Here is a 40,721-nt window from a genome sequence, read left to right as displayed (position 1 = left end):
GGCCTGGCAATTGCCGGTTGGGGTCACCCACAACCCGTCCCGGGGGGGCCCGCGGGGGGCGGCCCGCGGCTTCGGCCCGCCCCCCGCCGCATCAGCGTGGTCGGGGTGATCGCAAAGGCCGAGGCGGTGCCACCCGACTCGTTCAGCAGCGGGAGTGTCCGATCAGCGGCGGATCTGCTGATCAAGGAGAGGCGCCACGTGAGAGAGACGACGATCGGGCACGAGCTCGTCGAGGAGCCGGCCGGTGGTGTGATGCCGTCGGTCGCGCCGGACGAACAGCCCGTCGCGATGCTGGTCGACCGGGCCTGCAACGAGAGCCTGCCGTTGACCCGTTGACCGGCGGGGGCGGACTGCTCCAGCGGTGGACCAAGTGCGTGCTGGAATCCGTGCTGGAGGACGAGATCACCGAACATGTCGGCTGCGAGAAGCACGATCCGGCCGGGAAGAACAACGGCAACAGCCGCAACGGCACTCGTGCGAAGACGCGTAGCACATGAGCGATCCGAGGATCAGACGCGCCTGCGCTCACGCGGAGTGACGGGGATGTCCCAGGCCTGCGTCCCGCGCGAGGGCCGCTGCCTCTGTTCGGGACCGGGCGTGCAGTTTCGCCAGGACGTCGCTGACCCGGTTGCGGATGGTCTTCTCGGACAGGGACAGGCGGCGGGCGATGGACGCGTTGTCCAGGCCGCGGGAGATCAGGTCGAGGGTCTCGCGTTCGCGGTCGGTGAGGTGGGGAAAGGGGAGAGGCGATCTGGCGGCGGGCGGAGCGGCGAAGTGGGACAGGACGCGCTGGGCGATCCGGGGGCCGAAGACCGCTTCGCCGCGGGCGACACCGAGCAGGGCACGGTGGACGTCGGCGCCGTCCGATTCCTTGAGCAGGTAGCCACGTGCGCCGAAGCGCAGGGCGGCGAAGACCGAGTCGTCGTCCTCGTCCATGGTCAGGATGAGGACGGCGATCTCCGGACAGGCCGTGGTGATCTGGGCCGTGGCCTCCAGGCCGTTGACGTTCGGCATGCGCAGGTCCATGAGCACGATCGCCGGCCGCAGCTGGTCGGCGGCAGTGATGGCTTTGGCGCCGTCGGACGCTTCTCCGACGACCGTCACATCGGGGAAATCGGCGAGGACGGTGGCCATTCCGGCCCGGAAGACGGGATGGTCGTCGACGATGAGGACGGTGACGGGGACGCTCACCGGTGTTCACCCACCGGGAGGATGACGCGCACGAGGGTACCGCCACCGGGCGTGGTCGTTACCTTCAGCCGGCCTCCGGGCCCACCGAATCCGCGACAAGCCCTCCTCGGCGGCCTGATCAGCCAGTGCCGGAGAACCGCCTGACCGAACGGCCTCGCCGCAGCTCCCGGCACCGAATCGTATGGTCGAGCGACACGCGCTGTCATGCATCGATCAGGACGCTGCGAGCCGCAGTTGCTGGAGATACGGATCAGTCGCCCGGCCCGGTTGTGACGCCCGGCCACACCGCCTGGCTTGAGATCCAGACGGCCGTCCGGCAGCACCGCGAGTTCGACCTGCCGGACTGGGCTCTCAACAGAGGCTCGAGGGGCGCTCGCCGCGCTGACCGCCCGCCGTGACGTATACGGAGCACACAGGTGGAGGTGCCCAGCTGCCGCGCCAACCGCAGGGCGCAGACCGACCTGCGTGCGGGACCGCGGCCCTACGCCGTGGACGCGCACGCCGGTTGGCGCATCCCCGGGAGGTCGGAACGTCGGTGCGTCCCGGGGCGGCGCGCCTGTGGAGCGGACGAAGATCAGGACGTGCTGGGCACAGACCCGTTGGGTTTGATGGCCCGCCGGACAAGATCGAGGCATGCGCCCCATTGTTCGGGGTAGCCGCTCGGTCGTCGGCCGATGAGACGGGCAGAGGCAAGGCCGAGCGACTGGGAGGCACATCATGGTGACGACGACCGCACAGACCACCGAGCACACCACCACGGGAATGCCGGAGATCGCGGACCCGTCGAAGGTGGCGCCCAAGGACGCGCGGGAGTTGTCGAGGCTGTTCTTCGAGCAGCTGACGAGGCTCGAGGAGGGTACGCCCGAGTACCAGTACGCGCGCAATACGTTGATCGAGATGAACATGTCCCTGGTCCGCTTCGCGGCCGGCCGGTTCCGCAGCCGTGGACCGGAGGAGATGGAGGACATCGTCCAGGTCGGCATGATCGGCCTGATCAAGGCCATCGACCGGTTCGAGCTGACCCGCGAGGTCGAGTTCACCTCCTTCGCCGTGCCGTACATCGTCGGCGAGATCAAGCGGTTCTTCCGTGACACCTCGTGGGCCGTACACGTGCCCCGGCGGCTTCAGGAGGCCCGTGTCCAGCTGGCCCGGGCCACCGAGGAGCTGCGCAGCCGGTTGGGCCGTAATCCCACCACCAAGGAACTGTCCGAGCTGATGAGCCTTCCGGAGGACGAGGTCGTCGAGGCCCGGCTGGCGGCCAACGGTTACCACTCCGCCTCCCTGGACGCAGCCATCAACGGCAGTGAGGACGGAGAGTCGGCGCTGGCGGACTTCATCGGTACGGACGACGCCGCTCTGGCGCTCGTGGACGACTTCCATGCCCTGGCTCCGATGATCGCCGAGCTGGACGAACGCGACCGGCAGATCATCCACTGGCGGTTCGTCGAGGAGCTCACCCAGAAGGACATCGGCGAGCGCCTCGGCGTCTCCCAGATGCATGTGTCCCGGCTGATCTCGCGTCTGCTGGCCCGCCTGCGGGAAGGCATGCTCACCAGCCACTGAACCGTCCGGTCGGTTCTGCGACGACTGTGCTGACGGCGGCCGAGTACACGCGGGAACTCTCATCGGGCTGCCAGGTGTTCTGGTCATGAGGGACGGGTCAGTGTTCCGTGCTCCACGGGGGAGTCACGCGACGGTTGTGCGGGATGGTGAGTTCGAGCTGAATGGTTCACAATTCTGGCAGGCATCTGCTGGCGACAGTCCGAGGGTGCTTTCTGTAACTTTCGAGCGACATGTGTTCCGCGTCGCCGACGCGCGTGACTTCGCGCTCCAGTTCCTTGCCGGTTCGCAGAATGGCAGGGAACCGACGCTGTCGGTGCGCGTGGTGGAGGCGACGCAGTTGGTGGTGAGCGAGCTGGTCACCAACGCGATCAAGTACGGTTCCGGGCCTATAGGGTTGTCCTTGGTTCTTGCCGAGGACACGTTGTCCGTCACTGTTCGGGACGGTGACACGACGCTGCCGAGGCGTCGGCCTGCCGACCCGCGCCGGGTCGGCCAGCACGGTCTGGAGATTGTCGCGGCGCTGAGCCAGGACGTCGATGTCCAGCGAGAACCGACCGGCAAGCGTATTACCGCGCGTATCTCGCTGGACGAGTCGGTCCGCGCGGGGTGTCGGGTGGTTCAGCCCGGTGAGCGGCCGATGCCACGGTAGGCGGTACGGGGCGGAGGGCCGGTGCTCTCCGTTCAGGCGAGGCTGACGTGGAGGCGTACCGTCGTACTGTCCTGTTCGGTGTGGACTTCGAGCAGGTCGCACAGCTGACGCACCACCCACATGCCGTGCCCGCGTTGCTGCTGCGGGTCGGGCGGGAGGTAGCCCAGGTACCAGTCCGTCTTGTTGCGGCCGGTGCTGGTGACGTCGCACACGATGCGCCGGCCCGCCCGGTGGACCGCTATGTGCCCCGTACCTCCCCCGTGCTGGACGGCGTTGGTGGCGACCTCGTTGACCGCGAACACGAGACGCTGGGTGCCGTCGGCGGACAGGCCCATCTCGGCAGCGGTTTCGGCGACTGTGGAACGCACTGCTGAAAGGTCGGCTCCGAAGCGCATGAAGGCTCCCTCTCTTTCCCCGGCCACGGGCGCTAGCGGCCGACGCCAGCCGTTGTCGGTGACGGGGTCCGCATAGCGGTCGCTGGGGCGGGCGGATGCCGCCACGGCCAGGTGCGGGTGGGTACGCCGGGCGTCGGCCACGATGCTCTCGGGTAGGGCCCGGGTGTCGTACGGGCAGATGATCCAGGCCGGGCAGTGGGCGAAGGCGACGTTGATCGCGGACTCGTAGCGGGTCCACTCAGCCGTCTCCAGCGCGTCCCTGCCGTGCCAGACAGGCTCGCCGATGACGCGTACCCGCTGGTGCCGCCCCGTGCCGGTGTGCCGGTCGACGTACCGGTAGTAGGCGCCGAGGGTGCGCCCGGGCGCCCGGTACCACTCGTCGGCGTCGATGAACTCGACCTGCCCGGAGGCGTCCCCGAGTGCTTGTCGCAGCAGGTCGATGTTGGCGGGGGTGGTCACCGCCAGCACGGCGTCCCGCTGCTCGAGTCCTTCGAGGCAGAAGGGCACCGTGGTGGCCAGGAATTTTTGGCTGCTGCTGTAGATGAGCCCCTGGTGGGTCAGGCCACTGCCTCGGTGCGGCCGGGGTGGTGCGGTGAGGCGGTCGGTCACGCGAGGACCTCCTTGGCGGTGACGACCAGGGCGGGGGTCTCGTCGAAGCCGACCATGCTGATCACTTGGCAGAGCAGGGGCGCGAGCTCCACGACGTGCAGTCGTCGGCCGTCCTCCAGCCGCGCGGCGGCGCGGGCCAACGCCCGTACGCCGCTCAGGTCGATGAACTCCAGCGCCTGCATGTCCACCTGGATGTCGCCCGGCCAGGCCAGCGCTGTTTCCAGGGCATCGGCGAGGGCGTCCGCGGTGCGGTGGTCCACGCTGCCCACCACGCGCAGGCTGCGGCGTCCTCCCCGGAAGGAGGGCACGAGCCGCAGCGTGCTGTCGTGATAGAGCGGCTCGGACTCGACCGCCCCCGGATGGCAGCCGTGCAGGTGGTCCAGCTGGTCGGGGGTGAAGCGGCGGGCGTCGTACTGGCAGACGGCGGAGGCCCGCCGGCCGGCGAACACCTGGTTGACCTTGGTCTCGTAATCAGCGAGCCGATCGGCCCCGGGTACCCGGCGAAGCGCCCAGCTCATCTCGCCGCTTACGCGGAACCCGGTATAACCGGCCGCCAGGGACTCCCTGACTTGCTGCTGCAGGGCAGCCACCATGCCGTCGGCGTCGAACGAGCCTGCAGCCAGGTAGCTCTCGTCCGCCGTGGTCACCACGAGCTGGCCCTTTTCCAGAGCCGGGCGGGGGTCGGTGCCGGACACGGTCAGCCAGCCGAGGACCTCTTGAGGAGTGAGCTGGTCGGCGAAGTGCATGACCCGTTCACCGCGGTGCAGGCCGGACGCCAGATACGCCGTCACCACTCGGCGTTGCTCGGCATCGTCGGTGAACGCCAGACACAAGTGATCACCATGGTCCATGTCCTGGACCCGGCGGTCCGTACCCTCGTACGTGATCACCCCGGCCTCCAACCCTCCCCCTGTCGATCCGGCCTGCTCAGGGCATCCCCGTGCCGTGTTCCCCGCATGACCGGACAACCGTGTACCGGACACTGTATCCACTGCCGGGGCACTGGGACACGACGCTCGGTGGCCGGCTGGAAACCGAGCGTGTGGACAGCGGCGCGCGGGATCAACGTTGCAGGGCGGAGACGGCCTCCTGAGCGGTGGCGTGGAAGGTGAAGACCTGGTCGAGTCCGACCACCTGGAAGACGCGCATCTGGTCCGGGTTGACGCCGGCGAGGCTGAGCGGTGAGCCGGCTTCCTGTGACCGTCGGTAGGCGGTGAGGAGCACTGTGATTCCAGTGGAGTCGCAGTAGGTCAGCCCGGACAGGTCGATGATCACACCATGGCTGTCGAAGGGGGCTTCTTTGACGGCCTGGGTCAGGAGTCGGGCACTGTGGTGGTCCAACTCACCCGTCACCTCCAGTACGAAGGGACCGGCGGGGGTGTGTCGCGGGGTGACGGTCAGCAGGTGTTCGGGCTCGGTCACCGTTTCTCCTGAGTGCGGGGTCGGGGCTGTGCGGGTACGGACAGGGCGAGCAGCGCGGTGTCGTCGCTGACGCCGTCGCCCAGGCGGTGCAGGAGTGCTTCGACGGAGCCCAGCAATCCGTCGGCGGAGCGGTCCTCGGCGTGGACGTACATGGAGAGCAGGTGCTGGGTGAGTCCGTCCTCGTCGAGCATGGTGCCCTCCGGGGTGCGTGCCTCGGTGAGACCGTCCGTGTAGAGCAGGAGGCTCTCACCCGGTGACAACCGCGTGGTGGTCTGTACGAACTGGGGGTTGGGCAGCATGCCCACGAGTTGGCCGCCGGCGGTGGAGATCGGCTCCACCCTTCCGTCGACGCGTACTGCGAGGGCCGAGGGATGTCCGCCGCCGGCGAGGGTGACGGTGAAGGAACCGTCGGCAAGGGGCTGCAGCACGCCGAAGACCGCCGTGCAGTAGCGGGGGTCGCTGCCTTGGTACTCGCCCTTGAGGACGCTGTCGAGGTTGGACAGCGCGGCGCACGGGTCAGGGTCGTAGATGGCTGCGGCGCGCAGGGTGTAACGGGTCAGAGAGGTCAGCGCGGCGGCCTCGGCGCCCTTGCCGCACACGTCCCCGAGGAAGAAGGCCCAGCGGCCGTCGTCGAGGGGGAACAGGTCGTAGAAGTCACCGCCGACCTCGTGCGGGGAGGCCGTGTGGTAGGCGGCTGCCGTCTGCAGGCCGGGGACCATCGGCAGGGCCGGGGGCAGCAGGGTGCGCTGCAGAGTCCGGGCGAGGCGTTCGGCTTCAGTACGCCGGTCGCGTTCGGCGGCGACGGTGCGGATGGCCGACAGGCGCAGCTCGAGTTCGTCCATGACCAGCGCGGCCAGGTCCTGCAGGGCGTCGAGTTGGACATCGGTCGGCTTGCGCGGTCGGGTGTCGAGGACGTCGACCGTGCCCAGACGCTGCCCGTCGGCCGTGACGATGGGCGCGGCGGCGTAGAAGCGGACGCCGATGTCGCCCTGGACGAGGGGGTTGGCGAGCGCGCGGGCATCGGTCGCGGCGTCGGTGACCACATAGGGTTCGCCGTGGAGGATGGCGGAGGAACACAGGCCCGGATCGCGGCGTATCTGCGTGACGCCGGTCAGTCCGTGGGCGGCCTTGAACCACACTCGGTCGGTGTCCACGATCGCCACCGTGGCCATGGGCGCGTCGAATATCCGGGCAGCCAGGCCCGCGATCCTGTCGAACGCGCCGTCCGGCGGCGTGTCCAGGATCTGGTAGCGCCGGACCGCGTCGAGGCGACTTCCCTCGTCGGACGCTCGCGGCAGGGGGACCTGCAAAGGACTTGCTGCCACCCTTACTGCTCCTTGCTGTGCGTCCGTCGTGATACCGCCTGCGGCGAGGTGCCTGGGGCAGCCTGGCTTATCCTACGAAGCTGTCAGTACCCGCGGGCAAGTCCGGCAGCGACGACCTCGTGGAACAAGGTCGTCCGGCTGTGTCCGTACGTGCTGTATTCCGAGGCGACGCGAGTGCTGCCCGTCACGAGGTGCGGCAACCGGTGCGGCGGTGTGGTGAGGACGTGAGGGGAAGGGTGTCCAGTGGCGCGTTCGCGAGACGCTGAACACGAGCAGGCGGTGACGGCCGGTTCCGGCGTGTTCGCCGCCGAGGCGGAGGTCGGCCGGGACCTCGCCGAGGTGGACTGGGCGTCGACCCCGCTGGGCCCTCCGGCCCAGTGGCCGCAGAGTCTGCAGACGGCGGTCAGCATCTTGCTGTCGTCGCGGTTCTCCATGTGGATGGCATGGGGTCCGGAACTGACGTTCTTTTGCAACGCGGCCTACCGACGGGACACGCTGGGCCGCAAGTACCCTCGGGCGCTGGGCCGGCCGGCAAGTGAGGTGTGGGCGGAGATCTGGGACGACATCGGCCCCCGGATCGACACCGTGATGACCACGGGACGGGCGACCTGGGACGAAGGTCTGCTCCTGTTCCTGGAGCGGTCCGGTTACACGGAGGAGAGCTACCACACCTTCTCGTACAGTCCGCTGCGTGACGACGACGGCGCGGTGGTCGGCATGCTGTGCGTGGTCAGCGAGGAGACCGAGCGGGTCATCGGTGGGCGGCGGATGGCGACGCTGCGCGACCTGGGATCCGATCCGAGCGTGGTCCGCACCGAACAGGAAATGCTGACCTTCGTGGACCAGCAACTGGGCCGCAACCTGCAGGATCTGCCGTTCACGCTGACCTACCTGTTCCAGCCCGACGGCTCCGCGAAGCTCGCGGGCACGACCGGGATGCCCGGCGGGCACGCAACCGCCCCCGCCACCTTGCACGGTTCCGGCGACATTTGGCCGGTGGAAGAGCCGGCTCGTGGGGAGTCCGTGCTCGTGCCGCTCGATGGCGCCCCGTTCGTCGGCCTGCCGGCAGGAGACTGGTCCGAGCCGCCCGCGCAGGCGCTGGTGGTGCCGTTGCAGCAGTCGGGCAGCGCACCGTACGGATTTCTGGTGACCGGACTGAACCAGTACCGCGTGCTGGACGAGGGCTACCGCGGATTCATCGAGTTGGTCGCCGGTCACCTCTCGGCCGGTATCGCCAGTGCCCGCAGCTATGAGGAGCAGCAACGGCGGGCGGAGGACCTGGCCGAGCTGGACCGGGCCAAGACCACCTTCTTCTCCAACATCAGCCACGAGTTCCGCACCCCGCTCACCCTGATCACGGGACCGGTGGAGGAACTGCGCGCTCGCCTGGCAGACGCCGACGCGCCGGTGCGAGAGGAGCTGGACGCAATCCACCGCAACGCGCTGCGGCTGGGCAAGCTCGTCAACTCGCTGCTGGACTTCTCCCGTATCGAGGCCGGCCGGATGCAGGCGCGCTACGAGCCGGTCGACTTGGCGGAGGTCACAACGGAGCTGGCCAGCGTGTTCCGATCCGCCATCGACAAGGCCGGTCTGGAATTCGACATCGCATGCTCTCCGCCGGCGGGAGAGGTGTACATCGACCGCGGCATGTGGGAGAAGGTGATCCTCAACCTGCTCAGCAACGCACTGAAGTTCACCTTCAACGGCTCGATCCGCGTCACCGTCCGCACCGAGGACACCCACGCGGTCGTCGAGGTCGCCGACACGGGCATCGGCGTGCCCGCGGAGGAGATGCCCCGGCTGTTCGAGCGATTCCACCGGATCGAGACCGCCCGCTCCCGCTCCACCGAGGGCAGTGGCATCGGGCTGGCCCTGGTCAAGGAACTGGTCGCCCTGCACGGCGGCACGATCACCGCCGACAGCGCCGAAGGCGAGGGCACCTGCTTCACCATCCGCGTGCCGTTCGGCGCGGCTCACCTCCCCACCGATGCTCTCGTGCCGGCCAAGGGCAGCCGTGTGGCGTCTGCCGCCGACCCCTATCTGCTGGAAGTGCTGCGCTGGCTGCCGGACGAGGCGGCCGGCGCCGACGAGCAGACAGCTGCGGCAGTGGCCGGCGCCGGAGCGTCGGGACACACCTCCGGTCCGGTTGCGCCGGCGCGGGTTCTGGTCGCCGACGACAACGCCGACATGCGCGAGTACCTCACCCGCCTCCTGCACGGCGGCGGATACCAGGTCGACACCGTCAACGACGGCCTGGCGGCCCTGCAGGCCGTCCGAGCGACCGCCCCCGATCTGGTGATCAGCGACGTCATGATGCCCGGCCTCGACGGCCTCACACTGGTGACGACGCTGCGGACCGACCCACGGACCTCCTCCGTGCCGGTGCTGCTGCTGTCCGCCAGGGCCGGGCAGGAGGCGTCCATCGAGGGGTTCCAGGCGGGCGCCGACGACTATCTCGTCAAGCCGTTCGCCGCGGCCGAACTCCTCGCGCGGGTGCGGGCCAACGTCGAGCTGGCGCGACTGCGCAATCACCAGGCGCGCTGGCGCACCGCGCTGATCGACTCCCTCCAGGAGGCTTTCTTCGTCTGCGACGAGAACGGTGCCGTCGTCGAGATCAACACGGCCTTCACCGACATCCTCGGATACGGTCCCGAGGGCCTGCCCTACTCGCCGGTACACCCCTGGTGGCCGGACGCCGCCACCGACCCCGAAGCGCACCACCAGGTCTCTGACGCCTTCGCTCAACTGCTGGGCAATCCCAAGGGTTCCTACACCATCCCGGTCAGCCATCGCGACGGGCACCGGTTGTGGGTGACCGCCACCTTCAACCAGGCCCACGACCCCGACACCGGACGCCAGGTCACCGTCGGCACCTTCCGCGACGTCACCGCCGAGCACTACGCAATCCAGCGCAAGAGCGCCCAGGCCGCCCTGAGCATGCGGCTCACCCAGGCGACCAACCTGCCGGAAGCGCTGGCAGGAGTCCTGGCTGAGCTGAAGCACCTGTGGCGTGCCCAACGCGTACTGGCGGCCGTCGCCGCAGCCGGTCGGGAGGCGTCCGTGACCGCGACCGATGCCGATCTGTGCTGGCAGGACCTGCCTGCCGACCGCCGGGACAAGCTCACCGCCTGGCTCGACCAGCCCCCGCTCACTCAGGTGGACGACGACACGGGTGCAGCCATCACCGTCAACCACCCCGAAGGGGCCATGGTGGTGTGGATCGACTTCGGGGGCCATCGCCCCTTCACCGATGAGGACCAACTGCTGCTGTCCCTGCTGGCCGGCCAGCTCGCCCAGGGACTGGCCCGCGCCCATCAGATCGACCAGCAGCGCGAGACGGCCATCGCCCTGCAACGAGCCATCCTCGGCCCGTCCAACCTGCCCGACGGCTTCGCCGTCCGCTACGAGCCCGCCACCCAACCCCTGGAAGTCGGGGGCGACTGGTACGACACCGTCCGGCTCCAGGACGGACGCATCGGCATCGTCGTCGGCGACTGCGTCGGACGCGGTCTCGAAGCCGCCACCGTCATGGGCCAGCTGCGCAGTGCCTGCCGTGCCCTGCTCCTTCAGGACGCCAGCCCTGCTCAGACCCTCATGGCCCTGGACCGCTTCGCCGCAGGCATCCCCGGTGCGATGTGCACCACCGTCTTCTGCGGGGTCCTCGACCCCGACACCGGCCACCTCACCTACTCCAGCGCCGGACACCCGCCGGGCATCCTCACCCACCCCGACGGCACCACCCTGTTCCTGGACGAGGGACGGTCCATTCCCCTGGCCGTACGCCCGGGCAGGCACCGCCCCGAAGGCGCCTGCACCATGCCCGCACGCGCCACCCTCCTGCTGTATACCGACGGCCTCGTGGAACGTCGGCGCCGCCCGCTGACCGTCGGCATCGACCAGGCCAGCGAGGCCATTCAGGAGGGCCGCAACGCAGCCATCGACGACCTCGCCACCCAGGTCATGACACGGCTTGCACCCACCGACGGCTACGACGACGACGTGGCTCTTCTGCTTTACCGCCACCCGGCACCGCTGGACGTGGCCTTCCCGGCGGAGTCGTCACAGCTTGCGCCGGTACGCAAGGCCCTGCGTAGCTGGCTCGACCAGTGTGAGCTTCCACCTCACACCGTCCAGAACATCTTGGTGGCGGCGGGAGAAGCCTGCGCCAACGCCATCGAGCACGGGCACCGCGACGCTCCCGGAGACACGATCCGGCTACGCGCCGAAGCCCTCGTCGACGATCTTCGCCTGACCGTCGCCGACACAGGCCGGTGGAAGACACCCCGGCCTGACCTCAACACCCACCGTGGGCGAGGCGTGGCCCTGATGCGCGCTCTGATGCAACAGGTCACCATCACCTCCGGCGCGGCCGGGACCACCGTCGACATGCATACGAGGATCGCCTGATGACCACCCCGCTCACTCTCACTCCCAGCCGGTGTTCCGATGGCGCAACGCTGCTGACGGTCGTCGGCGAAATCGACATGAGCAACACCGATGTCCTGGCCATGGCCATCGAGGCGACCGACGGCCCTCTCGTCATTGACCTCACGGCCGTCGAGTACCTCGACAGCGCCGGCCTGAGCGTGCTGTTCACTCACATCGACCGCATCGAACTCATCGCCACCCCGCTGCTGGCCCCGGTCCTGAACATTTCAGGGCTTGCCGACCTGACCACCATCCACGGCCTCGACACGCCGGGGACCTGAGCCCGGCTGCGAGCTGCAGACGGAACAGGAAATGTCTCACCAGCGGGAACGGGGGTAGTCGCGAGACCGGAACACCAACGCTCACAGGTGAGGAGCCACTGTGTCGTCCAATGATGTCGTCGAACTCATCCTGCGGGACCATCGCCGCATGGAAGACCTCTTCCGCACCATGCGCAACGTCGAGGCCGACCGCGCCACCGCTCTCGCGGAGTTCGCGGACCTGCTCGTCGCGCACGCCTCGGCCGAGGAGGACAAGGTCTACCCGGCCCTACGACGCTACAAGAACGTGGACGGCGACGATGTCGACCACAGCGTGCACGAACACGAGGAGGGAAACAAGGCACTGCTTGCTCTGCTGGAAGTGGAGGACACCGCTTCGCAGGAATGGGAGGACAAGCTCGAAGAGCTTGTCACGGCGGTCAATCACCACGCGGACGAGGAAGAGCGGACCCTGCTCAACGACGCCCGCGAAAACGTCGCCGACGATCGCCGCGCTCAGCTCGGGACGGCGTTCCGTGAAGCGCGCGCAAGGTACCTGGAGACCGACTGCGGCAGCGTGGAGAACGTACGTAAGCTGGTGGCGGGTTAGCACTCACCGTCTCGTCGCCACGTGCACGCGGTGTACCAGCGGCAAGCCTTACTGATCGTTTCGGAACGAGGCTGCCGGCGGCGTACCGGTGTGCATGAGTGGACAGGGCTGGGCCGTGTCCGCCGGTCTTGTCCCTGATGCTTTGTGGGAGCGTATCGCGCCGCTTCTTCCTCCGCGTTGCGCGCGCAGAGTCCGTCGTCCGGGGCGTCGGCCCGTGCCGGACCGTGTGGCTCTCGCAGGCATCGTCCATGTATTGCGCAAGCGAGTTGCCCGGCGCGACACCCGCGCAGACGGTGGGGCCCTTGTGACGCGGCAGGGCTCCTGGTCGTTACGGCTGGTGATCTCACTCATCAACGTCCCGACACAGGAGCTCTGCCGGTCCCGTATCGAGCCATGCTCGACGTCCCGCACGAGGTCGTTGAGCAGGTTTCCCGGCTCACCCATGCCCGAAGGTGTGAGCTGAACTCCCGCTGACGCAAGCTGGGATGCTTCCGGCAGGCCCTGCTCGTCCTGGTGCCCCTGCGCAGGAACCAGAGCCTGGCCCAGGTCGCCGCAAGGTTCGGTACCTCCACCGCCGGCCAGTACGTGACCGAGACGGTCGAGCTCCTCGCCGAGCGCGCTCCGGGCCCGCGCGAGCTGGCTCCGGAGGGTTTCGTCATCCTCGACAGCACTCCGATCGCCACCGACCGCGTCTCGGCAGACGAGCCGTACTGCTCGATGAGGCACCGTCGTCATGGAATGAACGTGCAGGTCGTGGCCGCCCCGGAGGGGACACCGCTGTGGTTCTCACGGGCATTGCCCGGCCGCACGCATGACCTGACCGCGGCCCGCGCGCACGGTGTGATCCATGCCTGCCCGACCAGGCAGGTCCTGGCGCTCGCCGACCGTGCGTACCGCGGAGCCGGTGCCACGCTCCGAACCCCCCTACTGCGGTCGCGAGTCACCCGAGAAGTAGGCCCGGTTCAACCGGGACCATGCCCAACTGCGCGCCCTTGGTCGAATCCCGTCTACCGGGGATTTGCCGACGTGCCAGGCCGACGGCCCGACCTGCCACCGAGGTCGGAAAGAACTCACTGTCCTGACCAGGTAAGGCGGGTGCATCGGGTGATGTCGAGGAAACTCGGGGAAAAAGTTGTGGCAGCCGACAGGAGGTTGCCGTGGAGGGTGGAGATCTGGAACTGGGCGAGCTGCTGGCCGCTGCGGAGGCGGCGCCGCCCGGTGAGTCCGTAGACGTGGTAGCCCACGACCTGCAAAAGCGATTCGGCGCGGAGTGTGTGTCCTTCCTGTTCGTCGACCTCATCGGTCAGCGGCTGGTACGGCTCACCGCGGTCGGTGGTGATGCCGCGGACCATGCCGAGCCGATCGACCTGCAGGGCAGCGTCTACGACACCGTTCTGCAGAGTCAGCGCCAGCATGTGGAACCGGACGGCCAGGGGGGACGGCGCATCATCACGCCGGTCACCAACCGCGGCGACTGCATCGGCGTTTTGGAGGTGACCCTGCAGTCCGCAGACGACACCGTGCTCCGACAGGTCCGCGAAGCGGCACACGCGCTGGCCTATGTCATCGTCACGGACCGCCGCTTCACCGATCTGTACCACCTGGGCCGGCGCACCACCGAGACCAGCCTGGCCGCGGAGATCCAGCACCAACTGCTTCCCTCGGCCTCCTGCTGCGAGGCGGCCCAATTCACTCTCGCCGCCGGGCTGATCCCGGCCGACGACATCGGTGGCGACACCTACGACTACACCCTCGACCGCGACAGCCTGCACCTGTCCATCACCGACGCCATGGGCCACGACACGAACTCTGCTCTGCTGGCCACCCTGCTGGTCGGCGCACTGCGGCGGGCACGCCGCAGCGGCTGTGACGCCCTCAATCAAGCCCACCACGCCCACCAGACCCTGCTGAGCCACAACCAGGGCCTGGCCACCGGACAGTTGCTGTGCGTCGACCTCGAAACAGGCTTGTGTGAATTGGTCAACGCCGGCCATCCCTGGCCACTGCGGCTGCGCGGCGGCACCGTCGAAGAGGTCAAACTCGCCGTCAACCTGCCGTTCGGTGTGGCGGCACCCACCTCCTATCGTCTGCAGGAACTGCACCTGGAGCCCGGAGACCGCCTGATCCTGCTCACCGACGGAATGCAGGAGCGCGGTGCCGCAACCGTCGATCTGGTCTCGGTCGTTCACGAGACCCGCACGCTGCATCCAAGAGAAGCCGTCCGAAGCCTGACCGGTGCGGTGCTTGACGCCTGCCGTGGCAACCTCAAGGACGACGCCACGGTCCTGATACTGGACTGGCACGGCAAACGTCGCAGATCGGCCGATACCGGACCGGGCCCGCGGCGCTGAGCCGCAGCGGCCTGCCGTACGACACCGCTTTGCCCACCACACCCTTGACAGCTCCATCGGCCGGGCCACCCTGCGAGACCTGGTCGTCCGGCTCCGACTGCCGCCGCGCCGCTGCGGCCAGGCCGCACGGGCGCTCACCCTGACCTTGACGTTCGCCGGGCGGCACCGGATGGAAGAGGAGCAGCTGCCTTGCCGAGGCCTCCGCGCATGACGACGACCTGCGCACCCTCGCCTACCAGCCGGTGGACGCCGCCGGTCTCCAACGTGCCTGCCTGACCTGGATTGTCTCGGAAGCCGGGGGCCTCCGAACAGGGGCGGTCCGCCAGGACGGCCTCAGGTCGGGTTCCCGGTCTTCCCGGCACGCTTCACGGAACGCGGATGCCGGCCATGACGGTCTCGTACGCCGGCGTGTCGCCTGCCCGGCCCGCGGTGACGCGGAGGGTCGGCGACAGCCGTGCACGGCTGTCGCCGACAAGGTGGACTTTCGTGCTCAGGCCGCCGAGAGAGCGTCCGAGCCCATAATCGTCGGGTTCGGCCCGGCCGAGCGCCCCGTCACCTTCTTCCTGGCTCCGGCGGCATGCTGATGGGTCCGGCAGACGGTGGAGTCCACCGACACCCCTGTCGGCACGGTCACCGGGGAGGAGAAGGACGTGCGCGGCCCCATTCCCGCCAGCCTCGACTCCGATCTGGGCGGTGCCTACGGAAACGTCGTCAAGAGCGCACGTCTGGCTGACGATGACGGCTTCCGGCTGAAGGTGACCTCCTGGCCGACGGCGGCCGCTGCCGACCGGTCAGCCGGCCCGTACGGGAACAACGACCGTCGGCAGCGGTCCCGCCACTTCCTGCGGGTCCACCGTCAGACCGAACTCGCTCTCCACCGCCTCCAGCGCGGCGGCCGGGTCGGAGAAGTCGTCATCCGTCTCGTCCGGGAAGAAACCGGCCCGCTCCAGGGCACGGTTGAGCCGGTCCGGTCCCTTCCCGGACGCCGGGTCGAACATCCACGAGTCGAACAGTGCGAGGATCTCCCCGTCGCAGGCGTGCGCCACGCGAGTGGTGCCGTCGAGGAGCTTCCACACAGATACCGCTTCCGTGCCCCTGGACAGCTCCTTGAGCACTGGCTCCCTGAACGTGACACCCACCTGCGCGAACGCATCGAACACATACGCCCACCCCGCCCCCGGCGGGCAGTGGAACCGCACGGCCCAGCTGTCCGGACCGAAATGTTCGATCGCACCGTCGATGGGACACCGGGGCAGGGGATCCGGGCCGTCGACACCCAGCCGGGCCAGCACATCCGTCTGGCGCAGGCCCCGGACCGCAGTCACGCAGAACCACTCGGTTCCCAGCACATCGAACAACGTGGAAGCCATCAGGTCCCGCGCCCTCCCGGTCAACACCCACCTGGCGGCCACCGACACTACGGCACACGCCCGCACCCCCACCGGTAACCGCCGACACCGCCGAACCAGTGAGAGCCTGGGGACTCCTCGACGGTCAGCGGCCCGGCCCGGGGTCCGACCGTACCGCGGTGTCGATACCGGCACGCGCCGCCTCCAACTGGGCCGCGAACGCGATACCGAGGAAGAGAGCGACGGCGGTGAGGTTGGCCCACAGCAGCAGGGCGACGAAGGCGGTGAGCGGCCCGTACAGGGCGCCGAACGCGCCGCTCCCCTCGACGTAGAGCGCGAGCAGCCACGTCGCCGCGACCCACAGCAGAAGATGAACGGCTGAGCCGAAAGCCAGCCACGTGTAGCCGGGCTGGACCCGTCGGGGCGACCAGCGGAAGACCACCGCAGAGGCGACCCACGCCAGCGCCAGCCCCACCGGCAGGTCGAGCGCGCCCCACCACTCCGTACCGCTGTCCGACCCCCCGACCACGCGGGCCACCGCGTCGCCGACGGCGTCGCCGGCGACGAGCACGACAAAACCGAGCACCAGCGGCAGGCCGGCCGTGAACGCGAGGAGGATGGCCCTGCCGTATTTATGAGGGAAGGGACGATCGCGTTCGATACCGTAGATGCGGTTGGCGCCCCGCTCGATCTGCCCCATGGCCGAGGCGAGGTTCAGCAGGGCGAAGCCCAGACCGAGCCACAGGGCCAGCGTGGCCCCGAGGTCGCGGTGGGCACTGCGCCGCGTCCCGTCGAAGGCGTCCTGGACGAGGTCGGCGCTGGCGCCGGGCACAATCCGGCCGAGGGTGAGTTCGATGACCCGGCCCACACCCTCGGTGTGCACCGAGGTCGCCAGGCCCACCAACGCCACGGTGCACGGCACCAGGCCGAGGACGACTTGGAAGGCGAGCGCCCGGGCGTTGGTGAACCCGTCCGCGTAGCGGAAGCGGGCGAAGGAGTCGGTGAGCAGCCGCAGGCTTCCGTAGTGCCGTAGCGCTGCGAACGCCTCGTCGCCGGAGAGTTCGTCCCCGACCATGTCCCGGGTCTGCGGGACGTGAACGACGGTTCCCATACGCGTAAACTCCTCGCCTCGAGTGGGTCTGCTCCACTTATTGATCGCCCTTTTTTCTGACATCACACCTCCGGGGCGAGGCGGTGGCTCTGTTCGCTGAAGCGAGCAGCACCGTGGTTCCGGCCTCGGCACAGGCGGATGGGATCGGTTGCAACTCCGTGAACCCGAATCCCTTCCCTTGGGTGAGGGGCCACGAAGTTTCCGGACAGACACCCAATAGGGTTGTCCTGAACAAGGAAACGAGGAAGAAGTGGCGCCACCCAGTAAGTACTCGCCGGAGTCCCGTGAGGAAGCCGTCCAGATCGCGTCGAGGTCAAGCAAGACGATCTCCGAAGTCGCCCGGGAGTTTGAGCTGAACTCGGAGACGCTACGTGGCTGGGTGAAGAAGTACCAGAAGTAGCAGGAACCGGCCCCGATGCGGAACTGGCGGTGAACGAGCGGGCGCGCCTGAAGGACCTCGAACGACGCAACCGCGAGCCGGAGATGGAAGTCACCTTCCTGAAAAAGCCGCAGCGTACTTCGCGAAGGATTCCCGGTGGCAAGCGAGTACGAGTTCATCGACAAGATGCGGCTCGACACCGAGGAGTACGCATACAGCGTCGAGTTCATGTGCGATCGGCTCGGCGTATCCAGATCCGGCTACTACGACTGGCGCTCCCGCCCTAAATCCGCGACAGCCCAGCGGCGCGAAGAACTGAAATTGCTCATCGAGAAGGCCTTCGACATGTCCGACAGCACCTACGGGCACCGGCGCATCCAGGCCCAGCTGCACCGGCGGGGTGTCGCCCGGGCGTGGAGCTGGTCCGCCGCCTCATGCGCGAACCGGGCCCGGTGCCCTGCCGGCCACGGCCGAAGAGGTTCAACCTCACTCAGGCTGCGGCCGGCCAGGTGCCAGAACTCGTCGGCTGCGACTTCACCGCGGATGCGCCCGGTGAAAAGCTCGTCGGCGACATTACCTGTATCGCGACCGGGGGAGGCTGGGTGTATCTCGCGGCGGTCATCGACTGCAGCACGAAGGAAGTGATCGGCTACGCGATGGACGGCCACTACCGAATCCCGCTGATATCCAGGGCGATCCGCAACGCCGCACGGAACAGGAACCTCTCGGCCGGCGCGATGTTTCACTCCGGCCGCGGCGGCAGCTACATATCGGCCGATTTCGGGAAGACGCTCGACCGGCTCGGGCTCCGCAGATCTTCCGGTCGCACCGGGATCTGTTTCGACAACGCCACGGCCGAATCATTCTTCGGCGTCCTGAAGAACGAGCGCGTATCAAGGGTGACTTACCTGACCTGCGAGGCCGCCCGGCAGGACATCACTCGCTACATCGAATTCTGGTACAATCGAAAACGCCTCCACTCGGCGGTGGGTTATCGCGCTCCGCGCGAAGTCCACGCCGATTACGAGAAGTCGCGAACCGTCGCGTGAAATAGACGGTCAGGAGTCTGTCCGGAAAACGCGTGGCCCCTCAGCCCATCGTGCCCCTGAGCTTGACCACCTCGGCTCAGCACCCCCGGTCACCGCGGACACACCCGAGGCTGGGGCCGGCCATCGGTCACAGGCCGGAGCAGTCGACTCCTCTCCTTGCAACTACCACTGCATGACAGTGACTTCACGTCGCACTGAAAGCGCGAGGCTAACGAGCTCGTGCACGACAAGCGGTGAGGCGTCGAGGACCTCGGTGGGGCCTGTGCTCACGTCTGTCGGGGCGAGTGGAGGTCTGCGGTCTGTTGGTGGGACAGCAGGCCGGCGACGGCTTGGACGGTGTCGCTCATGTGCTCGCGGCGGCCGAGGTGGCGGGCCAGGGCCCGCCAGTTCTTCAGATGGGCGATGCCGTGCTCGACCCGGATACGACGTGAGGAGTGTGCCGTGCGCTGACGCTCGTACATCTCCTCGTACCAGTCGGGGGCGTTCTTCCTGAACTTGCGGTGCGGCGGTGTCACCACCCGGCCGCCGGTCTGAGCACCCAGACCCTGGTAGCCGGCATCGGCGAGAATCTCGACCGCGGGTCCGTCAACCAGGAGCGCGACCAGCCCCAACTGGCGGGCGTGGGTGATGTCCGCGCAGCTCGCGGGCTGGGTCGGGCTGCACCACAGCACGCGTCCTTCGCCGTCCGTGACCACCATGGATTTGACGGCGTCCTGCTTGTTCTTGCCCGAGACGAATGTGTCTCGGTCCTTGCGCCCTGCGGCGGGTCGCCGGACCCGGATCTCCGTGCCGTCGATGATGCCGGTCGTCCCACTCGTGCCGAGATGCTCGACGACCTCGGCCAGGGTCCGCAGCCGCACGTCGGGACTGACGGTGCAGCCTCGCTCGGCGAGCAGAGGCCGCACTTCACCGATGGCCCGGGTGATGGTGGAGCGGTCCACATTGAACCAGCAGGCCAGCACGTCGTGAGTGGTCCCGTGACGAAGATGGACGAGAGTTGCCAACAGCCGATCGACGAAGACCAACTGGTGTTTCGGCCCGCCGCCCACGGCCCGCTTCCGTGGCCGAGAGACCAGCTTGGCCTGGTGGCGCTCATGCCACAACGGACCTATCTCAGCCACGAGTTCAGCGATCACATCGCCCGTCAGGCCAGTAGTCCGACGGTTGCTGACGATCACTGCACGAGTCCTGTTCCCCACCACCCGACCATGATCAACCATCACAGGCTCGACGCCTCACCGCTTGTCGCGCACGAGCTCGTTGGACAAGACCAATCGTTGCAGGTCAGGAGCACTCTCTGCTTATTTGATCAGGGCATAGACGAGCGCGCCGGTAATGGGCGAAGCTGACCAGCGAGAACGAGGATCGTCCAGGTCTCTGTTCCCGCTCCGGTCAGAGACGCTTTCCAGGTGAGCGGGCGCGCCAGGTCACACTCGCATGCCCACGTTGAGCGGTGGTCGGGCGGGCGGCGCGGGCGGTCAGTTAGCCGCTCTGTATGCGCCGAGGTGGGAGCGGTGCCGGTCCACGATTCCCTCGACGATCTTCATCAGGCGGTCTCCCGTCTGATCGATGCTTCCGTTCTGTGTGCTGACCTGCGCCCCTTCGAGTACGAAGGTGATCTCGGCCGCGGCCTGTCCGGGGTCGGACATCTGGGCTTCGGTGCACATGCCGATCAGCCTGCGGGTCTGGTGGGCCTTGTGGTCCTCGATCACTTGCCGTGCCGGATGAAGGCGGTCGGGCAGCTCGGCGAGGGAGTTGATGAACGGGCAGCCCCTGTATGAGATCGCCGGCAGCCCCTCGGCGATGAAGCGGGCCAGGCCCAGAATCTGCTCCTCGGGCCGGTCGGGGTATTCGGTTTCCACGCGGTCGAAGGCCGCCTGATAGTCCGCGGCGACGATCCGCAGCCACTCCGCGACCAGCGCGTCTTTGGTCTCGAAGTGCCGGTAGATCGCCATTTTGGTGGTCTCGGCCTTGTCGGCGATCGTCTGGACCCCCACCTGCCGGATCCCTTCTCTCTGGAAGAGCTCTTCGGCCGCGTCGAGAATGCGCTCACGAGGCGGCAGCTTCGCCACTCTGCTTGGCCTTCTGAGGGTCGATGCCATGACTACTCCGTCACTCCGGTCGATCGTGCGGTTCACAACCTCTCTCACGGTACCAGTCCGACCCCTTCGATACCGTAGGGTATCGTTCGGTACTCGACGGTATTGTTCTTGTCGGGGAGTGGCAGTGAGAGTTTCTGAGTACGTGAGCTTCGACGCGGTCGGGCTGGCGGAGCTGGTGGCCAAGGGCGAGGTACTCCCCGCCGAACTGGAGGCAGCCGCGCGCGAGGCTGTACAGGCAGTTGATCCGCGGATCAACGCCGTCGTGGAGACCTGGCTGACCGACGACGAACCTGTCCCCGGCAGCACACCACTGGCCGGCGTCCCTTTTCTGATCAAAGACATCGCGGTGGCCATGGCCGGGAGGCGGATGGAGCTGGGAAGCCGCCTGGCGGCCGGTAACGTCGCCGGCGCCGACTCCTCGCTGATGCAGCGCTTCCGGCGCGCGGGCCTCGTGACGTTCGGGCGCACCGCGACACCGGAGATGGCCTATGGCATCTCGACGGAATCAGCGTTGTACGGCGCGACCCGCAACCCGTGGGACCTGGAGCGCAGCGCGGGCGGATCCAGTGGAGGCGCGGCCGCCGCTGTCGCCGCCGGGGTGGTCCCGGTCGCCCATGGCACCGACGCCGCCGGATCGCTCCGTATCCCCGCCGCCTACAACGGCCTCTTCGGGATCAAGCCCACCCGTGGCCGTGTCTCCATGGGGCCCGACGTCGACGAGGTCTTCAACGGCCTGGCCGTGCACGGCAGCGTCAGCCGCACCGTACGCGACAGTGCGGTACTGCTCGACCAGATACGCGGCCCGGAATCGGGCGACCCCTACTTCGCCCAGCAGCCGTCACGGCCGTACGCGGAGGAAGTCACCCGTCATCCGGGCTCGTTGCGGATCGGTGTCCTCACCCAGGCGTGGGGCGGACGCCGTACTACCGCACCGGTGACCGACGCCCTCTCCCGCACCGTGCGGTTGCTTGAATCCCTCGGTCACCAGGTGGAGGCGGCCGAGGTCGACCTCGGCGCCGACCGGGAGGAATTCGTCCTGGCCAACGCCCGACTCATGACGGTGAACCTCACCACCCTGGTCGACGGGCTGGCCGCCGCCTTCGACCGTCCCGTCGACTCCTCGACCCTTGAGCCGACGACCCTCGCCGGCTACCACTACGGGCAGCGGGTCGGCGGCGCGCAGTTCCTCACCGCTCTCGCGATGCGAAACCGGGTGGCCCGAAGCCTGGCGCGGTACTTCGACGAGTACGACATCCTCCTCACGCCGACCCTGCCGGAGCCTCCCGTGCTTCTGGGCACCCATACCGAGGGTGCGGAGACACTGGACGGTCTCGGCTGGATCGAGCGCATCAATGACCTGTCGCCGTTCACCATGCCGTTCAACGTGGCGGGCACGCCCGCCATGTCCGTACCTGTGACGGCCGACGCCGGGACGGGGCTCCCGGTCGGTATGCAGTTCGCCGCCGGATATGGCCTTGAAAGCCGGCTCTTCCGCCTCGCCGGCCAACTCGAACAGGCAAGTCCGTGGTCAGGCCGAACCCCCACGGTATGGGCAGGGAACCACCCAGGCCGCTGAAGAACGCTCCTGGCACGCTGCAGAGAGACATCGAAGGATTCTTGTCGGTCTCAGGACCGAAAATTCTCGCGGCGCACGGGACGGATGCCCTCAATGCCGAGGCGAAGCCGCGGGTATGCCGACCTCGACGATTTGAGGCGGCCCTCGTGGCTGCCCCCTTCATGGTGGTGACCCGGCCTCGGAGGATCCTCTCGCGCATGCGCTCGCGATCGATCCGCCCGCGGCGCACAGCACGGGAAAGAACATGACGTCCATGCCGTCGGGGTCGCGAACGCAGGCGGGCAGACCGTGAGAAATCCGAGGCGAATGCGGCGCCGCCGAGCCTCAAGCGGACGTAGGAATTCATTCAGACCTGAGCGGCCGCGACACCACGACGCATGAACAGAGATCCCTTGAAGGAGTGTCCGCCATGGTTGAGCGCATCGACGTACGCATTCCCCTGCCCGACGGCATCGAACTGGCCGCCTGGCTGTTCCTTCCCGAGAACGCCGAGAAGCCGTTGCCCGCCATCACCATGGCCCACGGTTTCGGCGGCACCCGCCATCACAGCATCGAGCACACAGCCCGCCGCTTCAGCGAGGCCGGCTACGCGGTTCTCCTCCACGATCACCGCAACTTCGGCGACAGCGGCGGCACACCTCGCCAGGACATCGACCCCTACCAGCAGATCGCGGACTGGCGATGGGCGATCACCTACCTCGGCACACGCGGGGAAATCGACGAACAGCGTATCGGCATCTGGGGATTCAGCTACGCCGGTGGTCACGCCCTGGTCCTCGGGGCCACCGACCGCCGCATCAAAGCCGTTTACGCCCAGTCCCCCACCGTCAGCGGCTACGAGACCGGACTGCGCCGCGTCCCGCCCCACGAGGTACGCGCCCTGGAAGAGCGCTTCCACCAGGACGAACGCGACCAGCTGGCCGGCAAGCCGCCCGTCTATGTACCTTTCGTCGACACCGACACGAGCCATGGCTCCCCGGCGGCCTACCCGCAGAAGGGCGCGGCCGACTTCTACCTGCACCGGGCACCGGACGAGACGTGGACGAACGAGGTGACCCTTCAGTCCAACCGCCGCGCCCGCGCCTACGAACCCGGTCAGTGGATCTCCCGCATCGCCCCCACCCCCCTGCTGATGCTCGTGGCCAAGGGCGACGACGTCGCCCCCGCCGACATTGCCCTCGACGGCTTCAACCGCGCCTGCGAACCGAAGAAGCTCGTCCTCACGGACGGCAACCACTTCTTGTCCTACATCCAGCAGTTCGAACTCTCTTCCACGGTCGCGATCGACTGGTTCGACACCCACCTCAGAACCGCCGAGAAGAACGACTCCCGCCCCGACCGGTGAGCCCGCTTCGCCGCGTCCAGCCTCGACACGGACACTCGGGTACCACCCGATACGCTCACTCACCTGAAGAGTGCCTCTCCCCGTGCGGCTGACAGAACCCTGGATGAATCACATCGTTGCAGCTCAGGGGTGCTATTCGCTTATTCGGTCAAGGCATGGACGAGCGCGCTGACGAAAGCGCGAGGCTGGGTGGGGTCCGTCCGGGGTCAGTGGCCCCTGCGCACCCGGGCCGCAGCCCGGGCCTCCGCCGCCTTGCGGGCCTCGGCTGCCTTGCGGGACTCCTTGACGGGACGGCCCGGACGGCTGCCGAGACCGCGGAAGGGCACGTTGCCGCTGTTGGCCTTCGTCCCAGCAGGCGGTCGCTTCGCACCGGTGATGGCGGTCAACGTCGCCTCGCCGGAACGCACCGGGGTGACGGTCGGCCGGATACCGGCATCGGACATCATCCGGTTCACCTCGCGCCGCTGGGCGGGAGTGACCAGGGTGACCACGGTCCCGGACTGTCCGGCCCGCGCTGTGCGCCCGCCGCGGTGCAGGTAGTCCTTGGGGTCGGCCGGCGGATCGACGTTGACGACGAGGTCGAGCGCCTCGATGTGAATGCCCCGAGCCGCGACGTTGGTAGCCACCAGCACGGTGATGTCACCTTCCGCGAACCGGGCGAGCGTGTGCGTACGCTGCGGCTGCGACTTGCCGCTGTGCAGGGCACCGGCCCGCACACCGCCGGCCCGCAGATGACGTGTGAACTGGTCGACGCCCGCCTTGGTGTCCAGAAACATCAGCACCCGGCCGTCCCGAGCGGCGATCTCGGTCGCCGTGGCGTACTTGTCGGCGGGATGAACGGTCAGGACGTGATGGTCCATGGTGCTCACCGAGCCCGCCCCGGGGTCGACCGACGCGTGGACCGGGTCGTTCAGATGGCTCCGCACCAGCTGCTCGACGTGACGGTCGAGTGTGGCCGAGAACAGAAGCCGCTGCCCGTCGGAGGGGACCTGTTCCAGAATGTCCGAGACCTGCGGCAGAAATCCCAGGTCGCACATCTGGTCCGCCTCGTCCAGCACCGTGATCCGAACATGGTTCAGGTGGCAGTCCCGGCGCGACACGAGGTCGGCCAGCCGCCCCGGCGTCGCGACGACCACATCGGCGCCGCTCCGCAGCTCCGCCACCTGCCGGTTGATCGACAGCCCGCCGACCACCGTCGCCAGCCGTACGTTCAGCGTCCGCGCGTACGGCACCAGGGCGTCGCTCACCTGCTGGGCGAGCTCCCGGGTCGGTACCAGGACCAGCGCGAGCGGCCGCTTCGCCTCCGCCCGCCGGCCCGCCGTTTGGACGAGCAGAGCGAGCCCGAAGGCCAGCGTCTTGCCGGAGCCCGTCCGCGCCCGTCCGAGGACGTCACGGCCGGCCAGCGCGTCGGGCAGCGTCGCCGCCTGGATGGGGAACGGTTTCGTCACCCCGAGCCCTCCCATCGTCTCCACCAGCTCCGGCGGCAGCCCGAACGCGTCGAAGGACGCGGCCGGAGTCACCTCCGGCGACGCTGTCACTCGCGGGGACGTGCCGCCCCTGGAGGGTCCGGAGGCCGACGGCTTCGCGTTCATGAGGCACCTTTCTGATCTGGCGCCCGGAACGCACCGGGGTCCGTACCGAACGGTACGGACCCCGGTGTAATGAAGCGCGGGCACAGTTTATCAGCGGACCGCAATGCACCTCCGGCAGTGGTTTCTCCACCTTCGCCGGCGCCCCACCCTTCGTTTTGTCGTCCCCTCCTCGCTTTGCGGATCGTGTCGGAGAAGCATGACCGGGCCCGGCTCGGCACCAGCCCGAGTTCCACCTTCCTCCCACGTCCACCTGCTCGGACGTCGTCGCCGTCCTGAGCTGCCCGAGCCGTCCAGCCTCCCCGGCCAGGGCTGCCGCCGCACCGACGCCGAAGCCCCCGGCCCCAGCACCACTGTCTACGAGCTCGTGCACGGTAGGCGGTGAGGCGTCGAGCTCCTGATCGTCGATCCTGGCCGTGCGGTGGGGAACGCGTCTCGTTCAGCGATCACCAGCAACCGGAGGATCACGGGCCTGCCTGCCGACGTGATCGCTGAACTCGTCGCAGAGTCGGGACCGCTGTGGCATGAACGGCACCAGGCCAGACTTGCGTCCAGGCCGCGGAAGCGGGCCGTGGGCACCGGCGCGAAGCACCGGTTGTCTTCGTCGACCGGCTCCTGACCAGCCTCGTTCATCTTCGTCACGCGACCACGCACGACGTGCCGGCCTGCTGGTTCGGCGTGGACCGCTCCACCATCACCCGGGCCATCGGTGAGGTGCGGCCCCTGCTTGCCGAGCGCGGATGCACCGTCAGCCCCGACGTACGGCTGCGGACCCTGGCCGAGGCCGTCGACCACCTCGGCGCGAGCGGGACGACCGGCATCATCGGCGGCACCGAGATCCGGGTCCGCCGACCGGCCGTCGGACGCGAGGACCGGGACAAGTTCGTCTCCGGCAAGAACAAGCAGAACGCCGTCAAAACCATGGTCGGCACGGACGGCGACGGCCGGATGCTGTTCTGCAGTCCGACCAGGCCCGGCAGCTGCGCGGACATCACCCATGCCCGCCAGTTGGAGCTGGTCAAGCTCCTGGCCGACGGTCCCGCCGTGGAGATTCTCGCCGATGCCGGCTACCAGGGCCTGCGTGCACAGACCGGCGGGCGTGTGGTCACACCTCCGCATCGCAAGTTCAAGAAGAACGCTCCGGACTGGCACGAGGAGGGGTACGAGCGGCAGCGCAAGGCGCATTCCTCGTGGTGTATCCGGGCCGAGCACGGCAGCGCCCACCTGAAGAACTGGCGGGCGCCGACCCGCCACCTCGGCCGCCGCGAGCACATCAGCGACGTCGTCCAAGCCGTCACCGGACTGCTGTCCCATCAGCAGACCGCGGACCTGACGTCGGCACGGCAGACGTGAACACCGAGCCCCACCGCCATCCTCGACGCCTCACCGCCCACCGTGCACGAGCTCGTAATGAGCTGGGGCTTTACTTGCGTTGGTTGAGGATTATTCGTCCGCCTCGTGAGATTGACCAGCTCAACGAGATGAGAGTCAGCAGTGGCAGCACCTCCATGTCCGGCTGCCCGTGCGTGCCGTCCTCTACAGCTCGTCGGCGAATGCCCCGGCCAGCTGACGCCACTCGGCCCGCGGCAGGCCGGCGCCGCCCTCGTCGGCGGTGAGCACCTGGAGCGCGACGTGGTCGGCGCCGGCGTCGAGGTACTCCCGAGTCCGGGCCCTCACGCGCTCGGCGTCGCCCAGGGCGAAGAGGGCGTCGAGGAGACGGACGCTGCCGCCGTCCCCGAAGTCGCTCTCCGCGAACCCCAGGCGCAGCAGGTTGTCGGTGTAGTTGGGCAGTTGAAGGTACATCCTCAGCATGTTCCGCGCAGTGGTGCGGGCCCGGTCGAGGTCGGTGTCGAGCACTACCGACAGCTCCGGGGCGAGCAGCGCGTCGGGGCCGAGCACCTCGCGTGCCTCCGCCGTGTGCTCGGTGGTGACGAGATAGGGGTGTGCGCCCAGCGCCCTGCCGGCCGCGAGCTCCAGCATCTTCGGGCCGAGCGCCGCGAGGACCCGGTGTCCGGAGTTCACGGGCGGGCTGGCGGCGTCGAGTGCGTCGAGGTAGGCCACCATCGCGCTGTACGGCTTCGCGTACTGCGGCACCATCGGGCCGTGGCTGACGCCCAAGCCGAGGACGAATCGCCCGCGCGCGCTCGCGTCGATCGTTGCGATTCGCGCCGCCACCTCCTCGGCGGTGTGGTCCCAGATGCTGAGGATGCCGGTGGCCACGGTGACCGTGCGGGTGGCGGCGACGACAGCCGCGGCGTCGTCGGGCGAGGGACTGCCCCCGATCCAGAGAGTGCCGTACCCCAGCTCTTCGAGCTCGGCCACCGCATCCGCGATCGCCTCTTTGCCCGCGTCGTCCGCCCGCGACCTGTGCAGGGCACTGCTCCAGATGCCGACCCGTCCGAATACCTCGCGCGTTTCAGAAGTCATGGTGTGATCAACAACGACCCGTGCCCGCTATTCCCGGCCGGGCGGACATTCACCCGTTTCCCGCACTCCGACTGCGGGCCTACCGCCGCACCCCCCCCGCACCGGGGTGCCGGACGAGACTTGGTCGGACTTTCCAGTCTCCCGGCTTCGTGAATCCGGCCGCTTCAACGACCTGCTGAGCCGCCGCCTACGCACACTCCATGCCGAGTTCTCGTAGTGCGGTCAGCTGCTTAGCGGTGAGTGTGTCGCGCCTCGATTTGGTGTGTGACAACCACACTCCCAGCTTGATGACTACGGGATCCGTCTCACCGTCGACCGCGATGTGCTCGCTGTGGCTGCGGGGTACCGACCGGTCCGCGCCGTTTCGCCCCACACCATTGTGTGAGGGCCGCAAGTACGCGTTGAAACGCCGCTTGGGCTTTGCCCCGTCCCTTCCGTCGCACGTCGGCGTCGCCAACGCCTGTCGAGTCGCCTGACGGCTGAGGTACGGCGCGAGGGGGTCCGCTGGGTCCAGGAGCACGCGTGCGGCGTCGCGGACACCCCGCCCACCGCCGCGGGGCCGGCGACCGGAAGCGGAACCATCAGCGCCTTCCGGCCCGACGCCGACATCTTCGAGACGGTGGAGTGCTCGTTCGCCGTGCCGGCGGAGCGCTTCCGGGGACTGGCCTTCCTCGACCGGGGCCTGGACATCTCGCTGACCGACGAGCGTTCCCCGGGCGAGTCCCGGTCGGAACGGTTCCATTCTCCTGGCGGGGCACGGGACTTCGTCGCCTTCCTCGGGCGCGGGGCCGGGGCCCCCGCCCTCAGATGTCATCGGCTTCGAGCAGGAGGACGCGCACATGGCGGGGACGGTGGAGGTGACCCTCCGGTGGTGCGACTCCCCCCCCCGCGGAGCGGGTCCGGAGCTTCGCCAACGGTCGGCCCACCTCCGAGGGCGGCACGTACGTGACGGGCTTCCGCGACGGGGTGGAGGCCGCGGCCAACGCGTACACCCGAGAGCAAGCAGCTGCTGACGGCAGCGGACCCCGATGTCGGCGCCGATCGGACCGGCGAGGGCCTGACGGCAGCCGTGTCGGTGAAGCTGGACCATCCCGAGTTCCTCGGCACCACGATGGGCGGCCGGCTGGGCAACACCGCAGTGCGCGCCTGCCTCGCTGAGGCCGTCCGGGAACACCTCGGCAGGTGGCTGGAGGAGCACCCGGAACAGGCCGTGGCCGTCGTCGGCCGGATGGTCCAGGGCGCCCGCCGGGGCTGAGCAGCAGCGAACCGCCCCAGTCGGCTCGGGGGAACGGAACCGGTAGGGCCGGTCGGGGTGGAGTGCAGCCGATGGCCAGTTACCCGCTCAGGCCGTGCGGTCGACTCGCCCTCCGCCGTGCGGGCCCCCCGACACCGTGTCCTGTGTGGTGAGGCGGATGAGTCGCTTGTAGCAGCACAGGGCGGCCGGGAGAACTCGGCGGCGACGAGCAGGATGTCGAGCAGCTCGGACCGGACGGGAACCTGCGGTTCGGCCACGAGGCGGAGCAGGAACGGCAGAGCTGCCGGCATTGCAGCGCTCATCTGGAAGACGTTGTCCATCAGGACATTGGCGAGCACTCGCTTGGCCTCAGGAGCAGCGACCGGGTTGAGCAGACCACACAGCACGGCTGGTATTGCCGCGGGGCATCCAGGGATTTCGGACCAGGCGACCTCGCCGCAGCCGCGAAGTGCAGGATGTCCGCTGTCGGCTTGAGATGCTTGTGAGTGCTCACCCAGAAACCGGGCGACCTCCGCTTCCTTGGCCGCCGCGTCCAACACGCACCTCCTTGTGGTCCCCCTGTTGCACGGCACTGTTTTCTGACCAGCCCTCACATCATGGGCACTCTCCCCGGCCGAAGTCGCGTGCGCAAGCACAAAGCCCACCGCTGTTCGACGTCGGGGACACCGGCAGTGCACTCGGCTTGGCGAGTTAGACCCTGAGGTGTCTTGGCTGGAGTGAGAGAGGAAGTGACGGGGCGGCGGCCGGGGATCAGGGCGCAGCTCAGCCAGTTGCGCGTCGGCCGGGACCGCCGCGCCTGTGCCGCGTCAGCGAGGCGGGGAAAGTCGGCGGGGGAGAGGCCGGGGCGTGCGGGGTGCCGGCGTGCCGGCGTGCGGGGTGGTGCCACCGGCTGGAGGCGTCGCGGGCGACGCCGACTTCCACCACCGGCCCGGGTTCCATCAGCGTGACGTTCAGCATCTCCCGGCTGCCCATCCGGCGGAGAACGACCAGCCTGTCCACGGGGGCGCGTCCGTTGGTGGGGCCGGCCGGTCGGCCAGGGCGCGGCCGGCGGCGTTGTGACCGGCCGGTGAGGTCCCGCGCGTCGGCCGCGGGGGCGGGCCCGAGCGGGCAGAATCGTCCGTGTGGAAGCGCACCAGCCACCGGAGAGGACCCCTGACGGTCACTTCGTCGTCATCAAGGGGCGGAAGTGGCGGGCGACCGATCCGTCCGTTCCCGAGGAGATCGCCGCCCGTCTGCGGCGCCACCTCATGTCGGCCCGGCGCGCGGTGCGCTCCGCGACGACCGCGGGCGACCCGGAGGCCGAGCGGGCGGCGCGCGCACGCGTGAACCGGGCAAAGGTCGCGTTGGGGGAACGCGGTACCCCGTGGTGGGACCAGCCCGAGGGCGAGCGCCGCCGGCGTTGGGAACAAGGGCTCGCGTACCTCGATGCGGATGCGCAGAACTGAGGTCGTCATGCTGCTGGGGAGCGGGAGCGGGTCGTCCACAGCTGCCCGATCCGCTCTGCTGCGGACGTCAAGCCGGTGACCGCGTCACCCGCCGCGCCCGGGCTCTCGTCCTCACCGCATCCAGTGCCCGTCGGTGCTCCACCCCAGAAAGCGCCGGGCGCGGCCACCGTCCGCCGTGCCGTCACCGTCGAAAGCGCCGCCCTCGGTGACCAGGGCCAGGCCCGCCAGGGCGGGGGCCAGCCGGGTTGCGACATGGACGGGGTGGCGGGCCGTCTCCTCGTCCAGAGCTGTCAGGACCCGCCGCTGCTCCTCCGGCGGGCACAGGGACAGGTGGAAGACCATCTGGCGCCACGCGTACGCGGCGTCCTTGATGGTGCCCAATGGCCGCGGGTTGCGGTGCACACGGGAGACCGGTCGGCACACGGTCACGAAGCAGCGGTGCGCCAGGTCGGCCCAGCTGGGCCGCGGGGCGATGCCCACCCGGTGGACCAGCGTGGCCAGGTTGTGCGTGGTGAGGATCTGCGCCTGCTCGATCACCGTGCCGTTCGCCGCGGCCGACCAGGACCGCGACGCCGCCCCGGCCCGCTCGGCGCACAGCCGCGTGAAACCGGGAGAGGTGCGGGCACCGTAGGAACGGGTCAGGGCCGCGCCGGTCTCGGCGATCGCCAGGTCGCGGATCGCCGCGTAGTCGATGCCGTAGTAACGCTCGTACAGCGTGCCGCCGAGCAGTTCGCCCGCGACCCGGGCCGCAGTGAGGAACTTCGGGCTGAACGTGCCCATGAAGATGTCGGCGGCCAGCTCCTCCACGAACGGGGCTCCCATATCGCACTGACGTTCAAGAACGCCGAACTCGCGGACCAGCGGGTTGGGCAGGATCGTGCCCGGGAAGGCCTGCACGGCCAGCTCGCCCAGCTGCCGCAGCACGACGAGCGCGCCTTCGCCGTCCGGCTTGCCCGGCACCGCGGATCGCTGCCCCGACACCGCCCGTACCCAGGGAAGTTCCTCGATGCGCACCTGCCGTTCCAGGTTGAGCAGGAGCAATGAGCGGCGGCTGCCAAACGCCCGGTGGTTCGCGGCTGTCAGCGCTCGCAGCGTCCCGTCGCCGTACGACTGTGCGGTGGTGGCGGCGACCAATTGCGGCACCAGCTCGGCCAGGACCTCAGCGGACGGTACGACGCCCCGCTCCACGAGCGTGCCGAGCGGTGCGCTCAGCGCGGACTCGACCACCTGGCGGATCGTGGCCGGTACGACTGCTCCGGCGGGCAGGCCGGTCTCCCGGCTCTCCTCCTCGGTCACCGTGCCCAGGAGCGGGGCGACGTCGCTGATGCCCGCCTCCTGCGGGAGTACGGCGAGCCGACGCAGCATCAGCTGGGCCAGGACGTGGCGGGAGGGAAGCGTCGCCTGCTCGGCCTGGCGGCGGCGCAGGGCCATGTGCGCGGCGGAACCGGGCAGACCGCGCCGCCGCACCATGGAATCCACCGCATGCCGCAGCAGACCGAGCCGGCGCATCTCCAACGGCCGTCCGGCGACGATCTCCTCCAGCGCGCCGCGCAGAATGCCCAGGTTCTCCTTGGGGTTGCGGTGCTTGGTGCAGCGGGTGTGTTCCGCGGCGAGCAGCCGGTAGCGGCCGAGCAGGACCTGGCCGTGTGCCAGCCAGCCGGCATCCGGGACAAGTCCGAGGACCCGTCCGTCCCGCGCCGTCCGCAGCCAGTGGACGAGCAGCTCGTCGCCGAACGGCTGCCATACGGCGAGCGCCTCGCGTTGAGTCTCGACGGCCGCGTTGGGGCGCCGCTGTATCAGGGTGTCAACGGCCTCGGAGACGGTGTGCCGGTGGACGGCCGCGGTGGCGTCCGGCGCGGGCCCGTCAGCCGGGCGGGGCAGGAATCGCAGCCGGTCGGCGAACGGCTCCAGTTCCGCCACGAGGCCGAGCGCCGCGTCGGTCTCCCCGTGCCGGACCAGCCAGGCCAGGGTGAGAAGCGCGGCCTCCTCGGGCACGCCGATCTCGTAGTGGCCGCTGTCCAACCGAGCCCACAGCCAGGCGAGTCCGGGCTCGGTGAGGCAATAGGCGAAGAGCGCGCGCCGCTCAGTGGGCACCCCGAAACTCCGCGCGGCCTCGGTCTCGTACGCCTGGAGCGGGCCACCCGCGCTCGCGGTCCCGGTGGCGAAGCCGCCCCGCACCACCTCAAGAGTCACCCAGGGCGGAAGCCCGCACACGGGCGTACGCGAACCGACCGACAGCCGGCCTGCGGTCATTCCCGCCAGGACCTCACGCCAGCGCTGCCCGCGCACCTCGGCGCGGCGCCGGGTGCCGGCGTCCTCGTGGGTCAGCGCGGTCATGAAGGCCTTGGCCAACTGGGCCTCCGGATAGCACGGGGCCGCGGTGGGAGGCTGTTGCTCAGCGTTGTCGTTCATGAGCCGACGTGGCAGGTTCCGCCCCTGCGCCCTCCGGGTCCCGAGCCCGGTGCTCTGCTGCTGAGCTACACGCCGATGACGGCTGACGTTAGACGTCGGGATGATCACCCTGCAACCGGGTTTCCTTCGGGCCGCAAGCCCCGAGCACATCACGAAGGGAGCCGATCCGGAGCTGCACAGCGAGTTGCAGATCGCGTGGCAGCAGGACTTGCTGCGTTCTGGGCACTTCGGTGCAAGGGGTGCCGGTGCACGGCACCGGTTGCCGGGGCCGTGCGAGCGGGCCGGTCGGGAAGTCCTCCAGGAGTTGCTTCCTGCCCGCGCGGCGGGCTCGGGACTGCCGAAGCGGTGGAGTGCGTATCCGGCCGACCTCAGCCGGTACTCCTCGGTGACCGTCCCCGCGTACGGCCGCAATGCTCTCTCCCCGATCGGGTGACGGCGGACCGGTTCTGCGCGGATGTGGCTGTCTGTGACGGCTTGCGCTGCACGGGATGTCCACACGGTGCCGAGCCTGGTGTGGGCTACGCCGTAAGCCTGGTGTCCCTCCGGACGAGAATGTTCAGCCCGCCGGCATCGCCGCAGCCGACAGCCCTCTCATCGAACGCGCGAGTCGGCATCGTGAGCACGTTCCGTTTAGGGGGAAGATCGTGGAGTCGCGATTTTCGGGGACCTCATGAGTTTCAGAGGCCGGAAAACGGCAGGCGTTGCCGAAGGCGGCGCCGGCCTGCGGGTGCTGACGCGGTGAGATGCCCCGCAGCGCCGCACTCTCCGAGGGCCGGCGCTTCCGTGTGCGAGCCGACGAAGTCGGCCGCGTGCGCCCCGTGCAAGCCCCGGGCAGGAAGAGTGATGCAAGCCACGGCGACACGCTGTCCGATCGGTCAGTTCTGACCGATCGGACAGTTATGGTTGGCGCATGGCACGCTCCGCTTCCGCCATGCGCGGTCAGATCCTGGAGTCGGCACTGCGACTGTTCGCCGTGCACGGCTTCCGCGGTACCTCGTTGCAGGACATCGCCTCCGACGCGGGCTGCTCGAAGGCGTCACTCCTCTACCACTTCGCCGGCAAGGAAAAGATCCTCACCGAGCTGCTGACCCCGGCCCAGGACGCCCTCGCCACGCTGCTCGACCGCGTGGCCGGGCTGGAGGGCGGCCGGCTGGTGGAGGAGACCGTCGTCGGATACGTCGACCTGACGCTGCGGTTCCGCCGCGAGATCCGGCTTCTCTTCGAGGACATCGCCGAGATGTCCTGCCACCAGGACCTCAACGTCATGGAGCTGGCGGACGGCCTGCTGGACGCACTGGCCGGCCGCTCGCAGCAGGCACCGGCCCGGGTGGCGGCGTGGATGGTGCTGGGCGCCGTCTTCATCACCAGTGCCGCCGATGACGAGGTGGCGCCTGACGAGGTGCTGCGCGCCGAAATGATCCGCAGTGCGCTGCGGACGCTTGACCACACTCCCAGTTGACCCCTAACGGAAAGACCCTTCCCCCATGGCGACCTTGCTGTACCGGCTCGGGCGGTTCTCCTTCCGCAGAAGAGGCCGAATAGCCGCGGTCTGGCTGCTCCTGCTGACCCTGCTGGGTGTCGGAGCCGCCACCCTGATGGGCCCGACCAGCGACAAGTTCTCCATGCCGGGCACCGAGTCCCAGCGGGCGCTGGACGACCTCGACCGGCAGTTCCCGCAGGCCGGCGGAGCCACCGGCACCATCGTCGTCGCCGCGCCCGAGGGCGAGGAGCTGGACCCCGCCGCGGTGGCACCCGTGGTGAAGGAAGCCTCCGAGACCGACGGCGTCACCGCCGCCATGGACCCGTTCCAGACCGGCTCCGTCTCCCAGGACGGCCGCTACGCCCTGATCCAGGTGCAGTTCGACCAGGCTGCCGACGAGGTCACCGACGAGCAGAAGTCGGCCTACGAGGCCGTCGGCGCCGACGTCGAGGGCCTGCGGGTCGAGCACGGCGGCGAGGTCATGGGCGGTGAGGTGGAGATCGGCTCCACCGAGGCGCTCGGCGTCCTGGTCGCCGCGGTGGTCCTGGTCGTCACCTTCGGCTCGCTGGTCGCCGCCGGCATGACCCTGCTGAACGCGCTGATCGGCGTCGCGGTCGGCATGGCCGGTCTCTTCTCCCTGACCGGTGTCATCGAACTGACCTCCACCGCCCCCGTCCTGGCGCTGATGCTGGGCCTGGCCGTCGGCATCGACTACTCGCTCTTCATCACCTCCCGCTACCGCCAGTACCTCGCCGAGGGCCTCCAGCCCGAGGAAGCCGCCGGCCGTGCGACCGGCACCGCCGGCTCCGCCGTCGTCTTTGCCGGTGCCACCGTCGTCATTGCCCTGGCCGGTCTCTCCGTCGTCGGCATCCCCTTCCTGAGCGTGATGGGCCTGGCCGCGGCGGGCACCGTCGCCGTCGCCGTGCTGGTCGCCCTCACCCTGCTGCCGGCCTTCCTCTCCTTCGCCGGCAAGAAGATCCTGCCGCGCAAGCAGCGCCACGCGGGCGGGTACACCGCCGAGGACGGCACCGTCACCGAGGGCTTCGGCTTCACCTGGGGCCGGCTCGTCACCAAACTGCGCGTCCCGCTCCTGGTCGTCGGCATCCTCGGGCTGGGCGCGCTCACCCTCCCGGCCCAGGACATGCGCATAGCCCTGCCGGACGCGGGCACCGCCGCCGAGGGCTCCCCCGCACGCGAGGCGTACGACCTGACGTCCGAGGGCTTCGGTGAGGGCTTCAACGGCCGTCTCATCGCCGTCGTCAACGGTGAGGACGCGCAGTCCACTGGGGCGGCCGCCGAGAAGGCCACCGCCCTCATCAAGGACACCGACGGCATCCTGACCGTGGCCCCGCCGCAGCTGAACGAGCAGGGCACCACCGCCCTGCTGACCATCATTCCCGAGACCGGCCCGACCGCCGCCGCCACCGAGGCCGCCGTCCACGACATCCGCGACCGGGTCGCGGACATCGAGGGCGCCGACATCGCCCTCACCGGCGCGACCGCCCTGGGCATCGACGTCTCGGAGAAGCTCGCCGACGCCCTGCCGGTGTATCTGCTCCTGGTGGTGGGCCTGTCCGTCCTGCTGCTCATGCTGGTCTTCCGGTCGGTCCTGGTACCGCTGAAGGCAGCCCTGGGCTTCCTGCTCACCGTGGGCGCGACCTTCGGCATCACCGTCGCCATCTTCCAGGAGGGCCACCTCGCCGGACTGGTGGGCGTGGACACCCCCGGCCCGCTGGTGAGCTTCCTGCCGATCCTGCTCATCGGCATCCTGTTCGGCCTCGCCATGGACTACGAGGTCTTCCTCGTCTCCCGCATGCGCGAGGACTTCGTCCACGGCGCCGACCCGCAGGCAGCCATGGTCAGCGGCATGGGCCACAACGCTCGCGTCGTCACGGCCGCCGCACTCATCATGACGTCCGTGTTCGGAGGCTTCGTCCTGATGGACGACCCGATCATCAAATCCATCGGGTTCGCCCTCGCCGTCGGCGTGGTCATCGACGCTTTCGTCGTCCGCATGGCGCTGGTCCCGGCGGTGATGTCGCTGCTCGGCCGTGCCGCCTGGTGGCTGCCCAAGCCCGTCGACAAGGCCCTGCCCGACCTCGACATCGAGGGCGAGAAGCTGAACCGGCAGCTGGCCGCGGAGACGCGCGACGAGACCCCCGTCTCGGTCTGACCCGCGCACCGGCCGGACCGAACCCCGGAGGACGGGACCCGCACAGGGTTCCCGTCCTCCGGGGTTCCCCCGCTTTCCTCACCCCTTCCGACCGCCTCGGGGGGATGGGCCCGGCCTCGTACGCCGCCGTGCACGCACGCCCGAAGCGGCGGACCGGCGGGCGCGTCATCACACCACCGCACCGCAGGTTCGGGAAGAACGTGAGGCTGGTCCATCGCCGACCACGTGCGCACCCGGCTCGTCACCGACGCGATCGAAACGGCGGTCCGCGTCCACGGCGGCCGGGGCGACGGCGTTGTGTTTCACACGGACAGGGGCGCGCAATGTACGGCAGCGGCCTTCGCCGAGGTCTGCCGCCGGCACGGCATCCGCCGCCGCACGGGCCGCGTCGGCTCGAGTCACGACAATGCCCTGGCCGAGTCGTTCTTCCCGGGACTGAAACGGGAACTGCTCCACGAGCGACGCCTCACCTCGAAGGCACGGACACGGCTGGAGCTGTTCCACCGGCCGGCCTGCTACGACCAGCGTCGCCGCCATTCCGCCCTCGGTCACCTCACTCCAGTCGAGTTCGAGCAACAGCTGATCCCATCACCTACGCTGTCGCTCGTCGCATGAAACCCGGTGTCCACTCCCGAGGTCGAGCCTCAAGTGGACTTCTCCCAAACGAGGCCACCGGCCAGTCCGAGCAGTCCAGCGACTTTGCCCGGGCGGCAACGGGCGGCGATGAGCAAGATCCCACATCCGACACTCCGCGAGCTTTGTCCCGATCAAGGAGAAAGTCGAGATATCTCTCTCGAAAGGGGTTACGCGCCGGAACCAAGGCCGCTAACTTCCTTGAATCGAGCCGGTCATGTATCTGAAGCCCGGCTCGACGGCGCGACGGCGCGCGCCGGTGCTCCCTTCGACAGGACTGATCATGTCCTGTTGTCTACCCACACCTCGGGAGACGTCTGTGCGCACAAAACTGCTCAGACCCAGACTCGTCCGCTCGTTAGCGCTGGCGGTGGTGTGTGCCGCCGGCTGCCTGGCACCGGGAACAGCGGCTGCCGCATCGCCGGACCCAGCCGACGGCCCCAGGCCAGCGGTCGCGGAGTTCCAGCAGGTCACGCTCGCCAAGGGGGTGACCGAAACGGGCGAGCCCATGACCCTGACCGTGCTGCCGGACCGTTCGGTGCTGCACACCTCGCGCGACGGCACCGTCCGGCTCACGGACGGAGCCGGAAACACGAAGGTGGCGGGCAAACTCGACGTCTACAGCCATGACGAGGAAGGCCTGCAAGGCGTCGTGGCGGACCCGGCCTTCGCCTCCAACCGCTTCGTCTACCTGTACTACGCCCCCAGGCTGAGTACTCCGAGCGGTGACGCCCCCGCCGACGGATCGGCCTCCGACTTCACGCCGTTCGACGGCGTCAACCGGCTCTCCCGGTTCATCCTGAAGACCGATGGCACCCTGGATCCAACCAGCGAGAAGAAGATCCTCGACGTCCCGGCGTCGCGCGGCATCTGCTGTCACGTCGGCGGCGACATCGACTTCGACGCGGCGGGCAATCTCTACCTGTCGACCGGCGACGACACCAACCCGTTCGCCTCCGACGGCTACACCCCGATCGACGAGCGTGCGACCCGCAACCCCGCCTACGACGCCCAGCGTTCCTCAGGCAACACCAATGACCTGCGCGGAAAGGTCCTGCGCATCAAGGTCAACGCCGACGGAACGTACTCGATACCCAGTGGCAATCTCTTCCCGCCCGGTACCGCCAAGACCCGGCCCGAGATCTACGCGATGGGCTTTCGCAATCCGTTCCGGATGAGCGTCGACAAGGCCACCGGCACTGTCTACCTCGGCGACTATGGTCCCGACTCAGGGACCGCGAAGCCCGATCGAGGGCCCGAAGGCCAGGTCGAGTTCAACCGCATCACCAAGGCGGGCAATTACGGCTGGCCATACTGTACCGGCAAGAACGACGCCTACACCGATTACAACTTCGCCACCGGAACTCCTGGCACCACCTTCGACTGCTCGGCACCCGAGAACACCTCGCCGCGCAACACCGGCCTGACCGACCTGCCTCCTGCCCAACCCGCCTGGATCCCCTACAACGGCACCTCCGTACCGGAGTTCGGCGGCGGCTCCGAGTCCCCCATGGGCGGCCCCGTCTACCGCTACGACGCCAGTTCCACCTCCGAGGTCAAGTTCCCGCAGGAGTTCGACGGCGACTTCTTCCCCGGCGAGTTCGGCCGCCGCTGGATCAAGCGCATCGAAGCGGCCGGCGACGGCACCGTGCAGTCCGTCAACCCCTTCCCCTGGAGCGGCACCCAGGTGATGGACATGGCTTTCGGCCCGGACGGCGCTCTTTACGTCCTCGACTACGGCACCGGCTACTTCAACGGCGACGAAAACTCCGCCCTGTACCGCATCGAACACGTCACCGGCGGCCGCGCCCCGATCGCGCAGGCCAAGGCGAACGTCACTTCCGGCGAGGCACCGTTGACCGTCTCCTTCTCCTCGGCCGGCAGCTCGGACCCGGACGGAGACGCCCTCGGCTACTCCTGGGCCTTCGGCGACGGCGCGACCTCCACCGCCGCCAACCCCTCCCACACCTACTCGGCCAACGGTCAGTACACGACCACACTGAAGGTCACGGACACCACCGGCAAGACCGCTACGGCGTCCGTGCAGATCACCGTCGGGAACACCGCCCCCGCAGTGAGGATCGACCTACCTGCGGACGGACGCATCTACGACTTCGGCGCCGCGATCCCGTTCGCAGTGACGGTGGCCGACCCTGAGGACGGCACCGTCGACTGCTCCAAGGTGAAGGTCTCGTTCATCGTCGGGCACGACAGCCACGGCCACCCGCAGACTTCGGCCACCGGCTGCACCGGCACGCTGCAGACCCTGGCCGACGGCGAACACGACCCCAACGCCAACATCTTCGGCGTCATCGACGCCGAGTACACCGACAAGGGCGCGAACGGCCAGCCCGCGCTGACCACACACGACCAGCACATCACCCAGCCCACCCACCGGCAGGCCGAGCACTACGGTGACTCCGCCGGTGTCCAGGTCGTCAACCACGGCCCTGCCCATGGCGGCAAGACCGTCGGCCACATCGACAACGGCGACTGGATCTCCTTCACTCCGTACGCCCTTGACAACGCCACCAAGTTCACCGCCCGGGTCTCCTCCGCAGGTGCGGGCGGCACCATCGAGGTACGCGCCGGGTCCCCGACCGGCACCGTGCTCGGCACGGCGACCGTGCCGGTGACCGGTGGCTGGGAGGTCTTCCAGGACGTGACCACTGACCTGTCCAGTCAGCCCAGCGGTTCCACGACGCTGTTCCTGGTCTTCAAGGGCGGCACCGGCTCGCTGTTCGATGTCGACGAGTACTCCTTCACCACCTCCGGCAGCGGAACCTGGTCGGGCTCGGTCGGGGGAGTCAACGGCAAGTGCCTGGACGTGGAGGGTGGCGGCAGCGCGGACGGTACCAAGGTCCAGCTGTGGACCTGCAACGGCACCGCCGCCCAGACATGGACCCTGGCCGGCGACGGCACCTTCCGGGCCCTGGGTAAATGCCTGGACGTCTCCGGCGGCGCGAGCGCCGATGGCACCAAGGTCCAGCTGTGGACCTGCAACGGCACCGGCGCGCAGAAATGGGCACCCCAGCCCGACGGCACTGTCCGCAACCCCCAGTCCGCCAAATGCCTCGACGCATCCGGCGGCACCTGGAACGACGGAACCCCCGTCCACCTGTGGACCTGCCACACCGGACCCAACCAGAAATGGACTCTTCCGTAGGAAGGAGGCGACCGTACATGCACACTCGACTCAAGGCGGCTCTCGGTCTGTTCGCCGGCATCGCGCTCTGTATGACACCACAGGCCATGGCCGTGCCTGGTGTCGGTGACCAGCCGACCAGAGTGTCCCCACGGGCGGAGGCGGCCCCACGCCCCGCGCCCGCTCAGGCTGCCGATCCAGCCTACGAGATCCTGGTCTTCTCCAGGACCGCCGGCTTCCGGCACTCCTCCATCGACGACGGCATCGCGGCACTGCGGGCTCTTGGTACGGCCAACAACTTCACCGTGGACGCGTCCGAAGACCCCCAGGTCTTCACCACCGGAAATCTCGCCCAGTACGAGGCGGTCGTCTTCCTCTCCACGACCGGTGACGTGCTCAACGACGCACAACAGACCACCTTCGAGCAGTACATCAACGAGGGTGGCGG

At 68.8% G+C, this 40,721-nt stretch carries 30 protein-coding genes, 1 tRNA gene and 4 pseudogenes (1 of these 35 only partly in view); 22 read left to right on the top strand and 13 right to left on the bottom strand.

Annotated elements, in window-relative coordinates; genetic code table 11:
• The first annotated feature begins 198 nt into the window (after positions 1 to 198).
• Both ACFWVE_RS03245 and ACFWVE_RS03240 read left to right on the top strand, forming a co-directional pair.
• Entirely contained in the window at positions 199 to 336 is a 138-nt protein-coding gene (locus ACFWVE_RS03245) for a hypothetical protein (RefSeq protein ID WP_384007709.1), read from the top strand.
• Positions 333 to 497: a transposase gene (locus ACFWVE_RS03240; RefSeq protein WP_384007707.1), complete on the top strand. Its 165-nt coding sequence runs from the start codon at positions 333 to 335 to the stop codon at positions 495 to 497. The genes ACFWVE_RS03245 and ACFWVE_RS03240 overlap by 4 nt, the downstream gene beginning before the upstream one ends.
• Positions 498 to 525: 28 nt before the next feature.
• On the opposite strand, the gene ACFWVE_RS03235 is transcribed toward ACFWVE_RS03240, so the two are convergent.
• Positions 526 to 1,191, bottom strand: coding sequence for a response regulator (locus ACFWVE_RS03235; RefSeq protein WP_384007706.1), 666 nt, complete (start codon positions 1,189 to 1,191; stop codon positions 526 to 528).
• Between the two features lie 717 nt (positions 1,192 to 1,908).
• Between ACFWVE_RS03235 and ACFWVE_RS03230 the strand changes: the two genes are divergently transcribed.
• Positions 1,909 to 2,754, top strand: a complete 846-nt coding sequence (locus ACFWVE_RS03230) for an RNA polymerase sigma factor SigF (protein WP_384007705.1) — start codon at positions 1,909 to 1,911, stop codon at positions 2,752 to 2,754.
• A 205-nt stretch (positions 2,755 to 2,959) separates the two neighbouring features.
• Positions 2,960 to 3,403, top strand: coding sequence for an ATP-binding protein (locus tag ACFWVE_RS03225; protein WP_384007703.1), 444 nt, complete (start codon positions 2,960 to 2,962; stop codon positions 3,401 to 3,403).
• A gap of 32 nt (positions 3,404 to 3,435) precedes the next feature.
• Here ACFWVE_RS03225 and ACFWVE_RS03220 read toward each other — a convergent pair whose 3' ends face one another.
• The 4 genes from ACFWVE_RS03220 to ACFWVE_RS03205 all read right to left on the bottom strand — a co-directional run bounded on the left by ACFWVE_RS03220 (position 3,436) and on the right by ACFWVE_RS03205 (position 7,154).
• Complete coding sequence (locus ACFWVE_RS03220; protein ID WP_384007702.1) at positions 3,436 to 4,407, bottom strand: anti-sigma factor RsbA family regulatory protein; 972 nt, start codon at positions 4,405 to 4,407, stop codon at positions 3,436 to 3,438.
• Positions 4,404 to 5,297: an MEDS domain-containing protein gene (locus ACFWVE_RS03215; RefSeq protein WP_384007700.1), complete on the bottom strand. Its 894-nt coding sequence runs from the start codon at positions 5,295 to 5,297 to the stop codon at positions 4,404 to 4,406. Before ACFWVE_RS03215 ends, ACFWVE_RS03220 begins: the two co-directional genes overlap by 4 nt.
• A 172-nt stretch (positions 5,298 to 5,469) precedes the next feature.
• Entirely contained in the window at positions 5,470 to 5,829 is a 360-nt protein-coding gene (locus ACFWVE_RS03210; RefSeq protein WP_384007698.1) for an STAS domain-containing protein, read from the bottom strand.
• The gene (locus ACFWVE_RS03205) at positions 5,826 to 7,154 is read right to left on the bottom strand and encodes a PP2C family protein-serine/threonine phosphatase (RefSeq protein WP_384007696.1); all 1,329 of its coding nucleotides are present in this window, start codon (positions 7,152 to 7,154) and stop codon (positions 5,826 to 5,828) included. Before ACFWVE_RS03205 ends, ACFWVE_RS03210 begins: the two co-directional genes overlap by 4 nt.
• A gap of 243 nt (positions 7,155 to 7,397) precedes the next feature.
• Here ACFWVE_RS03205 and ACFWVE_RS03200 point away from each other — a divergent pair, with 243 nt between their 5' ends.
• From ACFWVE_RS03200 to ACFWVE_RS03175, 6 genes and pseudogenes are all read left to right on the top strand, one after another.
• On the top strand, positions 7,398 to 11,561 hold the full coding sequence (locus ACFWVE_RS03200) for a SpoIIE family protein phosphatase (RefSeq protein ID WP_384007694.1): 4,164 nt from the start codon (positions 7,398 to 7,400) through the stop codon (positions 11,559 to 11,561).
• Positions 11,561 to 11,863, top strand: a complete 303-nt coding sequence (locus tag ACFWVE_RS03195) for an STAS domain-containing protein (protein ID WP_384007692.1) — start codon at positions 11,561 to 11,563, stop codon at positions 11,861 to 11,863. Before ACFWVE_RS03200 ends, ACFWVE_RS03195 begins: the two co-directional genes overlap by 1 nt.
• Before the next feature lie 100 nt (positions 11,864 to 11,963).
• Positions 11,964 to 12,452 carry a hemerythrin domain-containing protein gene (locus ACFWVE_RS03190; RefSeq protein ID WP_384007691.1) on the top strand — a complete coding sequence of 163 codons (489 nt, stop codon included), beginning with the start codon at positions 11,964 to 11,966 and terminating at the stop codon, positions 12,450 to 12,452.
• Positions 12,453 to 12,546: 94 nt separating this feature from the next.
• Positions 12,547 to 12,711 (top strand): annotated as a pseudogene (locus tag ACFWVE_RS03185) (IS5/IS1182 family transposase); the annotation flags it as partial.
• A gap of 134 nt (positions 12,712 to 12,845) precedes the next feature.
• Positions 12,846 to 13,443, top strand: a pseudogene (locus ACFWVE_RS03180) (transposase family protein); the annotation flags it as partial.
• Positions 13,444 to 13,609: 166 nt separating this feature from the next.
• On the top strand, positions 13,610 to 14,803 hold the full coding sequence (locus ACFWVE_RS03175) for a PP2C family protein-serine/threonine phosphatase (protein WP_384007689.1): 1,194 nt from the start codon (positions 13,610 to 13,612) through the stop codon (positions 14,801 to 14,803).
• A 791-nt stretch (positions 14,804 to 15,594) separates the two neighbouring features.
• Here ACFWVE_RS03175 and ACFWVE_RS03170 read toward each other — a convergent pair.
• Together ACFWVE_RS03170 and ACFWVE_RS03165 are read right to left on the bottom strand one after the other, a co-directional pair.
• Positions 15,595 to 16,173 (bottom strand): DUF6461 domain-containing protein, encoded by a 579-nt coding sequence (locus tag ACFWVE_RS03170; RefSeq protein WP_384007687.1) that lies wholly within the window; start codon positions 16,171 to 16,173, stop codon positions 15,595 to 15,597.
• 124 nt (positions 16,174 to 16,297) lie between these two features.
• Positions 16,298 to 17,263, bottom strand: a complete 966-nt coding sequence (locus ACFWVE_RS03165; RefSeq protein ID WP_384007685.1) for a YihY/virulence factor BrkB family protein — start codon at positions 17,261 to 17,263, stop codon at positions 16,298 to 16,300.
• Between the two features lie 250 nt (positions 17,264 to 17,513).
• On the opposite strand from ACFWVE_RS03165, the pseudogene ACFWVE_RS03160 reads away from it, so the two are divergent.
• Positions 17,514 to 18,691: pseudogene (locus ACFWVE_RS03160) on the top strand (IS3 family transposase).
• 266 nt (positions 18,692 to 18,957) lie between these two features.
• Here ACFWVE_RS03160 and ACFWVE_RS03155 read toward each other — a convergent pair.
• A complete protein-coding gene (locus tag ACFWVE_RS03155; protein WP_384007777.1) occupies positions 18,958 to 19,740 on the bottom strand; it encodes a transposase family protein in 783 nt (260 codons plus the stop codon).
• Here ACFWVE_RS03155 and ACFWVE_RS03150 point away from each other — a divergent pair.
• Entirely contained in the window at positions 19,669 to 20,040 is a 372-nt protein-coding gene (locus tag ACFWVE_RS03150) for a hypothetical protein (protein WP_384007788.1), read from the top strand. The genes ACFWVE_RS03155 and ACFWVE_RS03150 overlap by 72 nt on opposite strands.
• Before the next feature lie 129 nt (positions 20,041 to 20,169).
• Here ACFWVE_RS03150 and ACFWVE_RS03145 read toward each other — a convergent pair whose 3' ends face one another.
• Complete coding sequence (locus tag ACFWVE_RS03145; protein WP_384007683.1) at positions 20,170 to 20,793, bottom strand: TetR/AcrR family transcriptional regulator; 624 nt, start codon at positions 20,791 to 20,793, stop codon at positions 20,170 to 20,172.
• Positions 20,794 to 20,917: 124 nt separating this feature from the next.
• On the opposite strand from ACFWVE_RS03145, the gene ACFWVE_RS03140 reads away from it, so the two are divergent.
• Positions 20,918 to 22,369, top strand: coding sequence for an amidase (locus tag ACFWVE_RS03140; RefSeq protein WP_384007681.1), 1,452 nt, complete (start codon positions 20,918 to 20,920; stop codon positions 22,367 to 22,369).
• Between the two features lie 409 nt (positions 22,370 to 22,778).
• Complete coding sequence (locus tag ACFWVE_RS03135) at positions 22,779 to 23,714, top strand: alpha/beta hydrolase (RefSeq protein WP_384007679.1); 936 nt, start codon at positions 22,779 to 22,781, stop codon at positions 23,712 to 23,714.
• A gap of 206 nt (positions 23,715 to 23,920) precedes the next feature.
• Here ACFWVE_RS03135 and ACFWVE_RS03130 read toward each other — a convergent pair whose 3' ends face one another.
• Complete coding sequence (locus tag ACFWVE_RS03130; protein ID WP_384007677.1) at positions 23,921 to 25,306, bottom strand: DEAD/DEAH box helicase; 1,386 nt, start codon at positions 25,304 to 25,306, stop codon at positions 23,921 to 23,923.
• Between the two features lie 654 nt (positions 25,307 to 25,960).
• Between ACFWVE_RS03130 and ACFWVE_RS03125 the strand changes: the two genes are divergently transcribed.
• Positions 25,961 to 26,656 (top strand): transposase family protein, encoded by a 696-nt coding sequence (locus tag ACFWVE_RS03125; RefSeq protein WP_384007675.1) that lies wholly within the window; start codon positions 25,961 to 25,963, stop codon positions 26,654 to 26,656.
• Between the two features lie 183 nt (positions 26,657 to 26,839).
• On the opposite strand, the gene ACFWVE_RS03120 is transcribed toward ACFWVE_RS03125, so the two are convergent.
• Complete coding sequence (locus ACFWVE_RS03120; protein ID WP_384007673.1) at positions 26,840 to 27,730, bottom strand: LLM class F420-dependent oxidoreductase; 891 nt, start codon at positions 27,728 to 27,730, stop codon at positions 26,840 to 26,842.
• Positions 27,731 to 28,736: 1,006 nt separating this feature from the next.
• Here ACFWVE_RS03120 and ACFWVE_RS03115 point away from each other — a divergent pair.
• A complete protein-coding gene (locus tag ACFWVE_RS03115) occupies positions 28,737 to 28,985 on the top strand; it encodes a hypothetical protein (protein WP_384007775.1) in 249 nt (82 codons plus the stop codon).
• Between the two features lie 1,121 nt (positions 28,986 to 30,106).
• Positions 30,107 to 30,430, top strand: a complete 324-nt coding sequence (locus tag ACFWVE_RS03110) for a hypothetical protein (protein ID WP_384007671.1) — start codon at positions 30,107 to 30,109, stop codon at positions 30,428 to 30,430.
• A 111-nt stretch (positions 30,431 to 30,541) separates the two neighbouring features.
• On the opposite strand, the gene ACFWVE_RS03105 is transcribed toward ACFWVE_RS03110, so the two are convergent.
• Complete coding sequence (locus tag ACFWVE_RS03105; RefSeq protein WP_384007669.1) at positions 30,542 to 32,842, bottom strand: hypothetical protein; 2,301 nt, start codon at positions 32,840 to 32,842, stop codon at positions 30,542 to 30,544.
• A 3-nt stretch (positions 32,843 to 32,845) separates the two neighbouring features.
• A tRNA-Pro gene (locus tag ACFWVE_RS03100) sits at positions 32,846 to 32,917 on the bottom strand.
• 835 nt (positions 32,918 to 33,752) lie between these two features.
• Between ACFWVE_RS03100 and ACFWVE_RS03095 the strand changes: the two genes are divergently transcribed.
• From ACFWVE_RS03095 to ACFWVE_RS03075, 5 genes and pseudogenes are all read left to right on the top strand, one after another.
• Positions 33,753 to 34,301, top strand: a complete 549-nt coding sequence (locus tag ACFWVE_RS03095) for a TetR/AcrR family transcriptional regulator (RefSeq protein WP_384007667.1) — start codon at positions 33,753 to 33,755, stop codon at positions 34,299 to 34,301.
• A gap of 25 nt (positions 34,302 to 34,326) precedes the next feature.
• The gene (locus tag ACFWVE_RS03090; RefSeq protein ID WP_384007666.1) at positions 34,327 to 36,495 is read left to right on the top strand and encodes an MMPL family transporter; all 2,169 of its coding nucleotides are present in this window, start codon (positions 34,327 to 34,329) and stop codon (positions 36,493 to 36,495) included.
• A 204-nt stretch (positions 36,496 to 36,699) separates the two neighbouring features.
• Positions 36,700 to 37,110, top strand: a pseudogene (locus ACFWVE_RS03085) (integrase core domain-containing protein); the annotation flags it as partial.
• 301 nt (positions 37,111 to 37,411) lie between these two features.
• A complete protein-coding gene (locus ACFWVE_RS03080) occupies positions 37,412 to 40,294 on the top strand; it encodes a PQQ-dependent sugar dehydrogenase (RefSeq protein ID WP_384007664.1) in 2,883 nt (960 codons plus the stop codon).
• A gap of 17 nt (positions 40,295 to 40,311) precedes the next feature.
• On the top strand, positions 40,312 to 40,721 hold the beginning of the coding sequence (locus ACFWVE_RS03075; RefSeq protein WP_384007662.1) for a ThuA domain-containing protein. 1,372 nt of this gene lie beyond the right edge of the window; the window shows 410 of its 1,782 coding nt (coding positions 1-410); it begins with the start codon at positions 40,312 to 40,314; its stop codon lies off the right edge, out of view.

The organism is Streptomyces sp. NPDC058632 (assembly GCF_042717095.1).
Lineage (GTDB): Bacteria > Actinomycetota > Actinomycetes > Streptomycetales > Streptomycetaceae > Streptomyces.
The sequence above is the reverse complement of the archived record's forward strand: the minus strand, read 5'-3'. Positions and strand labels throughout refer to the sequence as shown.

Coding starts and splice junctions, on each gene's coding strand:
- ACFWVE_RS03230 (WP_384007705.1), top strand. CDS start 1,909: ATGGTGACGACGACCGCACAGACCACCGAGCACACCACCACGGGAATG.
- ACFWVE_RS03195 (WP_384007692.1), top strand. CDS start 11,561: ATGACCACCCCGCTCACTCTCACTCCCAGCCGGTGTTCCGATGGCGCA.
- ACFWVE_RS03170 (WP_384007687.1), bottom strand. CDS start 16,173: ATGGCTTCCACGTTGTTCGATGTGCTGGGAACCGAGTGGTTCTGCGTG.
- ACFWVE_RS03165 (WP_384007685.1), bottom strand. CDS start 17,263: ATGGGAACCGTCGTTCACGTCCCGCAGACCCGGGACATGGTCGGGGAC.
- ACFWVE_RS03145 (WP_384007683.1), bottom strand. CDS start 20,793: ATGGCATCGACCCTCAGAAGGCCAAGCAGAGTGGCGAAGCTGCCGCCT.
- ACFWVE_RS03135 (WP_384007679.1), top strand. CDS start 22,779: ATGGTTGAGCGCATCGACGTACGCATTCCCCTGCCCGACGGCATCGAA.
- ACFWVE_RS03130 (WP_384007677.1), bottom strand. CDS start 25,306: ATGAACGCGAAGCCGTCGGCCTCCGGACCCTCCAGGGGCGGCACGTCC.
- ACFWVE_RS03120 (WP_384007673.1), bottom strand. CDS start 27,730: ATGACTTCTGAAACGCGCGAGGTATTCGGACGGGTCGGCATCTGGAGC.
- ACFWVE_RS03105 (WP_384007669.1), bottom strand. CDS start 32,842: ATGAACGACAACGCTGAGCAACAGCCTCCCACCGCGGCCCCGTGCTAT.
- ACFWVE_RS03095 (WP_384007667.1), top strand. CDS start 33,753: ATGGCACGCTCCGCTTCCGCCATGCGCGGTCAGATCCTGGAGTCGGCA.
- ACFWVE_RS03090 (WP_384007666.1), top strand. CDS start 34,327: ATGGCGACCTTGCTGTACCGGCTCGGGCGGTTCTCCTTCCGCAGAAGA.
- ACFWVE_RS03080 (WP_384007664.1), top strand. CDS start 37,412: ATGTCCTGTTGTCTACCCACACCTCGGGAGACGTCTGTGCGCACAAAA.